This is a genomic window from uncultured Stenotrophomonas sp., assembly GCF_913778665.1.
In the GTDB taxonomy this organism is placed as follows: Bacteria; Pseudomonadota; Gammaproteobacteria; order Xanthomonadales; family Xanthomonadaceae; genus Stenotrophomonas.
Genome location: NZ_CAJYVQ010000011.1, coordinates 451,024 through 507,240, shown reverse-complemented (window position 1 = coordinate 507,240; position 56,217 = coordinate 451,024). Strand labels below are relative to the sequence as shown.

52 protein-coding genes (2 of these 52 cut by a window edge) are annotated in these 56,217 nt (G+C 65.9%); 20 read left to right on the top strand and 32 right to left on the bottom strand.

Going from position 1 to position 56,217, the window contains the following annotated elements; translation table 11 throughout:
* The 6 genes from QZ853_RS17570 to QZ853_RS17545 all read right to left on the bottom strand — a co-directional run.
* A protein-coding gene (locus QZ853_RS17570; protein ID WP_295576155.1) for a TonB-dependent receptor crosses the window boundary here: on the bottom strand, positions 1 to 1,807 show its 5' portion. It extends 665 nt beyond the left edge of the window; the window shows 1,807 of its 2,472 coding nt (coding positions 1-1,807); it begins with the start codon at positions 1,805 to 1,807; its stop codon lies off the left edge, out of view.
* Between the two features lie 64 nt (positions 1,808 to 1,871).
* Positions 1,872 to 2,798, bottom strand: coding sequence for a FecR domain-containing protein (locus tag QZ853_RS17565; protein ID WP_295576146.1), 927 nt, complete (start codon positions 2,796 to 2,798; stop codon positions 1,872 to 1,874).
* Complete coding sequence (locus QZ853_RS17560) at positions 2,795 to 3,304, bottom strand: RNA polymerase sigma factor (RefSeq protein WP_295576133.1); 510 nt, start codon at positions 3,302 to 3,304, stop codon at positions 2,795 to 2,797. The genes QZ853_RS17565 and QZ853_RS17560 overlap by 4 nt, the downstream gene beginning before the upstream one ends.
* Positions 3,305 to 3,446: 142 nt before the next feature.
* A complete protein-coding gene (locus QZ853_RS17555) occupies positions 3,447 to 3,671 on the bottom strand; it encodes a hypothetical protein (RefSeq protein ID WP_295576124.1) in 225 nt (74 codons plus the stop codon).
* Positions 3,668 to 4,369 carry a glutamine amidotransferase gene (locus QZ853_RS17550; RefSeq protein ID WP_295576115.1) on the bottom strand — a complete coding sequence of 234 codons (702 nt, stop codon included), beginning with the start codon at positions 4,367 to 4,369 and terminating at the stop codon, positions 3,668 to 3,670. Before QZ853_RS17550 ends, QZ853_RS17555 begins: the two co-directional genes overlap by 4 nt.
* Positions 4,366 to 5,139, bottom strand: coding sequence for a YggS family pyridoxal phosphate-dependent enzyme (locus QZ853_RS17545; protein WP_295576106.1), 774 nt, complete (start codon positions 5,137 to 5,139; stop codon positions 4,366 to 4,368). The genes QZ853_RS17550 and QZ853_RS17545 overlap by 4 nt, the downstream gene beginning before the upstream one ends.
* A gap of 76 nt (positions 5,140 to 5,215) precedes the next feature.
* Here QZ853_RS17545 and ptsJ point away from each other — a divergent pair, with 76 nt between their 5' ends.
* Positions 5,216 to 6,502, top strand: coding sequence for a transcriptional regulator PtsJ (gene ptsJ / locus QZ853_RS17540; RefSeq protein ID WP_295576096.1), 1,287 nt, complete (start codon positions 5,216 to 5,218; stop codon positions 6,500 to 6,502).
* Positions 6,503 to 6,547: 45 nt separating this feature from the next.
* On the opposite strand, the gene QZ853_RS17535 is transcribed toward ptsJ, so the two are convergent.
* The 7 genes from QZ853_RS17535 to QZ853_RS17505 form a co-directional block, all read right to left on the bottom strand.
* Positions 6,548 to 7,054: a hypothetical protein gene (locus tag QZ853_RS17535; protein WP_295576084.1), complete on the bottom strand. Its 507-nt coding sequence runs from the start codon at positions 7,052 to 7,054 to the stop codon at positions 6,548 to 6,550.
* Between the two features lie 180 nt (positions 7,055 to 7,234).
* A complete protein-coding gene (locus tag QZ853_RS17530; RefSeq protein WP_295576075.1) occupies positions 7,235 to 10,345 on the bottom strand; it encodes an error-prone DNA polymerase in 3,111 nt (1,036 codons plus the stop codon).
* A 6-nt stretch (positions 10,346 to 10,351) separates the two neighbouring features.
* A complete protein-coding gene (locus QZ853_RS17525; protein WP_295576065.1) occupies positions 10,352 to 11,761 on the bottom strand; it encodes a DNA polymerase Y family protein in 1,410 nt (469 codons plus the stop codon).
* A gap of 9 nt (positions 11,762 to 11,770) precedes the next feature.
* Positions 11,771 to 12,385 carry a translesion DNA synthesis-associated protein ImuA gene (gene imuA, locus QZ853_RS17520; protein ID WP_295576056.1) on the bottom strand — a complete coding sequence of 205 codons (615 nt, stop codon included), beginning with the start codon at positions 12,383 to 12,385 and terminating at the stop codon, positions 11,771 to 11,773.
* Positions 12,386 to 12,603: 218 nt separating this feature from the next.
* Positions 12,604 to 13,611, bottom strand: coding sequence for a cyclase family protein (locus tag QZ853_RS17515; protein ID WP_295576028.1), 1,008 nt, complete (start codon positions 13,609 to 13,611; stop codon positions 12,604 to 12,606).
* Positions 13,612 to 13,646: 35 nt separating this feature from the next.
* Positions 13,647 to 14,297: a DsbA family protein gene (locus QZ853_RS17510; RefSeq protein WP_295576016.1), complete on the bottom strand. Its 651-nt coding sequence runs from the start codon at positions 14,295 to 14,297 to the stop codon at positions 13,647 to 13,649.
* A gap of 92 nt (positions 14,298 to 14,389) precedes the next feature.
* Positions 14,390 to 15,295 (bottom strand): LysR family transcriptional regulator, encoded by a 906-nt coding sequence (locus QZ853_RS17505; protein WP_345777917.1) that lies wholly within the window; start codon positions 15,293 to 15,295, stop codon positions 14,390 to 14,392.
* Positions 15,296 to 15,485: 190 nt separating this feature from the next.
* On the opposite strand from QZ853_RS17505, the gene QZ853_RS17500 reads away from it, so the two are divergent.
* Positions 15,486 to 16,364 (top strand): sterol desaturase family protein, encoded by an 879-nt coding sequence (locus QZ853_RS17500; RefSeq protein WP_295575991.1) that lies wholly within the window; start codon positions 15,486 to 15,488, stop codon positions 16,362 to 16,364.
* A gap of 9 nt (positions 16,365 to 16,373) precedes the next feature.
* Here QZ853_RS17500 and QZ853_RS17495 read toward each other — a convergent pair whose 3' ends face one another.
* Together QZ853_RS17495 and QZ853_RS17490 are read right to left on the bottom strand one after the other, a co-directional pair.
* Positions 16,374 to 17,078: an AraC family transcriptional regulator gene (locus tag QZ853_RS17495; protein WP_345777916.1), complete on the bottom strand. Its 705-nt coding sequence runs from the start codon at positions 17,076 to 17,078 to the stop codon at positions 16,374 to 16,376.
* 292 nt (positions 17,079 to 17,370) lie between these two features.
* A complete protein-coding gene (locus QZ853_RS17490) occupies positions 17,371 to 17,805 on the bottom strand; it encodes a VOC family protein (protein WP_295575968.1) in 435 nt (144 codons plus the stop codon).
* A gap of 337 nt (positions 17,806 to 18,142) precedes the next feature.
* Between QZ853_RS17490 and QZ853_RS17485 the strand changes: the two genes are divergently transcribed.
* Positions 18,143 to 20,938, top strand: a complete 2,796-nt coding sequence (locus QZ853_RS17485; protein WP_295575962.1) for a glycoside hydrolase family 3 C-terminal domain-containing protein — start codon at positions 18,143 to 18,145, stop codon at positions 20,936 to 20,938.
* Positions 20,939 to 21,023: 85 nt separating this feature from the next.
* Here the strand turns inward: QZ853_RS17485 and QZ853_RS17480 are convergent, their stop codons facing one another.
* Entirely contained in the window at positions 21,024 to 21,929 is a 906-nt protein-coding gene (locus tag QZ853_RS17480) for a LysR family transcriptional regulator (RefSeq protein ID WP_295575951.1), read from the bottom strand.
* A gap of 105 nt (positions 21,930 to 22,034) precedes the next feature.
* On the opposite strand from QZ853_RS17480, the gene QZ853_RS17475 reads away from it, so the two are divergent.
* From QZ853_RS17475 to QZ853_RS17465, 3 genes are all read left to right on the top strand, one after another.
* Positions 22,035 to 23,393: an MFS transporter gene (locus QZ853_RS17475; RefSeq protein WP_295575941.1), complete on the top strand. Its 1,359-nt coding sequence runs from the start codon at positions 22,035 to 22,037 to the stop codon at positions 23,391 to 23,393.
* On the top strand, positions 23,393 to 23,785 hold the full coding sequence (locus QZ853_RS17470; protein ID WP_295575929.1) for a DUF4440 domain-containing protein: 393 nt from the start codon (positions 23,393 to 23,395) through the stop codon (positions 23,783 to 23,785). Before QZ853_RS17475 ends, QZ853_RS17470 begins: the two co-directional genes overlap by 1 nt.
* 221 nt (positions 23,786 to 24,006) lie before the next feature.
* Positions 24,007 to 25,917 (top strand): CocE/NonD family hydrolase, encoded by a 1,911-nt coding sequence (locus QZ853_RS17465; RefSeq protein WP_295575919.1) that lies wholly within the window; start codon positions 24,007 to 24,009, stop codon positions 25,915 to 25,917.
* Between the two features lie 110 nt (positions 25,918 to 26,027).
* Here QZ853_RS17465 and QZ853_RS17460 read toward each other — a convergent pair whose 3' ends face one another.
* Both QZ853_RS17460 and QZ853_RS17455 read right to left on the bottom strand, forming a co-directional pair.
* Positions 26,028 to 26,981, bottom strand: coding sequence for an AraC family transcriptional regulator (locus tag QZ853_RS17460; protein WP_295575911.1), 954 nt, complete (start codon positions 26,979 to 26,981; stop codon positions 26,028 to 26,030).
* 180 nt (positions 26,982 to 27,161) lie between these two features.
* Positions 27,162 to 28,256 (bottom strand): alkene reductase, encoded by a 1,095-nt coding sequence (locus tag QZ853_RS17455; RefSeq protein ID WP_295575905.1) that lies wholly within the window; start codon positions 28,254 to 28,256, stop codon positions 27,162 to 27,164.
* 172 nt (positions 28,257 to 28,428) lie between these two features.
* Here QZ853_RS17455 and QZ853_RS17450 point away from each other — a divergent pair, with 172 nt between their 5' ends.
* The 7 genes from QZ853_RS17450 (at position 28,429) to QZ853_RS17420 (ending at position 36,281) form a co-directional block, all read left to right on the top strand.
* Positions 28,429 to 29,187, top strand: coding sequence for an SDR family NAD(P)-dependent oxidoreductase (locus tag QZ853_RS17450; RefSeq protein WP_295575902.1), 759 nt, complete (start codon positions 28,429 to 28,431; stop codon positions 29,185 to 29,187).
* 161 nt (positions 29,188 to 29,348) lie between these two features.
* On the top strand, positions 29,349 to 29,801 hold the full coding sequence (locus tag QZ853_RS17445; RefSeq protein ID WP_295575900.1) for an MgtC/SapB family protein: 453 nt from the start codon (positions 29,349 to 29,351) through the stop codon (positions 29,799 to 29,801).
* A 231-nt stretch (positions 29,802 to 30,032) separates the two neighbouring features.
* Complete coding sequence (gene lldP / locus QZ853_RS17440) at positions 30,033 to 31,691, top strand: L-lactate permease (protein WP_295575897.1); 1,659 nt, start codon at positions 30,033 to 30,035, stop codon at positions 31,689 to 31,691.
* A 53-nt stretch (positions 31,692 to 31,744) separates the two neighbouring features.
* Positions 31,745 to 32,509 carry a transcriptional regulator LldR gene (gene lldR, locus QZ853_RS17435; protein WP_109813694.1) on the top strand — a complete coding sequence of 255 codons (765 nt, stop codon included), beginning with the start codon at positions 31,745 to 31,747 and terminating at the stop codon, positions 32,507 to 32,509.
* Positions 32,510 to 32,513: 4 nt separating this feature from the next.
* Positions 32,514 to 33,653 (top strand): FMN-dependent L-lactate dehydrogenase LldD, encoded by a 1,140-nt coding sequence (lldD, locus tag QZ853_RS17430; protein WP_295575893.1) that lies wholly within the window; start codon positions 32,514 to 32,516, stop codon positions 33,651 to 33,653.
* The gene (dld, locus tag QZ853_RS17425) at positions 33,650 to 35,350 is read left to right on the top strand and encodes a D-lactate dehydrogenase (RefSeq protein WP_295575891.1); all 1,701 of its coding nucleotides are present in this window, start codon (positions 33,650 to 33,652) and stop codon (positions 35,348 to 35,350) included. The genes lldD and dld overlap by 4 nt, the downstream gene beginning before the upstream one ends.
* 46 nt (positions 35,351 to 35,396) lie before the next feature.
* Positions 35,397 to 36,281, top strand: a complete 885-nt coding sequence (locus QZ853_RS17420) for a hypothetical protein (RefSeq protein WP_295575888.1) — start codon at positions 35,397 to 35,399, stop codon at positions 36,279 to 36,281.
* A 100-nt stretch (positions 36,282 to 36,381) separates the two neighbouring features.
* Here QZ853_RS17420 and QZ853_RS17415 read toward each other — a convergent pair whose 3' ends face one another.
* The 14 genes from QZ853_RS17415 to tssJ form a co-directional block, all read right to left on the bottom strand.
* A complete protein-coding gene (locus QZ853_RS17415; RefSeq protein ID WP_295575885.1) occupies positions 36,382 to 36,687 on the bottom strand; it encodes a hypothetical protein in 306 nt (101 codons plus the stop codon).
* A 115-nt stretch (positions 36,688 to 36,802) separates the two neighbouring features.
* Positions 36,803 to 37,459, bottom strand: coding sequence for a hypothetical protein (locus QZ853_RS17410; RefSeq protein ID WP_295575883.1), 657 nt, complete (start codon positions 37,457 to 37,459; stop codon positions 36,803 to 36,805).
* 16 nt (positions 37,460 to 37,475) lie between these two features.
* A complete protein-coding gene (locus QZ853_RS17405) occupies positions 37,476 to 38,099 on the bottom strand; it encodes a hypothetical protein (protein ID WP_295575881.1) in 624 nt (207 codons plus the stop codon).
* Between the two features lie 142 nt (positions 38,100 to 38,241).
* Complete coding sequence (locus QZ853_RS17400; protein WP_295575880.1) at positions 38,242 to 38,568, bottom strand: hypothetical protein; 327 nt, start codon at positions 38,566 to 38,568, stop codon at positions 38,242 to 38,244.
* Positions 38,569 to 38,644: 76 nt separating this feature from the next.
* The gene (locus QZ853_RS17395) at positions 38,645 to 39,268 is read right to left on the bottom strand and encodes a hypothetical protein (protein WP_295575877.1); all 624 of its coding nucleotides are present in this window, start codon (positions 39,266 to 39,268) and stop codon (positions 38,645 to 38,647) included.
* On the bottom strand, positions 39,265 to 39,552 hold the full coding sequence (locus QZ853_RS17390) for a hypothetical protein (RefSeq protein WP_295575874.1): 288 nt from the start codon (positions 39,550 to 39,552) through the stop codon (positions 39,265 to 39,267). Before QZ853_RS17390 ends, QZ853_RS17395 begins: the two co-directional genes overlap by 4 nt.
* Before the next feature lie 73 nt (positions 39,553 to 39,625).
* Positions 39,626 to 40,228, bottom strand: coding sequence for a hypothetical protein (locus QZ853_RS17385; RefSeq protein WP_295575871.1), 603 nt, complete (start codon positions 40,226 to 40,228; stop codon positions 39,626 to 39,628).
* A 71-nt stretch (positions 40,229 to 40,299) separates the two neighbouring features.
* Positions 40,300 to 40,920 carry a hypothetical protein gene (locus QZ853_RS17380; protein ID WP_295575869.1) on the bottom strand — a complete coding sequence of 207 codons (621 nt, stop codon included), beginning with the start codon at positions 40,918 to 40,920 and terminating at the stop codon, positions 40,300 to 40,302.
* A gap of 94 nt (positions 40,921 to 41,014) precedes the next feature.
* Positions 41,015 to 41,623 carry a hypothetical protein gene (locus QZ853_RS17375; RefSeq protein ID WP_295575867.1) on the bottom strand — a complete coding sequence of 203 codons (609 nt, stop codon included), beginning with the start codon at positions 41,621 to 41,623 and terminating at the stop codon, positions 41,015 to 41,017.
* Between the two features lie 344 nt (positions 41,624 to 41,967).
* Complete coding sequence (locus QZ853_RS17370) at positions 41,968 to 42,564, bottom strand: hypothetical protein (RefSeq protein ID WP_295575864.1); 597 nt, start codon at positions 42,562 to 42,564, stop codon at positions 41,968 to 41,970.
* Entirely contained in the window at positions 42,561 to 47,147 is a 4,587-nt protein-coding gene (gene tssI / locus QZ853_RS17365) for a type VI secretion system tip protein TssI/VgrG (protein WP_295575861.1), read from the bottom strand. The genes QZ853_RS17370 and tssI overlap by 4 nt, the downstream gene beginning before the upstream one ends.
* Positions 47,148 to 47,157: 10 nt before the next feature.
* On the bottom strand, positions 47,158 to 47,952 hold the full coding sequence (gene icmH, locus QZ853_RS17360; RefSeq protein ID WP_345777915.1) for a type IVB secretion system protein IcmH/DotU: 795 nt from the start codon (positions 47,950 to 47,952) through the stop codon (positions 47,158 to 47,160).
* Positions 47,949 to 49,283 (bottom strand): type VI secretion system baseplate subunit TssK, encoded by a 1,335-nt coding sequence (tssK, locus tag QZ853_RS17355; RefSeq protein WP_295575854.1) that lies wholly within the window; start codon positions 49,281 to 49,283, stop codon positions 47,949 to 47,951. The genes icmH and tssK overlap by 4 nt, the downstream gene beginning before the upstream one ends.
* A 216-nt stretch (positions 49,284 to 49,499) precedes the next feature.
* Positions 49,500 to 50,069, bottom strand: coding sequence for a type VI secretion system lipoprotein TssJ (gene tssJ, locus QZ853_RS17350; RefSeq protein WP_295575851.1), 570 nt, complete (start codon positions 50,067 to 50,069; stop codon positions 49,500 to 49,502).
* A gap of 308 nt (positions 50,070 to 50,377) precedes the next feature.
* Between tssJ and QZ853_RS17345 the strand changes: the two genes are divergently transcribed.
* The 7 genes from QZ853_RS17345 to tssG form a co-directional block, all read left to right on the top strand.
* Positions 50,378 to 50,986: a tetratricopeptide repeat protein gene (locus QZ853_RS17345; protein WP_295575849.1), complete on the top strand. Its 609-nt coding sequence runs from the start codon at positions 50,378 to 50,380 to the stop codon at positions 50,984 to 50,986.
* Positions 50,987 to 51,016: 30 nt separating this feature from the next.
* Complete coding sequence (gene tssB / locus QZ853_RS17340; RefSeq protein WP_295575846.1) at positions 51,017 to 51,517, top strand: type VI secretion system contractile sheath small subunit; 501 nt, start codon at positions 51,017 to 51,019, stop codon at positions 51,515 to 51,517.
* Between the two features lie 3 nt (positions 51,518 to 51,520).
* Entirely contained in the window at positions 51,521 to 53,011 is a 1,491-nt protein-coding gene (gene tssC / locus QZ853_RS17335; RefSeq protein ID WP_295575843.1) for a type VI secretion system contractile sheath large subunit, read from the top strand.
* A 146-nt stretch (positions 53,012 to 53,157) separates the two neighbouring features.
* Entirely contained in the window at positions 53,158 to 53,655 is a 498-nt protein-coding gene (locus tag QZ853_RS17330; RefSeq protein ID WP_006465355.1) for a type VI secretion system tube protein Hcp, read from the top strand.
* Between the two features lie 126 nt (positions 53,656 to 53,781).
* A complete protein-coding gene (gene tssE, locus QZ853_RS17325) occupies positions 53,782 to 54,270 on the top strand; it encodes a type VI secretion system baseplate subunit TssE (RefSeq protein WP_006465264.1) in 489 nt (162 codons plus the stop codon).
* A complete protein-coding gene (gene tssF, locus QZ853_RS17320) occupies positions 54,270 to 56,105 on the top strand; it encodes a type VI secretion system baseplate subunit TssF (protein WP_295575840.1) in 1,836 nt (611 codons plus the stop codon). Before tssE ends, tssF begins: the two co-directional genes overlap by 1 nt.
* Positions 56,069 to 56,217, top strand: partial view of a type VI secretion system baseplate subunit TssG gene (gene tssG, locus QZ853_RS17315; RefSeq protein WP_295575838.1) — the beginning only. The gene runs 943 nt beyond the window's last position; only the first 149 of its 1,092 coding nucleotides appear in the window; it begins with the start codon at positions 56,069 to 56,071; the stop codon falls past the right edge of the window. Before tssF ends, tssG begins: the two co-directional genes overlap by 37 nt.

Below are 56,217 nucleotides of genomic sequence, written 5' to 3'. Positions count from 1 at the left end.
CGGTCAGCAGAGAGTCGGCGCTGAGGTTGGCACCGAACTGCAGGTTGCGTGAGCGCTCGCGGCGCAGGAACGGATTGGCACCCACGCCGTCGGCATCACTCATGCCCTCCAGCGGAATCTTCTCGAAGAACATCTCCTGCACACGCGGCGGCCGCGAGGTGCGCGAGACTTCAGCGAACAGTTGCAGCCAGTCGGTGGCCTGCAGTGAGAGTGCCAGGCTGGGGCTGAGCGCGCGCTCGCTGCGGCGTACGTCAATGTCGCCGCCATGGATCGCCGTGCATTGGCCCGGCACATCGGAGCACACCGGGATATGGCCTCGGATGCCGTAGCGATCCTGGCGCAGGCCAGCGGTCAGCGCGTAGATGTCGTACTGCAGTTCCAGCGTGCTGAACACACTGTCGAGCTGGCTGCGGCCCTGCGGGTTGGCACCGCGCAGGGTGGGCGTATCAGCCACGTAGCTGTCCGACTGGTGCTTGATGCCGGTATTCCAGCGCGCCTGCAGGGCGCCGATATCAAAGCGGCTGGTGTTGTCGACGGTCCAGTTGCTCAGGCTGCTGTGGGTGCGGCGCCCGATGTAGCTCGAATCCTCCACCGGCGGATAGAACAGCCGGGTCCTGTTGCTGGCGAAGGTGGCGCGAAGGTCGATCCACGGCGTATAGGGTGTGTAGTGGTAGCTTGCACGCTGGTTGCGCGCGGAAATCTGCCACGGGTAGTTGTGGTAGAAGTCGTTTTCGTAACGCATGTGGCTCAGGTCCAGCCGATGCTGGTCGCTGGGCTGCAGGCGTGCTTTCAGCAGCCAGCTGCTGGGCTGCTGGCTGCCAGGATCGGCGTCGTTCTTCTGGCCACGGGCGGTGGCGTATTCGCTGCTGCGGCTGCTGCTGGCTGCGGCCAGCAGGCCGAACTGGCGGTCGCCGCCGTCCTCACTGTGGCGCCAGGCACCGGCGAAGGTGCGGCCGCTGCCATAGCCGTTGTTGCCATGCCGGTAGCCCGCGCGCAGGCCCCAGTCGCGGCCCTCGCCGAGCAGGTCGTCGATATCCAGGGTGCGGAAGTTGGCAGTGCCGGCCAGCGTGCCGGCGCCGTCACCGCCGGCGACCGCACCGCGCTGTACGTCCACGCCGGCCAGCAGGAACGGATCGACATAGGCAAACGGACCGCCCGAACCATGTCCCGCGTTGTTGCGGAAGGTCTGGGTAACGCCATCGATCATGGTGTTGACCCGGCCGGCACCGGTCATGCCGCGGATGTTGACCTGCAGGCCCGGCTGGCTGCGCGAGTGGAAGCTGTGGGTGCCGGGCATCGAGCGCAGCAGGCTGTTGCCTTCCTGGCGCTCGGCCATCGCTACACGTTCGCTGCCAACGGTGGGTGCGAAGCCATCGCGGATGGCCGGCACGTACTGGCTGGCACCGCTGCCGGGTGCGTTGCCGTGCGCGGTGTCGCCCTGCACACGCAGGGGGGCGGTACGGCGGCTGCCGTCGCGGCGTTCGGCCGGCGCCGGCTCCAGGGTGGCGCGGCGCGCATCGATGAAGCGTGGGCGCAGGCCGCTGCCAGCGAGCAGGCGTGACAGAGCCTGCGCATCGTCGAAGTCGCCGCGCAGCGGGGGCGCGGCATGACCGGCGGGAAGCGCCGCGCCGACGACCAGATCGATACCGGTCAGCCGGCTGTAGGCGTCCAGCGCGGCAGGCAGTGGCTGGGCGGGCAGGTCATAGCTGCGCGTGGCGGCCTGTGCCTGGGCACGGGTCGGCAGCAGTGGAACGGTGCTGGCGCAGGCCAGCGACAGGGCAAGGACAAGGGGGCGGGGGCACAGCATCGGGGGCTCCAAGGGCTGACGCAGAGCGTCGTCATCCTGGGTAGACGCGGAACGAGGGCCGATGTCAGGGTGCATCGCGTTGTTCCCGCCGCGGCGGCAGCCACACCTGCATTCCTGCGCCGACCCGCAGCACGCGCACGCGCAGCTGCGCGGCCAGCTGGTCGCGGTTGCCGGCCGCACCATCAGCACTGCCGAGCAGAGTGACGGGCCGCTGGCGCAGGCGCGCGCCGACAATCCAGGTGCGCCCGCCATGCCAGCGATCCAGGCCTTGGGTCACATCGGCGAGCGGAGCGGACACCCAATGCAGCCGTCGCTCGCGCCAGGCCATCGCACCTGCATCGGCGGCGTGCGGCTGGGCCGGCGTCTTTCCGTCGAAGCGCAGCTGCTGCCCTTCGGTGGCCTGCAGGTTGCCGCTGCCGCCGTTCACGCGCACGCGATGCTCGGTGACCGTGACCACGCTGTCGTAACGCTGCACGGCCAGATCAAACGCGGTGCCCAGCGCGGTGACGGTACCGTGCGGTGTGTGTACCTGGAACGGTCGCGCAGCGTCAGCGCTGACCTGGAACCAGGCCTGGCCGCGCTCCAGCTGCAGCTGGCGACGCCGTGCCTCGATGCGGACATGCACTTCGCTGCCCGGCGACAGCAGTACATGCGAACCATCCGCCAGGGTTTCATCACGGATCTCGCCGGACGCGGTGCGCAATACCTGCGCAGCAGGCGGTGAGGCATGGCGGCTGTACAGGCCGAGCGCGCACATCAGCAGTACCGCAAGGCCGGCTTCACCCAGGCGGCGGCGCTGCCGTCGTTGTTGTTGCCGCTGCAGGCTGGGCATCGCCGCACCGGCCTGCCACAGCTGCTGCAGGTGCAGGTACTGCGCGGCATGGCGTGGATCGGCCCGGCACCACTGTTCGAACGCGTTCTCGTCGCGGTCGCCGTCGTGCCCATGCAGCCACCAGCGGGCGGCCTCGCGTGCAATCGCATCCTGGCTCATGCGCTGGGCACCTGTTGCAGGGCCACCAGCGCTCGCAGCAGATGGCCATGCGCGGTCTGGCGGCTGATGCCGAGCTGGCGGCCGATCTCGGCCAACGCCAGCTGTTCGACACGGGCCAGCAGGAACACCTGACGCGAGCGCGGCGGCAGTGCGGCGATGATCGCATCGAGGTGGCGCAGCTGCTCGGCATCGAGCAGGCGCTGTTCGGGTAACGGCGCAGGATCGGCGATGGCATGCAGCTGCACGCTATCCAGCACTTCCTCGCGACGGCGCTGGCGTTGCCGGTAGTGATCGGCGATCAGGTTGTGGGCGACGCGGTACAGATACGCGCGGCCATTGCTCAGCAGGCCGCTGGCGGCGACCTTGACGACACGCAGCCAGGTTTCCTGGACGACGTCATCGGCGTCGCTGCGTTGCGGGAGTTTGCGGCGGACATGGGCGTGCAGCGGCCGGTAATGGGCCGCGCACAGATGCGCGACATCCGTCGGTTCGACAGGCGTGGACACGGGGCGGGCGACAGCTGGGAAAGGGAACAGCCCGCGGCGGCAAGGGCAGCGGCTGCACCTTACAGCAAAAGAGAATCATTTGCATCCATGGCTGCCGAGATCGGAGGCAGTGCCGGCCGCTGGCCGAAATTTCACCGTCGGGTTACAGGTTGCGGTACTGGATCTGCGAGGCCAATACGCGTAAGCCATCAGCATTGCTGGACAGGATCCTTTCTTCGCCGATGCCTTTCTGCCGTTGCAGCTGGTAGCCCTGATCGGCGGGCAGCTGCGCGGCGATGCTGTCCAGGCGCTGCAGGGCATCGGGGCCGCTGCAGTCGAAGTGGCCCCAGTACGCGCCGTGGCGATGGATCTGGAGGCGGTAGTTCATCGTGCAGTCTCCGGCAGGTCCCGCAGCCACTGATCGAACACCGCCGTGGCCGCTGCGGCCAGCGGTGCGCCATAGCGGCGCGCTTGCGCGCGGAGGTCATTGGGATCGATGCCGGCCTGGGCCAGCTCAAGGGTGTGCCCGATCAGCCAGCGTTCGAACTGGCGTGCGTCCAGTTCTGGATGGCATTGCAGCGCCAGCGCGTGGTTGCCGATGGCGAAGGCCTGGTGGCGGCAGGCCGGGGTGCTGGCGAGGCGGCGGGCACCCGTCGGCAGTTCAAATGCCTCGCCGTGCCAATGCAGTACCGGAATGCCCTGCAGTGCCAGCAGCGGCGAACGCTGGCCCTCGTCGGTCAACAGCAACGGAGAAAAGCCGATCTCCTTGCCGCCACTGGGAGCGACGCTGGCACCGAGTGCACGCGCCATCAGCTGCGCACCGAGGCAGATGCCCAGCGTGGGCCGCTGCTGCTGCAACCGCGCCTTCAACAGCGCGATGCTGTCGTTGAGGAACGGGTAGAGATCAACATCGTTGACGCTGATCGGCCCCCCCAGCACCACCAGCAGGTCAGCCGCTTCGGCCGTATCGAGGGCATCGACACCAGCCTGCAGCACCTGCAGTTGCCAGCCCTGCGCCAACAGCAGTGGCTGCAGGGTGCCGAGGTCTTCAAAGGCAACGTGTTGCAGGACAACCGCGTTCTTCATGCCGGGGCTCCGTTGTTCGGCCAGTAGAAGCTGTCCGGAGTGGCGCGGGCGCCGAAGATGGCCTGGCCGACGCGGACTACGGTGGCGCCTTCCTCGATGGCCACTTCGAAGTCCCCGGACATGCCCATCGACAGCTGCGACAGGTCGAGGCCGGTTGGGGCGCTGCGTTGCAGCTGATCGCGTAGTTCACGCAGGCGCACGAAGCACGCACGCACACGTTCGACTTCGGGAGTGAAGATGGCCAGGGTCATCAGGCCACGCACGCGTAGCCTGTCGAAGACTGGCAGCTGCTGCACGAAGGCCCCGACGGCATCGGGTTCCAGGCCGTACTTGCTGGGTTCGGCGGAGGTGTTGACCTGCACGAGCACATCCAGCGTGCGGTCTTCCAGCTGCAGGCGCTGCTGCAGTGCCTCGGCTACGCGCAGGCTGTCCAGCGCCTGGAACTCGCTGGCAAAGCGCGCCACGTAGCGTGCTTTGTTGGTCTGCAGATGGCCGATCACCGACCAGTGCACGCCCAGGTCGGCCATTGTCTCGGCCTTGCGCTGTGCCTCCTGCACCTTGTTCTCGCCCAGTTCGTGGCAGCCGGCGGCCACCGCCATGCGGATGCGGGCGTCATCCACGGTCTTGCTGACCGGCAGCAGGCGGACGCTGGCCGGATCCCGGCCGACGCGGGCACAGGCATCGGCAATGCGTTGGCGCACTGTGACCAGGTTGGCGGCGATCTGTTCAACGGACTGGGCGACGGGCCAGTCGGCGGCGGCAAGGGGCATGCGGGCACCTCCAATGCAGGACGGCCAGGGTGGGATACACTGGCACAGGACAATAATTATTTTGGCATAGGACAAAATGAAAATCACCGGGCATAGCGCCGAGTCGATCTTCGACAGCATCCGCGATGGCATCGGCAAGGGCCGTCTGCCAGCCGGAAGCGTGCTGCCGCCGGTGCGCGATCTGGCCGATCAGCTGGGGGTCAATCGCAACACCGTGGCCGCCGCCTACAAGCGATTGGATGCGGCGGGCCTGGCCAGCACCGCGGGCCGGCGCGGCACGGTGGTGCGTGGCCTGCCGCCGACGCTGGCCCGCGAGGGCAGTGCGCCCGGGCTGGCCCTGCATGACCTGGCCGGTGGCAATCCGGACCCGCGCCTGTTGCCCAGTCTGCGCGTGGCTCCGGCGGCACCACGCCTGTATGGCGTCGGCACGGTCGATCCGCGATTGCAGGCGCTGGCGCGGGCGTCGCTGGATGCGGACTGCCCGGAGGGCTACGCACTGGAACTGACCCATGGCGCAGTCGATGGCATCGAGCGCCTGCTGGCGGCGTGGCTGCTGCCGGGTGATCGCATCGCGGTGGAAGATCCGTGCTTTCTTGGCAGCCTGAACGTGCTCAACGCTGTGGGCCACGCGCCGTTGCCGGTGGCGGTGGATGAACTTGGCATGCAGGTCGAATCGCTGCGGCAGGCATTGGAGAGCGGCGCGCGCGCGGTGCTGCTGACCCCGCGGGCGCACAACCCGACAGGTGCCAGCCTGGATGCGAAGCGGGCACGCGCGTTGCGCCAGCTGCTGGCCGCCTATCCGCAGGTTGCGGTGTTGATCGACGATCACTACGCGCTGCTCTCGCAGCAGGACTATCACTCGGTGCTGCCGCTGGATGGCCGGCGCTGGGCGCTGCTGCGTTCGTTGTCCAAACCGCTGGGCCCGGACCTGCGGCTGGCCTGGCTGGCCTGCGATGAAGAGACCGCGATGCGGCTGCGGTTGCGGTTGGCGTCCGGTACCGGCTGGGTCAGTCACCTGCTGCAGGATGCGGCGACGTCGGTGCTGGAGTCGGCATCGCAGCGGGCGAAGATCGCCTCGGCGGGGGAGCGTTACCAGCAACGCCTGCAGTCGCTGCAGGAACTGCTGCGTGCGCGTGGCGTGCCGACGCCACAGCCGATGGAAGGATTGAACCTGTGGCTGCCGCTGCAGGCTGACAGCCATCCACAGGTGCTGGCGCTGGCTTCGCGCGGATGGCATGTGCGCGCGGGCGAAGTGTTCGCGGTGGCAGCACCGGGGCATGGCCTGCGCATCACCTGCGCGGCGCTGGGGGCGGTGCAGCTGCGGCAGCTGGCCGATGACCTCGCAGCGGTGTGCAGTCTGTAGAGTCGAGCCATGCTCGACTGCTTCCACTCAACTTACGAAAGCAGATCAGGGTGCGGCGTTGGCGCCTGGGCGCACGTAGTAGGACTGGCCGCTGTCGTCGACGAACATCAATTCCGGCTTGCCCTGCCAGGAGGTGAGCATGGCGCCGGTATTGTTCTGGTGCTTGACCATCAGGCTGGCGCCGCGATCCGGGTTGGCCACCACCTTGAAGACTTCGGTTCCACCGCTGGCGTCGTCCAGGGTCAGCAGGGCTTCGCCACCGCGATCGCTGGTGCCGTAGCCACCGCGCTCGGTGCCGTCCGGGCCGAGCAGTATCAGGCCGGACAGTGCCGTGGCACGCGGTCCGACGGGGCGGCCCTGGCTGAGGGGATCGGGAACCGGTGCGCCGAGGATCACCCGCGGCTGGCCGGTGCCATCGTGGATGACCAGGCCGCGCGCTTCGATGATGCGCTGTGGCGATTGGCTGCGATGCAGGCTCCAGGCGGTCCAGCCGGAAACAAGCAGGGCAAAGGTCGAGACCACCAGGGTGGTCAGCAGCAGTGCACGGGGCATCGGGTTGTCCTTCCTTGGATGTGCCGACGATAGCGGATGCATAAGGGGATGGGTAGAGCCGACTGTCAGTCGACTGTTGTTCGATCAGATCACGGAGATTCCCGCGCTGACGCCCGCAAGGCGACTCTACCTTTACCTGGTCGACATCACGCAGTGGCGGTTACGCGGTGATTCCCGGCGTCAGTGGAAATCGCGGCTGTGGCTGCGCAGTCCCTGCAGCAGTTCATCCAGGCAGTGCATGCGTTGCACGATGACGTGCTGGACGCCATCGACGCGTTCCAGGCGGCCGTCGATCTGCATCAGCTGGGTGTCGATCAGCACCCGGTGCTGGCGGTCGGCCAAGTGGCGCCAGACCACGGCGTTGACCATGCCGGTCTCATCTTCGAGCGTGAGGAAGGTGACACCGCTGGCGGTCTGTGGGCGCTGGCGCATGCGTACCAGGCCAGCGATGCGCACACGGCGGCCATGGCCGTGACCAGCCAGCTGTGCGGCATCCAGGCAGCCACGGCTGCGCAACTGCGCACGCAGGAACGAGAGTGGATGACGGCCAAGGGTGGTGCCGGTGCTGCGGTAATCGGCCTGCATGTCCTCCCATGCGCTGGGCAGCGGCAACGGCACGCGGGCCTCGGCAGTGGCACGCGCCTGATCGAACAAGGGCAACCGGTTCTCCACGCCGGAGATATCCCAGCGTGCGCGATGGCGATGGCCACTGAGCCCGCGCAACGCGCCGGCATCGGCCAGCAGGCCCTGTTGGCGGCGGTCCAGGGCGGTGCGCTGGCACAGGTCGCCGACATCGTCGAACGGGCGCCGTGCACGCTCGCGCATGATGGCCTGCACGGCGGGCTCGTTGCAGCCATCCACCAGGCGCAGGCCGAGCCGGATCGCGGCCGCGCCCTTGCTGAAATCCAGGGTGCAGTCCCAGTCGCTGTGGCGCACGTCCACCGGCAGCACGCGGATGCCGTGCCGGCGCGCGTCCTGCAGCAGCTGGTCGGGGCTGTAGAACCCCAGCGGTTGGCTGTTGATCAGGCTGGCGGTGAACGCGGCGGGGTGATGGCACTTCAGCCAGCAGCTGTTATAGGTCAGCAGGGCGAAGCTGGCAGCATGGCTTTCCGGGAAACCGTAATCACCGAAGCCCTTGATCTGCTCGAACAGGTGCTCGCCGTACTCGCGGCTGAAGCCGTTCTTGAGCATGCCGGCCAGCAGCTTCTCACGATGCGGCTCCAGGCCGCCACGGCGCTTCCACGCCGCCATCGAGCGGCGCAGGGCATCGGCCTGGCCCGGCGTGTAGCCGGCCGCTTCCACCGCCAACTGCATCACCTGTTCCTGGAACAGCGGCACGCCCAGCGTGCGTGCGAACACGCGTTCCAGCTGCGGCGGGTAGAGCGGGTTGTCCGGGTCGTTCAACGCGTCCGGTCCCTGTTCGCGCAGGATCCGACGCCGCTCCAGATAGGGGTGCACCATGTCGCCCTGGATCGGGCCAGGGCGCACGATCGCCACCTCGATCACCAGGTCATAGAACGTGCGTGGCTGCATGCGCGGCAGCATCGCCATCTGTGCGCGCGATTCGATCTGGAACACGCCGATGGTGTCGGCGGCGCAGATCATGTCGAAGGTCCTTGCATCCTTGGGCGGGATCGCATCCATGCGTCCTTCGTGCAGGCCATGCTGTTTCAGCATCGCCAGGCACTTGCGGATGGCGGTTAGCATGCCCAGCGCCAGGCAGTCGACCTTCATCAGGCCGGTGGCATCCAGATCGTCCTTGTCCCACTGGATGACGGTGCGGTCAGCCATCGCCGCATTTTCCACCGGCACCAGGGTCGACAGCGGATGTTCGGAAATGACGAAACCGCCCGGGTGCTGTGACAGGTGGCGTGGAAAATCGATCAGCTCGGCGGTCAACGCCAGCAGGCGCCGCATCAGCGGCGTATCCGGATCGAAGCCGCGCTCGCGCAGGGTTTCCGGCAGCGGGATGTTGCCGCCCCAGTGGTCCATCGCCGCGCCCAGTTCGTTGACCTGGTCCATCGGCAGGCCAAGTGCACGGGCGACGTCGCGGATCGCGCTGCGGCCACGGTAGCTGATCGCCACTGCGGTCAGTGCGGCGCGCTCACGGCCATAGCGCTTGAACACGTACTGCAGCACTTCCTCACGGCGCTCGTGCTCGAAATCGATGTCGATATCCGGTGGCTCATTGCGCTCGGCGGAGATGAAGCGTTCAAACAACAGATTGCTGCGCGCAGGATCGATCTCGGTCACGCCCAGCACAAAGCACACGGTCGAATTGGCCGCCGAGCCACGCCCCTGGCAGAGGATGTCCTGGCTGCGGGCGAAGCGCACGATGTCATGCACGGTAAGGAAGTAGGAAGCGTAGTTTTTCTTCCGGATCAACGCCAGCTCATGTTCGATCTGCTTGCGCTGTGCCTCCTTGATGCCTTCTGGCCAACGCCAGGGAATCTTTTCTTCGACCAGCTCGAGCAGCCAGCTGTCCGGGTCATGCCCCTCCGGTACCAGCTCGCGCGGGTAGGTGTACTGCAGCTGCTCCAAGGTGAAGTGGCAGCGCTCGGCGATGCGCAGGGTCTCGGCCAGCAGTTCCGTTGGGTACAGCTGGGCCAGTGCACTGCGCGGGCGCAGGTGGCGCTCGCCATTGGGAAACAGGCGCCAGCCGGCCTCTGCCACGCTGCAGCGGTGGCGGATCGCGGTCAGTGTGTCCTGCAGGGCGCGGCGGCGGCGTACATGCATGTGCACATCGCCACTGGCGACCAGCGGCAGGCGATGGCGTTCACCGAACGCCTGCAGCTGCTGCAGGCGGCGTGCATCGTCATGCTCGTGATGCAGCTCCACCGCCAGCCACAGGCGATCGCCGAAACCGGCGCGCAGCAGGTCCAGGTCGGTGGCGGCCGGCTGCCGGTCCAGCCACAGGCACAGCAGGCCGTCGGGCAGGCCGAGCAGATCCTCGCGCAGGCAGCGGTACTCGCCCTTGGCCGCGCGCCGCCGGCAAGCGGTGATCAACTGGCACAGCCCGGCATAGGCGGCCTGGTCGGCGCACAGCAGGGCCAGCTTCGGCCCGTCCTCGACCTGGAACTCGGCGCCGACGATCAGTGCCACGCCATGCGTCTTCGCCGCCTGCCAGGCACGCACGATGCCGGCCAGCGAGCATTCGTCGGTAATCGCCAACGCTCGATAGCCCTGGCCGGCGGCGCGCGCGAACAGCTCTTCGGCGATCGAAGCACCGCGCTGGAAACTGAAGGCCGACAGGCAGTGCAGTTCGGCGTAGCCGGGCAGTTCGCTGTGCATGGCGGCTCAGCCGAACCAGCCGTGCAGCATCCACGGTGCATGCGGGTCGTTTCGGGTGCGGAACGCCCAGCCGCGCTGGCCGTGCGCGGTTTCCACCACGTAATAGTCACGCCGGGCATCGGCCTGGTCCCACCAGCCCGATTCGATCCGCTCCGGGCCGGCGACGATGCGCAGGCGCGGGTCGCGCAGTGGCTGCGGCGTATCCAGCAGCCAGCCCGGGCGCAGCGGCCAGTAAGCCGGCGGCTTGACCGGTGGCTGGGTGCCACTGGCGCGTTCGGGGCGATGGTCTGCCTGCACTGCCAACGGTTGCACAGCATCATCGCCGAGTCGTGCACGCAGGCGCTCGCGCAGCTGGTTCCAGGGCATCGCCTGTGCCGGCCGGGTGTCGAACAGGTCGCGCGCGGCCGGTACGAACGGGGGCAGCTGCTCGGCCTGCAGGCGCAGTGCGCGACTGCCAGCGGGCAGGGCGAAGGCCTCCATGCGGTTGCGTGCGATTTCGAACAGCAACGCAGCATCGCGCTCGGGGGCCAGCAGGCCGATGGTCAGCACGCTGGCCGGCAGCAGGTCATGTTCGAAATGCAGGTCGAAGCGCTGCACGCCGCCATCGCGCGAACACAGGAACGCAGCCAGGTCCAGCAGCAGGCGACGCAGTGGGAACAGCAGGGCCTGGCTGGATTCGATCTCGTATTCGAACTCGATGCGCGCATCGAACCGGTCTGGTGGCTGGTAGTAGCGCAGGGGCGTGGTGGGCAGGCCACGCAATGCGTCCAGCTGCTGCAGTACCTCCGGTGCGAAGCGCCGGGCCAGGCTGTCGCGTGGCAGCTCGAGCACGGCTCCCAGTGTGCGCAGGCCGGAGCGGCCGAGCACGGTCACCGCTTCGCTGGGCAGGCCGCAGCGCGACAACGGCAGTTGTGCCAGCACCACCGGCAGCTGCTGCGCATCGATGCCGAGGCCATCGTGGACGTTGGCGAGCACGCGTGCGGCATGCGCGGTGGGTGCGGCCACCACGCGGTGGCGGAAACCGAGCTCGTGCAGTTCGTTGCGCAGCCGCTGCTGGATCGTCAGCCAGTCACCGAACAGGGCGCGGCTGGCACCGATCTCCAGCACCAGGGCATGCGGGAAATCGAGGCTGACCTGCGAGCTGTAGGCGTAGGCCCAGCTGGCCAGCAGTTGGCGGGTGTGCTGTTCGGCGCTGGGATCGTAATCGTGCACGTGCAGGTCCTGCACCCGCACCTGCGCGGCCGACAGCGGCATGCCCGGGCGCAGCCCCGCTGCGCGGGCGGCCGGGCTGACCGCACGCAGCACGCGACGTTGTGCCGGGCCCTGCAGCAGCACCAGTGGCCGCTGCGGGTCGGGCTGCTGGCGCAGCACGCTGTCCAGCGCCAGCTGCGGCAATAACAGGCAGGCCCAGTGCATGGCGCGGCCTCAGTGGGCGATGGCCAGCGGCAATGGCTGCGCCGGCGGCAGGCCGCCTCGGCACTTCAGCACCCGCACCTGGCCGTGGTCGAGCTGCAGGCGCAGGCTGGCCGGCGAGGGATTGCGCGCCGCCTGCGCCTCGCGGAACACGAAGCCCAGGCACTGGCCGCTGTCGGCAGCCACCTGCAGGCGGCGCAGTGAACGGTCGTCGGCCTGGTGTGGCCAGCACAGCACCGCCGCGCAGGCGGCCGAGCGCAGGCATTGTTCGGCGGCCCACAGCGCCTGCTTCGGCGCGGCGTGGATGATCTGCAGCTGAGCCAGATCCAGCCCGGCTGCGGCCCAGGCCGGCGCATGTGGGCGATAGGGCGGGGCGATCAGCACGATCGGGCGGTCGCGCTGGCTCAGCTTGGCCAGCGCTGGCCAGACCAGCGCCAGCTCACCGACGCCGGGTGCCGCCTGCAGTACCTCGCACAGCCCGCTGGTGGGCCAGCCACCGCCGGGCAGGCGTGCGTCCAGTGCCGGGTGGCCGCTGGCCAGATGGTCGCTGGCCGGCCCCTGGCGGGCCGGGCCGCGCCACAGCTGGCGCCCGTCCAGCAGCCGGTCGAGGGCGACGACCGCACCCATCAGCCGGTCCTCCAAAGGAGGCGCCGGGTGGACTGGAAGCGGCAGGAACAGACGGAAACGGCGGGCATGGCGCGAGTATCGACAGGCCGGTATCAGGGGTTGAGACCAGACATGCTACTCGCTGCATGAGTAGAATTACTAATGAAATTGGCGGGCCGGGTTTCAGGTTGCTGAAGGGGGAAAGGAGTGCCGACCAAGGTCGGCACCCACAGGCCCGGTTACGGGCGGACCGGCAGCGCGACCGGGCGCAGCGGCGCGGCATCGCCGCCGCGGATCTTCAGCGGACCGCCGATGAAGGCGAACTCGTAGACCTTGTCGCGGGCCAGTTCGTCCAGCGCCACCAGCTCGATGATCGGTGCGCCCTGCTGGGCCAGCAGGTAGGTGTGCAGCGGCACGTAGTCGTCGGACACCTCCGAGGGGAAGGTCTCGAAGCTGAGGTTGTCGGCACCGACGATCATCGCGCCGCCTTCCTCGACCAGGAAGCGCGCCGCGTCCAGGCCCATGCCCGGCGGGTTGGCCATGTAGGCCTTGGGCTGCTCGAACAGGCGCATGCGGCCGGTGCGGATCAGCACCACGTCGCCCTGCTGCAGTTCCACCTTCTGGCGTGCCAGCGCATCCTTCAGGTCCTGGCGGGTGACGCGGTAGCTGTCAGGCAGCATGTCCACGCCCTTTGCGGTGGCCACGTCGATCAGCACGCCACGCGCGATCAGTGGCGGGAATTTCTCGATGCCGGTGACATTCCAGCCACGGTCGCCAAGATGCTTGTCGGCCTCGAAGCCGTTCCAGATCTTTCCATGGATGCCGAAGTGGTTCAGCGCATCGATGTGGGTGCCGGTGTGGCTGTACATCGAGAATGCGGTGCCGGTGTAGCTGCGGGTGAGGTTCATGGTCTCGCCCACGCCCATCGGGTCGTCCATCACCGTGCCACGCGGGGTGTGGGTCATCCAGAACTGGTAGTGCGGGTCGCCGGCATCCTGCCAGCTGGGCATGCCGACGTAGTATTCCGTGGCCAGGTCATAGGCCTTGCCGCCGCTGACCCGTGACAGGATCGCCGCACGCGAGGCGTCGGTGATCAGGTTGAGGCGGCCGATCTCGTCCTTCGGCCCCCAGGGGCTGGTGCCGACCTGCTGGCCGGAGGGAACGCGTTCGTGCGCGGACACGGTGGTGGAAGCGGTGGTGCCGGCCAGCAGCAGGGCCAGCGCGGTGGCCAGGGTACGTGGGGTCATGGGAAATCTCCTTGCAGGGTGGGGGAGGGTGCGGCTCAGGCCGCGACCAGGGGCGCCAGGGCCTGGCGCAGGTGTGGCAGCGGCAGGGTCTGCAGGCGCAGGCCGTTGCCGCCGATCACGGTGGGTATGGAACGGATGCCGAGGGCAGCGGCTTCGGCACGATCGGCCTGCACGCGCTGGCGCACGGCGTCGCTATGCATGTGGTCAGCGAAGGCGCCACGTGGGTGGCCCAGCGATTCGGCGATGTCCAGCAGCACTTCGGCGTCGCCGATGTTGCGGTGCTGGTGCAGGTGCGCCCATTGCACGGCATCAAACATCGCGCCATGGGCGTCGTTGCCACCGAGCATGCCGGCGGCCTGGCAGGCCAGTGCGCCGAGCCAGCCGGACGGATACTCGAAGTCCTGTGCGCGCATGCCTTCGATATCGATGCGCGCGGTGTCTTCATGCGCGGCGCAGTCGGTCCAGTGGCGCAGGATGATCGCTTTGGCGCGCTCCATCGAGCCGAACACCTCGACCATCTGCGCGCGCGAGTCCTGCAGCACGAAGCTGCGGTGGCGCACCTGGATGCCGAGTTCGGCCGAAGCCTGCTGCAGGCGCGGGGCCAGCACGAAGCACCAGCCGCAGACCACGTCATGGAAGAAATCGACCACCGGCGCAGCGGTGGCGGGGGAAGGAACGGAAGACATCTGCCTGCCATCGGTGAGAGGGGAGGCGGCAGCGTAGGCAGCGCAGCGTGGCCGAAACAGCGGGTTTCGGGCAGCTCAGTTTTCGCTGGCGGTTACGAATCCAGGCCGGCGCAGGCGGGCAGCTCGGCGTGCAGGAAATCGATGAAGGCGCGCACCTTGGGCTGCAGGTGGCGCGACGTGGGGTAGACCGCATGCACGAAGCGCGGCGGATAGCGGTGGTCGGGCAGCACCTGCTGCAGTTCGCCACGGGCCAGTGCGGGTGCCGCCAGGAACGAGGGCAGCGCGCCGATGCCCATGCCGGCCAACAGCAGGTCGCGCAGCAGCAGGCTGTTGTTGACGGTGACGCGCGCTGGCAGGGTGATCGTCACCTGGCCATCGGGGCCGAGCAACGGCCAGCTGCCCGGTGAGTCGGACAGGCTGTAGGCCAGCACGCTGTGCGCCCGCAGATCGTCCACCGCCTGCGGTGCCGGATGCTGCTGCAGGTACGACGGGGCCGCGCACAGCACCTGCTGCAGCGACGCCAGCCGGCGTGCCACCAGGCGTGAATCATCCAGCTCGGCACGCAGCCGCAGCGATACATCGAAACCTTCGCCAACCGCATCAAGCAGGCGGTCTTCCATGACCAGGTCCAGCGACAGCTGCGGGTGCTGCTGCAGGAACCGTGGCAGCAGCGGCGACAGCGTGCTCAGCGCGAACGACTGCGGCGCATTGACGCGCAGGCGCCCGGCCACCTCACCGCGCTGTTCGGCGATGCCGCGTTCCAGCGCGTCCAGCTCGTCGAGCAGGCGGCAGCATTCGCGGTAATAGGCATGGCCGGTCTCGGTCAGGCTCATGCGCCGCGTAGTCCGTTGCAGCAGCACCACGCCCAGGTGGGTTTCCAGCGTGCGCAGCTGCTTGCTCAGTCCGGCAGGCGACATGCCCAGGTCTTCGGCGGCACGGGCCAGCCCGCCGCGTTCGACGATGCGGCGAAAGGCTCGCATCAGGTTGAAGGAATCCATGCCGTTCCCGGGCGCGATGAGGGCGCCATTGTAGAGCCGCGGGGTGCGTGGATGGGGCAAACGCGGTGCCGACCACGATGGCACCCAGCAGCGGCGGACCCACGGTTTGCGCCGTTTGTTCAAGCCGCCAACCCGCATGCAACGCCAGCATGCAGGCCCCTCACTTCCCGGGTTGCCCATGAAGCACTGGATGCTCCGCCTGTATGCCCCGCTGTTCCTGCTGGGTTTCGTTGCCACTGCCGTCGTCTGGGTCGGCCACTGCCACGGTGATCCGTTGTGGCTGCTGGCCTTGCTGGCGGCCGCCATCGCTGTCTCGTTCGTCGCCGAGCGTGCCTGGCCGTACGACCCCGTGTTCAACCACGACCACGGCGACAGTCTGCGTGACACCCTGCATGCGCTGGTCAACGAGGGCCTTAACCTGCTGTCGATCGCCGCGGTGCCGCTGCTGGCGGCAATCATTCCGTGGCAGGCCTGGCCGCAGCAGTGGCCATTCGCGCTGCAGGTGCTGCTGGCCATCGTCTGCGCTGATCTCGGCATCACCCTGGTGCACTACGCAAGCCATCGCATTGATTGGTTGTGGCGATTGCACGCGGTGCATCACAGCGTGACCCGGATGTACGGTTTCAATGGTCTGATGAAACACCCGCTGCACCAGGCCGCCGAAGCGGTGGGCGGGGTTCTGCCGCTGCTGGTGCTGGGCTTGCCGATGCCGGTGGCGGCGGTGCTGGCGTTCGCCATCGCCATCCAGCTGCTGTTGCAGCATTCCAACGTAGACATGCGCCCCGGCGTGCTGGGCCGGGTAATGGCCTGGGCGCCACTACACCGTTTCCACCACATGCGCTATGGCACCGCCGGTGACGTCAACTTCGGCCTGTTCCTGACCGTCTGGGATCATCTGCTGGGGACCGCTTTCGATGCGCCGGGCTATCGGCTGCGTCAGCACGACCTCGGCATCGGCAGCCAGCCGGACTATCCGCGCGATTACCCCGGGCAGCTGCTGGCGCCGTTTCGCGAGCTGCCGCATGGCGACGTGCCGGAATTACCTGAAGGCCTGCGCAGGCAGGAGTGATCGAGCGTGTCAGGCGGCGTGCAGCCGCAGGCCATGCAGCTGTGCGGCACCGATGCCGAACATGCGGCGCAGGCTGCGCGACAGATGGGCCAGGTCGGCGAAGCCGGCGGCATGTGCGCTGTCGGTGAGGCTGTGCCCGCGCAGGTGATGTGCCAGCGCGATGCGCAGGCGCTGCCACAGCACCCAGCCGCGCAGGGTCACCGCCAGGTCAGACTGGAAACGCCGGTGCAGCTGGCTGGTCGACAGATGCGCCGCCTCGGCGATGTCGGCGGCCGGCACCGGGCCGGGCAGGTGCTGGGCGATGCGGGCCAGCGCCGCCTGCACGCGGCGGTCGAGTGGCTGTGCGCGGCTCAGCCGTGGCAGCCAGTCGTGCAGTTGCGCCGCAGTACCGGGCAGTGTGTGCAGGTGCTGCTGGATCTGTTCGAGGTCGGCATGCGCGGGTTCGAGGAACATCGTGCAACCCGATTCCGGTGCCGACAGGATCGCGTGCGGCTGGAACGAGGGCAGCCACAGCCGCTGGCCCTGCTGCGGCACCCCGTCAATCTCGACCTGCCAGGGCGCGTCCTCGCTCAACAACAACTGATGGGCGTAGTGCGCATGCACGTCGCTGCCACCGGCATGGCCCTGCAGCACCGCCACGTGAGCCTCCAGCAGCAACGTGCCATTCCAGGGCAGGGCGGGGGAGGACATGGAGGGATTGTAGATCCACGCCATGCGTGGATGAATCTCCATCGAAATCGAATATTCCGACAATGAAACGAAGAGCATCCACGCATGGCGTGGATCTACTGCAGGTCGCGAGAAACTGTCGAAGGCGGGGTGGGGCCGGTTGCGGGGGCGTGAGCGCCATGGATGGCGCGACCGAGTTTACATGGACGTACTTGCAGCGTCCCCCGCAGCCGGCCCCACCCCGCCTACCCGCAGGAATCCAGCTTTTGCTGTTGCTCTGCCTTTTGACGTTGATGTCGCCTCTACGGGTGCCGGGCGCAGCCCGGCCGTGCTCCCCTCACCGTCCCTGCGGATCCGGCCGGTGATGCACGTACTCGACCACCGTGCCATCGGGATGCACCGCATTGAACGCCGCCCCGGTCGGCACCACCTGCAGCGGGAAGATGATCTCGGCACCGGCAGCGACCAGTTTGTCGTGATAGGGCCGAACGTCATCGACCAGCAGCGTGCCGGTGGTCGAGGTAAACGGCGCCAGGGCCGCCTCGCTGCCCTCGATCAGCAGGAACGCCCCGACCATCGCCAGGCGCAGGCCGGCCTCCGGGAACGGAAACCCGGCATCGGCCACCAGGCCCTGCAATTGCTCGTAGAAGGCCACGCTGCGCTCCAGCTCACCGGGGGCCACGAACACGCGGATCAGCACGCGCGGCGCGCGCTGGCTGGAGGTGTCACAGCGGTCGCGCCAGAGATGGTCGAAGTCGCGATGTACGGTCATGGGCTCGGTTCGTGGCCAGGGACCTCCATTATCGGCAGCCCCGCAGGGCCCGCTGATGACCGCCGGTGATGGCCTGATAACCGCCTGCCGGGATGCCCCTGTGACTTAGGTCCTGTTGACAGGTGTGAACGCCCTCGCACAATCTTCACAGGATTGGGTCGCCCTGCGCGGCCCGGACAGGCAGGTTGTCACGCCGGGAGGAGGGTCCCGCGCGCAGACCGGCCCGTCCTTCGGCCTGCGGGACGTTGCCTGGCAACCCCTGCGCGGCATGAACGCTGCACCCTTCGGCGGCACTTTCCCTGGACCGATTGCCTTGGCAACGGAATTACGCCTGCCGATGAAAACGTTTACAAAGCCGCTTGCTCTCTCCCTTGCCCTGTCTGCTGCGCTGGCCGCCCCGGCCTGGGCTGATCCCGCGGCCTTCACTGTCTTGACCCTGGAACAGGCGCCCAACGCCGAGGCAATGCCGGCCCTGGCCGCGCAGCTGAAAAGCCTGAAGGTGGACGCGGTGAGTGTGCGCCAGGTGCAGCGCGGCATCGGCCAGGTCGACCCGCTGCAGGTTCTGGCCGATGGGTTGGGCTATGAGTACCGCTTCATCGCCGCCGGCAAGGACGATGGCCAGACCCAGCGCGGCCAGGCCGTACTGACCCGGCTGCCGATCGCCGCCGAGTCTGGTCCTGACCAGCCGGGTTTGAACTACCTGCGCCTGGATGATGGCCGCCACACCGTCGCGGTCTATACCGATGCCGGCGCGGGCGCCGCACAGTTGCCAGCGCTGGTCACCCGTTCGCGGCTGGGTGCACCGGCGGTGCTGCTCGGCGCGGTGGCCGGTGAATCGGCCAAGGCCGCCGGCTTCGATCCGGCGCGTGTGGCGCTGGAAGCAGACGCCAGCTACTTCAGCGACGGCTTCCAGGCCGCCAGCAGTGCACCGTTCAAGGTGGAAGGCAGCACGCTGCGTGCCACCCTGCTGACCCTGGCCTATGCCGCCGACAAACATGGCGACAGGCCGTGGATGGACACCACCCTCAACGCCGATGCGCGCGCTGCGCTGCTGCTGAAGGCGATGACCGAGGACGAGAAGTTCCAGATGCTGCACAGCTACTTCGGGCTGGGCAAGGACGGTGGCCCGCTGCCGGAAGGCGCGGTCGGTTCGGCCGGCTTCGTGCCGGGCGTGGCGCGATTGGGCATTCCGTCGCAGCAGTCGGCCGATGCCGGCGTGGGCGTGACCAATCCGGGTGGCATCCGCCCGGGCGACTTCGCCACCGCGATGCCGTCGGGCCCGTCCACCGCCTCCAGCTGGAACCGCGAAGTGGCCTTTGCCGGTGGCGCCACGATGGGCCGCGAGGCGTGGCAGCAGCGCTTCAACATCCTGCTGTCGGGCAGCGTCAACCTGCAACGCGACCCGCGCAACGGCCGCAATTTCGAATACGCCGGTGAAGACCCGCTGCTGGCCGGTTCGATGGTCGGCGCGCTGATCCAGGGCGTGCAGAGCCAGCACGTGATCTCCTCGATGAAGCACTTCGCGCTGAACGACATGGAGACCCGCCGAAACTTCCACGACGTGCGCATCGGCGAACAGGCCATGCACGAGTCGGACCTGCTGGCCTTCGAGATCGCGCTGGAAGCCGGCCGCCCCGGCGTGGCGATGTGCTCGTACAACAAGATCAACGGCACCTACGGCTGCGAGAACGGCTACCTGATGAACCAGGTGCTGAAGCAGGAATGGAAGTTCCCTGGTTTCGTGATGTCCGACTGGGGCGGCGTGCACAGTGGTTCGAAGGCGGCGCTGGCCGGCCTGGATCAGCAGTCGGCCGGTGAAGTGTTCGATGCGGCGGTGTTCTTCGATGAGCCGCTGCGCCTGGCCGTGCACGGCGGCGTGGTGCCGCAGGCGCGCCTGAACGACATGGTCGCGCGCATCCTGCGCACGATGTTCCTGCATGGCAACTTCGACAACCCGCCGCAGCACCAGAAGGTCGATGCCGAGGCCGGTTTCGCCGTGGCCCAGCGCACGGTGGAAGAAGGCAGCGTGCTGCTGCGCAATGAAGGCAACCTGTTGCCCTTGGCCGACAGCGTGAAGCGCATCGTCATCATCGGTGGCCACGCCGACAAGGGTGTAATCGGCGGTGGTGGTTCGTCGATGGTGGGCGTGACCGCCAAGGGCACCAATGCAGTGCCGGGCGTGCTGCCGACCACCTGGCCGGGCCCGGTGATCTTCCACCCGTCCTCGCCGCTGGAGTCGCTGCGCGCTGCGCGTCCGGATGCAAGCATCGAGTATGTGGATGGCACCAACACCGCTGCGGCGGCCAAGGCCGCGGCGCAGGCCGACGTGGCCATCGTGTTCGCCACCCAGTGGGCGGCGGAATCGGTGGACCTGCCGGACATGCAGCTGCCCGACAACCAGGACGCGCTGATCTCGGCGGTGGCCAAGGCCAACCCGATGACCGTGCTGGTGCTGGAAACCAACGGCCCGGTGCGTACCCCGTGGCTGGCGCAGGTGCCGGCGATGCTGCAGGCCTGGTACCCGGGCATCCGTGGTGGTGAAGGCATCGCCGCGTTGCTGACTGGCCAGGCCAACCCGTCCGGCCGCCTGCCGGTGACCTGGGTGGTGGACGAATCGCAGCTGCCGCGCCCGCACATCGACGGCCTGGGCTTCAAGCCGAAGAAGGAATTCGGCGACGTGTTCGATTTCGATATCGAAGGCGCCAATGTCGGCTACAAGTGGATGGCCGCAAAGGGCCTGACCCCGACCTTCGCGTTCGGCCACGGCCTGTCCTACACCTCGTTCGCCTATGAAAACCTGAAGGTGAGCGTGGAAGGCTCGCGCCTGGTGGCCAGCGTCGACATCCGCAACACCGGCAAGCGCGCCGGTGCCGACGTGGCCCAGCTGTACCTGAAGCTGCCGGCCGGCAGCACCACGCCGATCCGCCTGATCGGCTATGACAAGGTGCAGCTGCAGCCGGGCGAACAGCGCCGCATCCGTATCGAAGCCGAGCCGAAGACGCTGGCCCGCTACGATGCGCAGGCCCGCCAGTGGAAGATCGATGCCGGCACCTACCAGGTGCAGCTGTCGCGCAATGCGGCCGAACCACTGCAGACGGTGGACGTGCAGCTGGTGGAGCAGGTGCTGCGCTGAAGCATGAAGACACGGCCCCGCAAGGGGCCGTGTTTGTCTGTGGGTACCGCTGCGCTCGCCGGGCCCTATCGGGCGAGCGCGGAAGTCACACCGGCGCGCTGCCAGACCACCCGCGCAGGAAATCGATCAGCTGGCGTACCTTCGGCGAAGGCTGCGTGCTGTGCGGGTATACCGCGTACACGCTCTGCTGCGGGAAGCGATGTTGGCGCAGCACCGGTCGCAGCCGGTCGAGGGCCAGGTCGTCCTCGATCAGCCAGCGCGGCAGCACGGTAACGCCAGCACCGGCCAAGGCGAAGGCGCGCAGGCTGCTGGCGCCATCCACACGGACCACCGCATTGCCCGGATTGGTCGCGAACAACGCGTCGCTGCCGTCGGGCGCGACCACCGGCACGTCGGCCAGCCGCGGATAACCGAGGCGGGGCAGCGTGCCCAGCTGTGCCGGGTCATCGGCAGCCTCGGCAGATGGCAGGCGCGCCAGCAGCAGGGGCGCGGCCACCGCGCACAGCGGATGCCGTTCCAGTTCGGTGGCGTGCAGCCCCGAGTCCGGCAGGCGACCGAGGCGGATCGCCAGGTCGAAGCGCTCGGGAATCAGGTCGGCCGGTGCCGGCGAAGTCGACAGGTGCAGCTGCAACGCAGGATGCCGTGCACGGAACGCTTCCAGCGCCGGAATCAGGCGCAGCTGTGCATACTCAGGCGTGGTGGTCAGGCGCAGCACGCCCTGCAGCTGGTGCTGGTCGCGGCGCGCGGCGTCGATGGCGGCCTGTGCAGCGTCCAGCGCCTGCACGCAGTGCTGCAGGAACTGCTCGCCGGCCTCGGTCAGCGCCAGGTGGCGGGTACTGCGCAGCAGCAGGGTCACGCCCAGCTCCTGCTCCAGCCGCTTCAGGTTGAAGCTGACGACCGCGCGGCTCAGGCCCAGGCGATCGGCCGCAGCGGTCAGGCTGCCGGCCTCGACCACGGCACGGAAGATATCGAAGCGGTCCAGACTGACCATTGCGATCCATTGTCAAAACAGATTTGACAGTGTTGCAGCTGGCGTCGTGTTTTTCCAACAAGGCCGGGCCGGCATGCTGGCCGCTTCCCTGCTGGAGCGCCGCCGATGCCATCCCCCCGCCTGCGCCATGAGGCGATTTTCCTGCTGGTGTTCGCCCTGGACCTGGTCAACATGTTCATCGCCACGGTGGCCTATCCGGCGCTGGCAGCGGACCTGCGCGCCGATGTCGGCACCCTGGCCTGGGTCGGCACCGCCTACATGCTGGGCCTGAGCGTGGTGATCCCGCTGGCGCCGTGGCTGGCCGCGCGCTGCGGAGAGCGCCGCCTGCTGCTGGTGGCGCTGCTGCTGTTCGCCGCCGCCGCCATGCTGGCTGGCGCTGCGCCGGGCATCGGCTGGTTGCTGGGATGGCGCTTGCTGCAGGGTCTGGCCGGTGGCCTGCTGATTCCAGTGGCGCAGGCTGCGGCCTACCGGCAATGCACGCCGGATCGGCGAGGCGCACTGACCCGGCGCATCCTGCTGGTGGCGTTGCTGGTGCCCGCGCTGGCTCCGGCGCTGGGCGGGCTGTTGGTGCAGTGGCTGTCCTGGCGTGGCGTGCTCTGGGCCAGCCTGCCGCTGGCGGTGGTGGCGGCCGCTCTGGTGCTGGCGTGGATGCCGGCCGATGGCACGCGTAGTGCGCCGCGCCTGCAGGCCTATGCGCTCTCCACGGCGATGATGGCGCTGGGCGCGTTGCTGTTGGCACTGACCTGGCTGGGCGAGCCCGGCCATCGGTCCGCCGGTGCCGTACTGCTGCTGATCGCATTGCTGCTGGCGGCGGTGCACCTGCGGCATGCACGGCAGCAGGCGCATCCGTTGCTGCGCTGGTCGCTGCTGTCCCATCGCGGGCTGCGGCTGGCAATGCTGGTGTATCTGGCAGTGCCGGGCGTGTTCATCGGCAGTCAGCTGGTCAGTACGCTGCAGCTGCATCAGGCCGGCTACAGCGCCGCGCGTATCGGCGCACTGATGCTGCCGTGGGCGCTGGCCTCGGCCATCGCGATCACTGCCAGCAAGCGCCTGCTGGCCCGTTTCGGCCCGGCCACGGTACTGCGTGTGGGCATGCTGCTTCAGGCCAGTGGCCTGCTGCTGATGGCGGTGCTGCCACAGCCGGCCTTTACCTTGGCTGCGTTGTTGTACGCACTGATGGGCGCCGGTGGCAGCCTGTGCAGCAGCACCGCGCAGACGCTGGCGTTCAATGGTGTCGAGGGCGAGGCGCTGGGCGACGCCAGCGCGCTATGGAACCTCAACCGCCAGCTCAGCTCCTGCCTGGGTACCGCCGCCATCGCGCTGCTGCTGGCGCTGGCCATGCGGTGGCTGCCGGCACAAGCCACCAGCGTGGCGCTGGGCCTGGCCGCCGCAATGACGCTGTTGCCGATGGCGCTGTTGCGCCGCTCGCACTCTGTTTCCCTTTCGCAACCCGGGAATGCCTGATGGATACCACCGCAGAACATGAAATCCACCACCTGCACGACAAACTGCAGGCCTGGTTCCGCGCCGACGCCGACGCCGACGCCGACGCGCTCGATGATCTGATGATGCACTTCTGTGCGGACTTCAGCATGGTCGGCATCAGCGGCCGTCGGCTGGACCGGGATGCGGTGCAGGCCTTGTTCGCCGGGGGGCGCGGCGCGCGACCGGGCTTGCAGATCGCCATCGAAGCCGTGCAGGCCGTGGACGTGCCACTGCCGCTGGCGGTGCTGCGCTACCGCGAAGGCCATTCGATCGATGGTGGCACCCTCGCTTGGCGGGAATCGCTGGCGGTGCTGAGGCAGGAAGAGGGTCACTGGCGCTGGCTGGCGCTGCATGAAGTGCCGGCGGCCTGATGTTGTGGAGCCGAGCCTACGCTAGGTTGCTCGCTCGGCAGAGCGCGGCGACCTGAGCCGAGCGCGGGCTCGGCTCTACACCGTCGGGTCTGTGCGCGCCCACCCGGCCGCACATGTGCCATCAGTCCTGCCTGCATCCGCCGCAGAATGCAAAGCCTGCACACACTTCACGGCACCCGGCGGGAGTAGGCTTGAGGCTTTCCTGCCGGGAGGGGTTGTCCATGCGTGTGCGTGCCGTCGCTGTAGCCATTGCCCTTTGCCTGTCCAGCACCGTGCTGGCCGCCGATACCCCGCCGATGACCCCGGACATCAGCGGCAAGCCCTTCGTTGCCCCCGATGTCGGTCGTGACTACGACAAGCGCGTGGTGATGGTGCCGATGCGTGATGGCACCAAGCTGTATACGGTGATCGTGGTGCCCAAGGGCGCTCGCAACGCGCCGATCCTGCTGACGCGCACGCCGTACGACGCCGCTGGCCGCGCCAGCCGCAGTGACTCGCCGCGCATGCGCGACCTGCTGCCGCAGGGCGATGAGGTGTTCGTCGATGGCGGTTACATCCGCGTCTTCCAGGACATCCGGGGCAAGTACGGCTCCGAAGGTGACTACGTGATGACCCGGCCGCTGCGCGGGCCGTTGAACAACACCAAAGTCGACCATTCCACCGACGCCTGGGACACCATCGACTGGCTGGTGAAGAACGTACCGGAGAGCAATGGCAAGGTCGGCATGCTCGGCTCGTCGTACGAGGGCTTCACCGTGGTGATGGCGCTGACCGACCCGCATCCGGCGCTGAAGGTGGCTGCACCGCAGAGCCCGATGGTCGACGGCTGGATGGGCGACGACTGGCTCAATTACGGTGCGTTCCGCCAGGTCAACTTCAACTATTTCGCGATGCAGACCGAGAAGCGTGGCAAGGGCACGCCGCTGCCCAGCCTCGGCTACGACGACTACAGCACCTTCCTGCGCATCGGTTCGGCCGGTGACTACGCGCGCTTCACCGGCGTGGACCAGCTGACCTGGTGGAAGAAGCTGGTCGAGCATCCGGCCTATGATGGCTTCTGGCAGGGCCAGGCGCTGGACGCGGTGATGGCGAAGACACCGCTGAAGGTGCCGACCATGTGGCTGCAGGGCCTGTGGGACCAGGAGGACATGTGGGGCGCCAACCATGCCTACCAGGCGATGGAAGGGCGCGACAGCGGCAACAACCGCAACTACCTGGTGATGGGGCCGTGGCGGCACAGCCAGGTGAACTACAGCGGCAGCGAGCTGGGCGCGCTGAAGTTCGACGGCGATACCGCGCTGCAGTTCCGTCGCGATGTGCTCAAGCCGTTCTTCGACCAGTACCTGGTGGACGGTGCACCGAAGGCGGACACGCCGCCGGTGCTGATCTACAACACCGGTGAAAACCACTGGGATCGCCTGAAGGGGTGGCCGCGCAGCTGTGACAAGGGCTGTGCCGCCAGCAGCAAGCCGCTGTACCTGCGTGCCGGCGGCAAGCTGGCATTCCAGGCCCCGGCAGCGGGCGAGGGCGACTTCGAGGAATACGTGTCCGACCCGGCCAAGCCGGTGCCGTTCGTGCCGCGGCCGGTGCGCTTCGGCGACCGCGACATGTGGACCACCTGGCTGGTGAAGGACCAGCGCTTCGTCGATGGTCGCCCGGACGTATTGACCTTCATCACCGAACCGTTGACCGAGCCGCTGCGCATCGGCGGCGCACCGGTAGTTCACCTGCAGGCCTCGACCAGTGGCACCGACAGCGACTGGGTGGTGAAGCTGATCGATGTGTATCCGGACCAGGAAGCGTCGACGCCGGAGATAGGCGGCTACGAGCTGCCGGTGTCGCTGGCGATCTTCCGCGGCCGCTACCGCGAGAGCTTCAGTGATCCGAAGCCGTTGGCCGCCAACCAGGTGCTGCCGTACCGCTTCGATCTGCCCAACGCCAACCACACCTTCCAGAAGGGGCATCGGGTGATGGTGCAGGTGCAGTCCAGCCTGTTCCCGCTGTACGACCGCAACCCGCAGACCTACGTGCCGAACATCTACCTGGCCAAGCCGGGGGACTACCAGAAGGCCACGCAGCGGGTCTGGCACAGCGCGGCGCAGGCCAGCTACATCGATCTGCCGGTGTATTGAGGCGCGGGGTCGTGCTCGGCTGATGCGAGGGTAGTGCCGGCCGCTGGCCGGCATTCGTAACGGCACAGAAGCGTGTCGATCGAGGTCGACACCCACCAGAGCCGATGCTCTCACCCCACCTTCGAGGGACCGGTGCGCCATCGGCTGGGCACCAGGCCGAAGCGCTTGCGGAACGCGGCGGCGAAGTTGCTGGGGTGGCGGTAGCCGCTGGCGGCGGCGGCCTGTTCGACGGTCCATCCGTTTTCGCGCAGGCCCTGTTCGGCGTGACGCATGCGCTGCTCGTGCAGATAGTCGAACACCGAGCTTCCATACTGCTGGGCAAAATGGCGGCGCAGTGAGCTGGGGCTCATGCAGGCCAGCCGGGCCAGCTCGACCAGACTGTGGGCATGGCTGGGGTCGTCATGCAGGTAGCTGCGCACCCGTTCCAGGCGCTCGCGCTGGCCGGCGCGCAGCGTGCGCGCCGGGTCGGCCTGCAGATCCTCCGCCTGCAGGCCGAGCGCCAGCAGCTGCAGTGCCACGCCCTCGCGCCACAAGGCATCGATGCCGTCCTGCCAAGGGCGGTCGAACAACTGGCCCAGCACCGGCAACATCGCGTGTGGAATGGCCCAGTGGCGGCATTCCAGGTGCGTGTCGAGCGCCTTTTCCAGCAGTGGCATCCGGAAAACCTCCGCATCGATTCCCGCTGGCACGATCACGCTGACTCCGCGCATGCGCGTCTGGCCGGGGTGCGCGCCGGTCATCTCGATCTGGTCGCGATGCTGGGCGGTCATCGCGGTGCCGGCACGCAGGGTGAATGCACCGCGTCGCGGGATACGCACGTCGACCTGCCCCTGCAGCATTACGCGGATTGCAAGCCCGGGACGCTGCTGCGCCGTAGCCACATAGGGGAACCGGTTATGCACGTCAGTGGCGATCAGGCTCACGCCACCGCGCATGAACTGTTCGTTGACTTCGCCGCGACCGGCCCATTGGTCCTCGCGCAGGTGTTCCGGATCAGCGCGGTAGTCGAAGCCATGGCGCTGGCCGAAACGGCGGTAATCGGCAAAGGTGAAATATCGGGACATCGCTCGGCACTCGGCAAAGAAAACGGGGCGGCGGTGGCCGCTCGCCCTTCGCGTGACATCGCGTTATTTTCGGTGCTGCTGCCGCCTCGATGAGGGGCGGGGTGGCCAAAAACAGGGATCCAAACGGCCAAACTGCCGGCTCCGGTGCCTGCCCGGAACCGGGCAGGCACCGCATCGAACTCAGCGGTCCAACGGCGGGTAATCGGTATAACCGTGTTCGCCGCCGCCGTACAGCGTGTCCGCGTCCAGCTCGGCCAACGGCGCACCGGTGCGCAGGCGCGCGACCAGATCCGGATTGGCGATGAAGGGCCGGCCGAAGGCGACCATGTCGGCGTAGCCGCTGGCTACGGCCTCGCTGGCGCGTGCGGCATCGTAGCCATTGTTGGCGATCCACCGGCCGCGGAAGCGAGCGCGCAGGCCCGCATAGTCGAACGCGAGATTGTCACGGTCGCCTCCGGTGGCGCCTTCGATCACATGGATGAAGGCCAGCCCGTCAATCGCATCCAGGCGTTCCACCGCACGATTGAACAGCGGCTGCGGGTCGCTGTCGTGCGCGTCGTTGACCGGCGTGACCGGCGACAGGCGCACGCCGGTACGACCCGGGCCGATGGCATCGGCTACTGCACTGACCACTTCGAACAGCAGGCGCGTGCGGTTCTCGATGCTGCCACCGTAGGCATCGTCACGATGGTTGCTGCCGTCGCGCAGGAACTGGTCGATCAGGTAGCCATTGGCCGCGTGCACTTCCACGCCATCGAAGCCGGCGTCGATCGCATTGCGGGCGGCCGTCCGGAAGTCCTCGATGAGCGCCGGGATCTCTTCGATGCCCAGCGCGCGGGGCTCGGATACATCTTCGAAACCGTTGGCGGTGAAGGTCTTGCCCTGGGCACGGATCGCGCTGGGCGCCACCGGCACTTCGCCTTCCGGCAGCAGGCTGGTGTGGGAAATGCGGCCCACGTGCCAGAGCTGCAGCACGATGCGTCCGCCCTCGGCGTGCACCGCATCGGTGACCGTTTTCCAAGCGTCGACCTGGTCACGGCTGTAGATGCCCGGGGTGTCCAGATAGCCCTGGCCGAGCGGGCTGATCTGCGTGGCCTCGGCGATGATCAGGCCGGCGCTGGCACGTTGCCGGTAATAGGTGACCGCCAGCGGTGAGGGGACGCGGTCGGGCAGGGCACGGTTGCGCGTCAGGGGCGCCATCGCGATGCGGTTGGCTACGGCGATATCACCGAGGCGGGTGGGCGTGAACAGCAGATCGGCGGCAGGGGTCGTCATCGGGAATTCCATGGGGAGTAGATGCGTGATCCGAGCATAGGCGCGAACGCGTTGCAGCGATGGGAAGGATCGTTGCAGGCCCTGTATATGCCACGGTCGTAACACGTCGGGGCGTAGCGTGCTGGCCAAGCGGGTGCATTCCGCTTCGATTCACAACACTCGGAGAACACAGATGATCGATTACCAGCTCACCGGCAAGACCGCGATCGTGACCGGCGGCGTCTCCGGCATCGGCCTTGCGGTGGCGCAGACACTGGCTGCGTCCGGTGCCCGGATCTCGGTCTGGGACCTCAAGCAGGATGCGGTGGATGCCACCGTCGCGCAGTTGCAGGCGCACGGCGGACAGGCGATCGGTGTGGCGCTGGACGTCACCGATGACGCGGCGGTGGAGGCCGCAGTGCAGCGCACGGTGAAGGAGCTCGGCGGCGTGCACATCGCGGTCAACAACGCCGGCATAAGCGGGCCTGCAGCCAGCAGTGGCGACTATCCGGTCGATGGCTGGCAGCGCGTGATCGACGTGAACCTGACCAGTGTCTTCCTGTGCCAGCGTGCGCAGATCCAGGCCATGCGTGAGGCCGGCAGCGGCGGCAGCATCATCAACATGGCTTCGATCCTGGGTCAGGTGGGCTATGCCGGCTCCACTGCATATGTGGCCGCCAAGCACGGCGTGGTCGGGCTGACCCAGACCGCTGCCTGGGAACATGCCGCAGACGGCATCCGTGTCAACGCGGTGGGCCCAGGTTTCATCAGCACGCCGCTGCTGGAGAAGATGGACCCGAAGGTGCGCGCCACCCTGGAGGGCCGCCACGCATTGAAGCGGCTGGGCACGGCGGAGGAAGTGGCGGCGCTGGTGGCCTGGCTGGCCAGCGACGATGCCTCGTTCGCGACCGGCACCTACTACGCCATCGATGGCGGCTACCTGGCGCAATGAGCGCGTGCGGTCGGCAGATCTACGCAGGGCGTTGATGCCTGACCGGTGGACCCACGCCATGCGTGGATGAGGACGTGCGGTGAAGAGGGCGTGCCATCGCCTTCACTCCCGCCCTACGACCGCCGAGCAAGGCTCCGGGAAAAACACCCGGAGCCTGACCCATGGAACTTACCCAGGATGTCTCGATCCTGCTGCGCGTCGCGACCGCGATGCTGTTCGGCGGCGTGCTCGGCGTCGAGCGCGAGATGGGCAAGCACGCCGCTGGCCTGCGCACGCACATGCTGATCGCGGGGGCCGCCGCGTTGATCGTCGGCCTCGGTGATTCGGTGGCCGAGCATTTCCAGCAGGAGCGCTATCGGGACCTGCTGCAGGTTGATCCGGTGCGTCTGATCGAGGCCGTGGTGGCCTGTGTTGGTTTCGTTGCCGCCGGCACCATCCTGCGCGGCTCACGCGAGGACCAGGTCAGCGGCCTGACCACGGCCAGCTCGCTGATCATGGCCGCGGCCATCGGCATTGCCGTGGGCATCGGCAAATACGTGATTGCCATTGGGGTCAGCGTGCTGTGCGTGCTGGTGCTGGCGGTAATGCGGCGGTTGGAGAAGAAGATCTCGTAGGGGAGGGGCGGACGAGGTTGCCGGACAGGGGCCGGCACTACCACGGGCAGTCATAATGGTACGACCAATATGCGATCTAGCCCTATGGTCTAATAGGCGCTTCGTCAGTGTGGCGGTTAAATCCGCTCCACGTGGCCTGATCAAGATCGATAGTGGTATGACCAATGATCGACAGGCACGGCGACCCACCGCCTGCGGTGGAGCACATCCCGCCCCCAGTCGAGAGCTTCCATGCAGCCCTGGCAACACCTGTACGACCCCGCCGGCAACCTGTGGTTGTCGAGCCTGATCGCGCTGCTGCCGATCGCGTTCTTCTTCGTTGCCCTGGCCGTGCTGCGCATGAAGGGCTGGCTGGCCGGCACCATCACCGTGGCCATCGCACTTGGCGTGGCGCTGCTGTTCTACCGCATGCCGCTGAGCCAGGCGCTCGGTGCGGCCGGCTTCGGCTTTGTCTATGGGTTGTGGCCGATTGCTTGGATCATCATCGGCGCGGTGTTCCTCTACAAGGTCTCGGTCAAGACCGGGCAGTTCGACATCATCCGCGCTTCGATTCTGTCGGTGACCGAAGACCAGCGCCTGCAGATGCTGATGGTCGGTTTTGCGTTCGGTGCCTTCCTGGAGGGCGCGGCCGGCTTCGGTGCGCCGGTGGCGATCACCGCCGCGCTGCTGGTCGGGCTGGGCTTCAAGCCGCTGTACGCGGCGGGCCTGTGCCTGATCGTCAACACCGCGCCGGTGGCGTTTGGTGCAATGGGTATTCCGATCATCGTGGCCGGGCAGGTCACGGGCCTGGATGCGTTCGAGATCGGCCAGATGGCCGGCCGCCAGCTGCCGTTCCTGACCGTGATCGTGCTGTTCTGGATCATGGCGATCATGGATGGCTGGCGCGGCATCAAGGAAACCTGGCCGGCGGTGCTCGTTGCGGGTGGCTCGTTCGCCATCGCGCAGTACCTGACCTCCAACTTCATCGGCCCGGAGCTGCCAGACATCACCGCGTCGCTGGCGTCGCTGGTGTGCCTGACGTTGTTCCTGCGCCGCTGGAAGCCGGTGCGGATCTTCCGCTTCGATACCGAGACCAGCGCCGAGGCGGCAGCACAGGCGCTGGAGGCGCCGCGCTACAGCGTCGGTCAGATCGCCAAGGCGTGGTCGCCGTTCCTGATCCTCACTGCAATGGTCACGCTGTGGAGCATCAAGCCGTTCAAGTCGCTGTTCGCGGCCGGTGGCCCGCTGGAAGGCTGGGTGCTGAAGATCCCGGTGCCGGGCCTGGACCAGATGGTGCAGAAGATGCCGCCGATCGTGGACGCGCCGCTCAGCTACGAGGCGGTCTATAAATTCGACTGGTTCTCGGCCACCGGCACCTCGATCATCCTCGTCGCGGTGATCGCCATCATCGCCCTGCGCATGCCGGCCCGCTCGGCGCTGCAGACCTTTGGCGAAACGGTGCGCGAGCTGCGCATGCCGATCTATTCGATCGGCATGGTGCTGGCCTTCGCCTTCATTGCCAACTACTCCGGGCTGTCGGCCACGCTCGCCCTGGCCCTGGCACACACCGGTGATGCGTTCCCGTTCTTCTCGCCGTTCCTGGGCTGGCTAGGGGTGTTCCTGACCGGTTCGGACACCTCGTCCAATGCGCTGTTCTCGGCACTGCAGGCCACCACCGCGCAGCAGATCGGCGTGTCCGACGTGCTGCTGGTAGCGGCCAATACCACCGGCGGCGTGACCGGCAAGATGATTTCGCCGCAGTCGATCGCCATCGCCTGTGCGGCGGTCGGCCTGGCCGGCAAGGAATCGGACCTGTTCCGCTTTACCGTCAAGCACAGCCTGGTGTTCACCACGATGGTCGGCCTGATCACCCTGGCCCAGGCCTACTGGCTGACCTGGATGATTCCCTGAGCCATGCCGCGCCGGCCATCCCCCTGCCGCGTGCTTCGGGCCACAATGGCGCCATGAGTACGCAACGCATCTCCGACAAGGTGGCCGCGCAGCTGCGCGGCCTGGTGCAGGAACAACGGCTGCAGCCGGGCGACCGGTTGCCGGCCGAGCGCACCCTGGCGGTGCAGCTGGGGGTCTCGCGCACCGCGCTGCGCGAGGCCATCGCGCAGCTGGCCAGCCAGGGCCTGCTGAGCGCACGCGTCGGAGGTGGCACCTACGTGGCCGAGCCGGCGGCGCGGGCACGACAGATGCTGGATGAACCGCTGGCGCCGTACCTGCCGCTGTTCCAGGGCGACCCGGAATATCGCTTCGACGTGCTGGAGATCCGCCACGCGCTGGAAGGCGCCACCGCCTGGCATGCCGCCTTGCGCGCCACCGACGAGGACCGCGCGCGCATCGCGCAGGCGTTCCAGACCATGATGGATGCGCACGGCAAGGACGATCCCACCGGCGAGGCCGAGGCTGACGCGGCCTTCCACCTGTCCATCGCCGAGGCCTCGCACAACCTGGTGCTGCTGCAGGTGATGCGTGGACTGTTCGAGCTGCTGCAGACCAACATCTCGCAGAGCCGCGAGAAGCTCTATACCTCGGCGAGGACCTTTTCGCCGCTGTCCGACCAGCACCGCGAGATGATGGATGCGGTGCTGGCCGGCGACCCCGAACGCGCGCGCGCTGCCGCGCATGCCCACCTCGAGTTCGTGCACACCACGCTGCGCACCCTCGATGACAACGAAGCCCGGCGTGCGCGGGCCTCGCGTCTACCTTCCCCACACGGTTGACCCCATGATCATCTCCGCCTCCACCGATTACCGTGCCGCAGCGCAACGCCGGCTGCCGCCGTTCCTGTTCCACTACATCGATGGCGGCGCGTATGCCGAGCACACGCTGAAGCGCAACGTTTCCGACCTGTCCGACATCGCGCTGCGCCAGCGCATCCTGCGCAACATGTCCGACCTGAGCCTGGAAACCGAACTGTTCGGTGAAAAACTGGCGATGCCGGTGGCGTTGGCACCGGTCGGCCTGACCGGCATGTACGCCCGGCGCGGCGAAGTACAGGCGGCGCGCGCGGCCGACAGCCGTGGCATTCCGTTCACCCTGTCCACCGTGTCGGTGTGCTCGATCGAGGAAGTGGCACCGGCGATCCAGCGACCGATGTGGTTCCAGCTGTACGTGCTGCGTGACCGCGGCTTCATGCGCAACGCGCTGGAGCGCGCACAGGCCGCCGGCGTGACCACGCTGGTGTTCACCGTGGACATGCCGGTACCGGGCGCGCGCTACCGTGACGCGCACTCGGGCATGAGCGGCCCGAACGCTGCACTGCGCCGTATCGGCCAGGCCATCACCCATCCGCAGTGGGCCTGGGACGTCGGCCTGCTGGGTCGCCCGCACGACCTGGGCAACATCTCCACCTATCGCGGCAACCCGACCGGGCTGGAGGACTACATCGGCTGGCTGGGCAGCAACTTCGATCCGTCCATTTCGTGGAAGGACCTGGAGTGGATCCGCGAGTTCTGGAAGGGCCCGATGGTGATCAAGGGCATCCTCGACCCGGATGACGCACGTGATGCGGTCAAGTTCGGCGCCGATGGCATCGTGGTCTCCAACCACGGTGGCCGCCAGCTGGACGGCGTGCTGTCCACCGCACGCGCACTGCCGGCGATCGCGGATGCGGTGCAGGGCGAGCTGAAGATCCTCGCCGACTCCGGCGTCCGTACCGGCCTGGACGTGGTGCGCATGCTGGCCTTGGGGGCCGATGCCGTGCTGCTGGGGCGTGCCTTCGTCTATGCGTTGGCCGCACAGGGCGAGGCCGGCGTGGCCAACCTGCTGGACCTGATCGCCAAGGAAATGCGCGTGGCCATGACGCTGACCGGTGCGCACCGCATCGCCGACATCGGCCGCGATTCACTGGTCAACCTGCCATGAGCGACCCGCAGGCCGTGCTGGCGCGGTTGCGTGACGCGGTCGGCCGCCGCCACGTCCTGACCGGCGACAAGGCCACTCGCCGCTTCCGCCGTGGTTACCGCTTCGGTGAGGGACCGGTGCTGGCGGTGGTGCGCCCAGGCACGCTGCTGGAACTGTGGCGCGTGCTGCAGGCGGCGGTGCAGGGTGGGGCGGCGATCATCCTGCAGGCGGCCAATACCGGCCTGACCGGCGGCTCGACCCCGGATGGCAACGACTACGGTCGCCCGATCGTGCTGGTCAGCACGCTGCGCCTGACTGGCATCCAGCTGTTGAACGAAGGCCGCCAGGTGCTGTGCCTGCCCGGCGCGACGCTGGACCGCCTTGAACAGACGCTGGCGCCACTGGGCCGCGAGCCGCATTCGGTGATCGGCTCGTCGTGCATCGGTGCCTCGGTACTGGGCGGCATCTGCAACAACTCCGGCGGCGCGCTGGTGCGCCGTGGCCCGGCGTATACCGAACTGGCGCTGTACGCGCAGGTCGACGCGCAGGGCCGGTTGCAGCTGGTCAATCATCTGGGTATCGCGCTGGGTGATACGCCCGAGGAGATCCTGCAGCGACTGCAGGCCGGCGACTACCGTGCTGCCGACGTGGGCGACGGCGATGGCCGGGCCGCTTCCGATCCACGCTATGCGCAGGAGGTGCGCAGGGTCGATGCCGATACCCCGGCGCGCTTCAATGCCGACCCCAGCCGCCACTTTGAAGCCGCCGGTTCGGCCGGAAAACTGGCGGTCTTCGCGGTGCGCCTGGACACCTTCGAGAAGGAAGCTGCCGAGGTTTTCTACATCGGCAGCAACCGCACCGACAGCCTGACCGCGATCCGCCGCCAGCTGCTGACCGGCTTCGAGCGCCTGCCGATTGCCGGCGAATACATCCACCGCGATGCCTATGACATCGGCGAGCGCTACGGCAAGGACAGCTTCCTGCTGATCGATCGTCTCGGCACTGCACGCGTGCCGGCCGCGTTCGCGCTGAAGAGCCGCGTCGATGGCTGGTTCGAACGGCTGGGCCTGCGTGGCGTGACCGACCGCGTGATGCAGGGGCTGACCGGCCTGCTGCCCTCGCACCTGCCCAAGCGCATGGGCGAGTTCCGCCAGCGCTATGAACATCATCTGCTGCTGAAGGTGTCCGCGCAGGACGCAGCGCAGACCGAAGCCTGGCTGCGCGACTTCTTTGCTGATCACGAAGGCGGCTATTTCCACTGCACCGCGGAGGAGGGCCGCAAGGCATTCCTGCACCGCTTCGCCGTGGCCGGTGCCGCCGTGCGCTACCGTGAAGTGCACCGCGACAAGGTACAGGACATCGTCGCGCTGGACATCGCCCTGCGCCGCGACGATGCCGACTGGTTCGAACAGCTGCCGGCGGAGATCGATGGGCGCCTGCTGCACAAGCTGTACTACGGTCATTTCCTGTGCCACGTGTTCCACCAGGACTACATTGCGCGCAAGGGTGAAGACCCGATGGCGATCGAGCATGCGATGTGGGCATTGCTTGACCAGCGCGGCGCCGAGTACCCGGCCGAGCATAACGTGGGCCACCTGTATCCGGCCAAGCCGGCGCTGGCCGGGTTCTACCGGCAGCTCGACCCGAGCAACACGTTCAACCCCGGTATCGGCCAGACTTCGAAAGCCAAGGGCTGGGGTGGCTGTGACTGCGGATGATGCAGAGCAACGGGTACCATCGTAATCCCAGCAGCAGGAGCGACCCATGCCCCCCGTTCTTCTCCGTGCCACCGTGTGCGCCGCATTGCTGGCAAGCCCGCTGCTGGCGCTGGCCCAGGACACAATCCTGCCGCAGCAGCGTGATGCCGCCGGCAACGTGATGGAGCCGCTGGGGCAGGTGCTGATGGCCCATGAGAAGGGCCCGGCTGGGATGTACTACTGCACCCGCGATGGCGTCTGGTGCGTGCGCGTGCAGCCGGTAACCGAGGATGGCGACCGGCCCACCCTGCTGGAAGTGCTGGAAAAGGAGCAGGGCCAAGGCACGCCCCACAGCTATCACGTCAGCATCGATGTGCCGCAGGAAAGCGAGCTGAAACTGTGGCCGTGGATCGTGCGCCTGGCGCCGGGCGTGGGCAGCGATGCAACGGTGACCGATCCGCAGCAGCGCGCCCGTCAGAACGTATTGGTGGGCGGCATCGTAACGTTCAGCAGTATGTATTCCGGCGGTGGTGCCGACGCATCGACGCTGCAGCTGGCGCGCGTGCGGCACCTAGAGGACGACATCCAGGTGGATGATGACGTGCTGACCGTGCCCTGGCTGAGCAATGCGATGATCCGCGCCTGCTTCAGCGAGCAGGACATGAAACAGCGTGCAGGTGCCTGCCACGATGAATATGGCTTCTCGGCCAGGCTGGGGTTGGACGTGGCCGCCGAGGGCATGCCGGTGCTGCGCTACCAGACCGTGGCAACCCGTTTCCCGGCCGGCGTCTCCCGTTTCGAGGACTCGCTGGCCAAGGGTCCGCTGAAGAAGAAGGACCTGCGCACCGAGCAGGATCCGGCGTGCAGCTACACGCGGCTGTTCCGCTTCAGTGAGGGGGTATTCCACCCCGACCAGCCATTGCCCGACTGCGCCGGTTACACCGAACCCTGAACCCTGGGTTGTGGCCCTGTAGCGTCGAGCCATGCTCGACTGGGGTTGACGGGAACGCAGCCGAGCGTGGGCTCGGCTCTACAACAGGCGTCTGCGGCGTTTACTCGCAGCGGGTGGCGGTGATGACGTTGTCCTTGTCCACGTACACGCGCAGGCGGTCTTGGCGGATGTCCTTGGTGGTGATGGTGCTGGGGCCGATCGGGTTGACCAGGCCGGCACCGCTCTCGCTGGACAGGCGGCGGATGTTGGCCTCGTTGGCCGGCTGGCCGATCGCCCAGCCCAGCTGGCTGGCGTCGCAGTGGCCGCTGCCCTTCACCTGCGGGCCTGGCGTGCTGACGCAGGCCGACAACAGCAGGGGCGTGGCGAGGGCGGCAAGGGCAAGACGAGCAGGGGAGAAACGGGTCATCGGTTTGGCTCCAGCGATCATGATGGCGCCACCATAGCACCGTGCCTGTGGTGGTCGCATGCGCTCGATCAAGGCGCGGCCGTCATCCTGCGCAGCCCGTAGGCGGGGGCTTTGGTCAGGGCGAAGGGCCGCGCTTGATGGCTTCCCACACCGTGTCGATGTGCGCGCGCAGCGGCGCCGCAGCCGATGCCAGCGCAGGGTCGTCCTCCCGTTCGCCGCCGAAGGGTTCATCGCCCGCCACCTCCACCAGCGATTCGCCGCGTACCTCGTAGTACTGCTCGCCCTGGCGAAGGCCGATGCGCAGTTGCTGAGGGTCGACGCCGCCGCCGCAGAAGCTGTGGCTGGCCAGCGTCAGTTCGGCGCGGCCATCGTGGTCCAGGTCGGTGGCCGTCACCTGGTCCAGGAAGTAGCCGGCGTCCAGATCCAACCCATCGCATTGGATCGCATCCTCCACGCTCCACCGCGACATCCACGGCGCTGCCGTGTCCGCACGTCGGAACAGCTCGGCACGCAGGGTTATCTGATCCAGCGGTGGTTCGTCGTCCTGCGCCGGCACGGTCTGCGCGCTGCGCGAAAGCAATAGCAGGCCCGGGCCGTCGCTGTCCTTGAAGGACAGCTGCTTCAGCAGCGTCCCCGAATACAGGCCTTTCAGTTCCGCTTCGGGCAAGGAAGGCGTGGTCGTCAATGCAGACGGCGCGTGCCGTGAGCGGCAGCCAGCGGCACTCAGTGCGAGTGCCAGCACGAACAGCAGCGTGACGCGAACAGAGGTCATCGGCTTGACTGGAAACTCAGCGGGAGCCGTCACGTCCGGGACCAAATTCGATTTCATAGGCGGTGCTTTCATAGCGGCGATCATCGACTCCAAAGTAGGTGCTGACATCCATGAACCGGTCATCCTTGCGGCTTGCCGTGCAGAGATTGATGCCGCGACTGCAGTCGATGCGCAGCCGATCGTTGCTCAGCCGCGCGATGTCCCCGACCCGTGTATTCCTGTCCACGGTCACCGCACTGAGTGAGACGGGGCCCTCGTAGTCTGCGCGGGGACGAACGCCCTCACCTGGTGCGATGTAGGCCAGCGCGTCTTCCGGCAGACCCTTCAGGGTAACGGCGACGGTACGGACCGTCAGATCCTTGGGGTAGTTCGTATAGACACGAATGCCCAGATCGTCCCAGACAACGATGTCCGGGGCGTCCGAAAGCGCATTGCGGTGCATGGGCCCCAGCACCTTTTCCCAGGCGGCAAGATCCTGCTTGAAGGTCAGGCGTTGTCCCTTGTACTCGATGTAGTCTTCGTTGAACGCCAGATGCGTCGCAGCATTGGTCTCGTCGCGCGCAGGACCTGCCGTCTGTGCATCGCTGCACGCGCCGATGCCGAGGACGAGCAGCGGGGCAAGCAAAAACTTCCTGATCATTCCCGCTCCTGAGCGGCTTCTCCCGCCAAGTAGGTCTTCGTGTATCCGCGCGCTGCAACCGCTCGAACACCCCTGCGTTCAATTATGGTGCAGGCCGACTTTCGCGTCGCGGCTGCGCGCCTACACCTGCAGGCTCAGACTCTCAAGATGATTCCAGGGGCGGGCGAAGTATGAAGGATACTGATTTCACATGGCGATCCTTCGTGGAATCCGTATAGACGGCGACTCCAAGATCATCCCAGATGATCATGCTTTGGATTTCAGGATTGGCGAAACGGTAGCTGCTTCCCAGCGCGGCAATCCACGCATCGACGGGCGCGCCAAGTTCAAGGCGCTGTGAGCCGATGAGGACCGAGCCGTTCTCGAAAGCGGCCACTGGCTTCTGCGCCTTGCGCGCGTCCTGAGGCGCGGCGCTGCATGCGGCGAAGGCCAATGAGAAGACTATCGTCAGGGGAAATCGTGAGTTCATGACGACTCTGGTCGGTTCCGATCAAGTCAAGCTATTGAAGGGGGCAGGGAGCTATCGTCGCGACGCCTGGTAGATCTCATTCAGGCGGGTTGTGGCCTGGGCCGAACTCAATGACGTAGGGCGTGCTGTCGTACCGTCGGTCATCCACTCCGAAATAAGTCTTTATCTGAATGAAATTGTCATCGTTCCTGCTCGCGCCACAGATGCTGATGCCGCGGCTGCAGTCAATGCGAAGCCGACCTCCACTCAGATGTGCGACGTCGCCTACGCGAGTGTTCTTGCTTACGAGGACACCATTGACAAGTACTGAGTAGGCATAGTCCCGGCGTGGTCGAACGCCTTCGCCGGGCGGGATATAGGACGGCGAATCCTCTGGCTCTCCGCGTAGGGCAACTGATGCTGTTACCACACGTTGGCTCTTGGGGAAATCGGTGTAGACACGGATGCCCAGGTCGTCCCAGACCACAATGCTAGGGTCATTGGGGAACGCGGTCCGATGATTAGAGCCAAGTACTTTGATCCAACTGGACAGATTCTGAGTGAAATCCAGCCGCTGGCCGTTGTACTTGACGTAGTCATCCTGGAAAGCCAGGGGAGCTGCGGCCTGGGTGGCGTCCGCGCCTGTGTTTATGGGATGTCCGGAGTCACAGGCTCCCAGTCCAAGGGCAAGGGCAAAAAGTAGGAGATTTCTTGTGATCATTCCGTGCTCTTGATCCTATTCTTCTCGAAGAACAGGTCTTCCCGGCGCCCGGAAAGCAGCTGCCAGGAATTTCTGTGCAGTTCCAAAGTGTAGAGAGGGCTGTCTTCGAAGCTGCCGTCGACGGCGAAGCTCTTTGACAGTTGCTCGGAGGGCTGGTCCGTGCGCAGCGCAATGCAGGCTGAAACGCCTTTGGTGCAGCTGAGATTCCAGCGGTCATCTGCAGCGGCAAGCAGCGAACGCACCGGCGTTCCGGCCGAAATCGGCGTTGTCCGCATGTTCTTCAAGGGGCCTCGCCATGGCAGCGTCTGAACTGGCATCACGTTCGGCAGCGGTCGATGTGCCGAATGTCCGGGACGGTCATTCAAGTGCACGGCTGATTTCAATGGTGTACGGCAGGCTTTGATACCGCTTCTCATCGACCGTGAAGTAGATCGAGTAGCCACGGGATGTGCCATCAACCCGATTCGTGGTGCATATCGCGATGCCCTTGCTGCAATGAACCTCAAAGGTCATGTTGCTGGCGGCCGGGATGTCACCCATCTCCATGTCACCGTTGAATCGTGCGCCACCGATGACAACCTCGCCGGTGAACGTTCGTCTGGGCCTGATGTCCTGCGCCGTAGCAGGCAAGTCAAGATGGTTATCGGGATTTTTGTGGAAAGCAAAGGCAACGCTGCTGACTTGATCCTTCCCTGGCAGATCGGTATAGATGAATATTCCAAGCTCGTCCCAGATGATCATGTCGGCGGACTTCGGATCGGCATATCGGTAGTTCGTTCCCAGCGCGGAGATCCACTCTGCGGTAGTCGCGCCGATTCTCGCGTGCTTACCGTTGATGGAGAAGACGCCCTTTTCAAACGTGACTCTTGGTTGCCGGACTTGCGCTGCGTCAGGTGGCGCTGCATGGCAGCCCGAAATCAGGAGAGTGAGAACGGCTGAAAGAACGAATCCTTTGATCATCGAGTGCTGGCCTGATTGTTCTCGCCAGAAGGCTGCTCTTGGAAGTGGCCTGGGTGATTGGCAGGAGGCGATCAAAGTGCGCGGCCGATTTCAATGGTGTACGGCAGGCTTTCATACCGCTTCTCATCAACCGTGAAGTAGATCGAGTAGCCGCGATCAGTGCCATCAACGCGATTCGTAGTGCATGTCGCGATGCCCTTGCTGCAGTGCACCTCAAGCATCATGTTGCTGGCGGCTGGAATGTCACTGATCTTCATGTCGCCGTTGATTCGTGTGCTACTGACGACGACCTGCCCTGGGAATGGCCTTTTGGGTCTGGTTGCCGCTGTCGCATCTGGTGTCCCGGGTCCTTCATCTAGATCTGTGTTGAATGCAAAGGCTACAGTACGGACACTGTCCTTCTTGGGGAAATCGGTATAGATAAAAATGCCTAGTTCGTCCCACACCATCATGCGTGGTGAGCGCGGGTTGGCATATCTATAGTTGTCGCCCAGAAGGGAGATCCATTCCTTGGTTGTTGCCCCAATTCGTGCGTGACCACCATTGATCAAGAAATCTCCGTTGTCGAATTCGACACTCGGCTGCCGCGGATTGCCTGAGTCGGGTGAGGCGGCATGGCAGCCAGCAATAGCAAGAAGAAGGGCGGAGAGAGCGATTGCCTTGAGCATTCCTTGTTGGCCGGATTCATTCATCAAAGAAGTCTCCGTGGAGGCGGGTGCCGTAGCTCAGCCGATAGCAGCGATGAAGTCGAGTGGTCACCGTTTGTGAGGGTGATTACCTGTTTGCTTAATCTGGAGCGCTGTCTTTCTCGATGTTCAGTTTGTATATGTAGCTGCTGTAGCGTTGATCGTCCACGGTGAAGTGGAAAGAGTAATCCAGCTTGGCCTGATCGGCCCTGTTGGCGCTACAGAGAGCAATTCCGTGGCTGCAATGCACTTCGAGTACACCCTTGCTCAGTCGAGGTATGTCATCTACCTGTGTCGTCTTGTTCACAGGCGTTCCCAAGAACGAAACTGCACCCGAAAAAGTTCTGCGTGGCTGAATCCCTTCTCCTGGATGTTCATAGCCGCCAGATGATTTGGGAGGGACACGGAGGACGAATGAGACTGAGTTGATGCGATGTTCTTTGGTTGGGCTCGTATAGGCAGCGATCCCCAGTTCATCCCAGATCATCATGATCGGTAATTCAGGATCGGCAAAGCGATAGTTGCTACCAAGGGCGGCAATCCACGCATCGGCGGGCGCGCCAAGTTCAACGCGCTGCGAGCCGATGAGGATCGAGCCGTTCTCGAAAACGGCCGCTGGCTTCTGCTCTTTGCCCTCATCCTGAGGTGCGGGGCCGCATGCAGCGAAGAGCAATGAGAGCGTCATCGTGGGAAGGAGTCTTGCGTTCATCTTGACTTTCTATATGTCGCATGTCTTCCAGTGCGTGCTTTCCACGTTCTTCATGCAGGTGCTCAATCTGAGGAGCGCGCGAAGCAATTCTGATAGCAGTAGTGAGGCGGTTCAGAGAAGTGGCAGCAAGCGCGTAGTCGCGCCGCAAATGTTCCGCCATCGTTTGCCGGCCTAGCGGGTAGCTTGCTGGACGCGCTACGCATCCAGTCTATACTGGGGTTCGACCTCGCAACCCATACTCGACTAGGAGTGATGCGAGTTCGGTGTCCATGCACCGTTGGGGTGTGCGGATTGATCTTTGTTCCAGTTAGTCATGCGCGCCATGAGTAATTGGTCGGAGAGCGCTAAAGTGCGCGGCCTATTTCTATAGTGTAGGGAAGGCTTTCATATTGCTTTTCGTCAACCGTGAAGGAGATCGAGTAGTCACGGGAAGTGCCATCAACGCGATTCGTAGTGCATATCGCGATGCCTTTGCTGCAGTGCACCTCAAGCATCATGTTGCTGGCGGCTGGGATATCACTGATCTTCATGTCGCCGTTGATTCGTGTGCTACTGACGACGACCTGCCCTGGGAATGGCTTTCTGGGTCTGATGGTTGCTGGCGCGTCTGATGATCCAGGGCCTTCATCTAGGTCTGTGTTGAAGGCAAAGGCCACAGTATCGACACGGTCCTTCATCGGGAGATCGGTATAGACAAAGATACCCAGTTCGTCCCACACCATCATGCCTGGTGAGCCCGGATTGGCATATCTATAGTTGTCGCCCAGAAGGGAAATCCATTCTTTGGTGGTTGCCCCAATTCTCGCGTGACCACCGTTGATTGAGAAATCTCCGTTGTCGAATTCGACACTCGGCTGCCGTGGTTTATTGGAATCTAATGATTCGGCCTGGCAGCCGGGAAGGACAAGAAGGATGGTGGAAAGAAGGAGTGCCTTGATCATTTGGTCTTAACCTGATTCTTCTCGCCAAACAGATCTTCATAGAAGCGAGTGATGTAGTCCCAACTATCGGAACCGTAGCGTCCCACGCGACGGATGTTCTCCAGTGCGTGCTTTCCATGTTCCTCGTGCAGGTGCTCAAGTTCGGTGGCGGACGAGGCGCGCCGTATCGCCGCAGCGTGTCCTTTGGCCCAAGCGGCAACAGTCGCATCCTGCCAGTTCGTATCATTGGGGTGGACCAGATAGGACTGCGCGATCTTGACCGGATCACGTGATGCATCGCCGCGCCATCGCCCTGCCATTGCTTGCCCAACCTGGAGGACGGCCTGTTGCGCCAGCTGAGCAGCCAATGTATGCAGCGGATGAACGTCGTGGTCCTTTGCCAGCTGGGAATGGCTGGGGTCGGTTGATCCACTCTTATTCGGATCGGAATCGAACATCGTCTGCGCGTCGTCCACACTGTTGCCTACCAGCAGCAGGAGTTGTTGATAGACGAAGTTGTAGCAGTTGAGTACCGCGCGCATTGGCGCGCTGGCGATCCAGCCAGCCCGTTCCAGATATTCATGTCCAGGGATTCGTGCAATGCGGTCTCGAAGTTTGAGGAAATCCTGGAACGCTTTGTAGTAACGCTGATCGCTGTGCTCGGAAAGAAGGACCAGCATGATCTTCTCGCCGTCGGAACGGTCGCCAGGCTTGCTCGCCTTGAACTCCCAGCTTTCTACGCCGAAGAGCTTGTGAGCAATGGGTTCGGCCAGGCTTGCGATGACGTCGGTCGAGCCAAACATCCCAGTCACCACAGGGTATCGATGAGTGCAATTGGCAGTCGATGTCCAAGGCAGCACGGTGCTGTGTCCGAGCTTTCTTAAGCTGAGTTCGCAGAAATTGGAGTGTGCGAAGTAGTCCTCAAGGACATGCAGGGCAGAGCCAAAATGGCGCATGCCATCTGGTGTCTTGCCCATTGAGATTGCTTTGTTCAGTTCGGAAGACATGAAGTCTCTGGAGCGCATGATGTAGCGCTTCATCGAGGTTTTCGGGTCTATCTGAAGAAGAGCACTCCCGGGCGTGACCCAAGGCTCGAAGTCCTTGTCGATGGTTTTCGGGTCTGCTGGCTCGGGTTTGATGTTCTTTGGGTTGTCGATATGCTCGCTTGGCTTGTATACCCCGAGGCGTGCGGGCGTTACCCCAAAATCAGCTTGGTTCCCGAACCGTATATTGTGGAACTCACTGCCAGCCAGGACATCGACAATTTGGGTCAGGGCGGCTCGAGAGAGGTATTTGCCGAGGTTCTTCGGTAGGCCTGCGGGGCGTACGATCTTGGGATCGAGCAGTTGGGAGTAGTCCCGGAGCCAGTTGCCAAAATAGATCGCTTGGCGCTGGTTTGGAGTGAATTCGGCATGCCTAAGCACCGCCTCAATCGACCGATGCCCGAACGATTCGTTCGGCCGCTTGTCATGGTTCTGGCCATCACCCGCGCTGAACCCCTCGTAGCGCCCATCCTCGCTCTTGTTGGTCTCCTGTGCGACCGGCCCCTGTTGCTTCAGTGCCGCCTGCACCTCGGCATAGTTCACCTTCAACGCACCGTTGTACTCGGGCGAGGTGTACTGCGCGTACTCGGTTTCGTGCGTGCCTTCCAGGTCGAAGAAGGCCAGGCGATAGGCGAGTGCCGTGCCTTCTTCCTTGCCGCTGTCCGCAGCGAGGGTCGGCTTGCCGTTCGCGTCCTTCTCGGCCAGATCGCTGCGCAGCACGTTGTCGACGTGGTGCCCGAATTCGTGCAGCAACACGGCCAGCAGCTCGCGTGACGCCTCGATGGTTGTCGCTGCGCGGTCAGCGGCCATGCTGTTCACGCGGATGATGCGCTTGTTGTTGTCGTAGTCGGCCGGGTAGGGTGCACCGGCCATCACCTTGTGTTCGGGCGCCTGCAGGCTGCCATCCTTCAGTGCGTCCTGCAGCTTCATGTAGGTCCGCGCCGGGACGTCGAAGCCGAAGGTCGGCGCCATCATCATGACGAACTCGACCGGTGTCGACTGCGCGGCAATGCTGCGCAGCTGGTCGTAGGCGAAGGTGCTCTCGAAGGTGCGGCCCGGATCGGGCTTGATCGTGAAGGCGGGCAATGGTGGCAGGCTGGCGGGTGTGCTGCTGCCCCCCATGAACGGGTGCTCGCCGGCCTTGACCTTGAACTCGCCCGGGCAGCTGAAGGTGATGTTGCCGCCCTCCAGCGTGATCGCACTGCTGCCGGCCTGCAGCACCACCTTGCTCTGCGCCAGCACGTCGATGCGGTCGTCGGTGGCGGTGATGGTCAGCGCCTGATCGCTCAGCAGTTCCAGTTCGCCATCGTGGGCCTGCAGGCTGACCGGGCCCTGCGCGGCGATCACCCGCAGCGGGCCGCTCTGCGCGAACAGCGAGACATGCTCGCCGGAGACGGTGGCGATGGTCTCTCCGGCACTGATGTGCAGGTCCTGCTGCACGGTCATCTGCAGGTTCTGCCCGGCATAGGCCACTGCGCTGGCCGGCGTGGTCCAGGCCACATGGTGCGGCGCCTCGGCCAGCAGCAGCGGCGTGCCCAGCCGTTCCACCGGCTGCTCGCCGGGGCTGCGGCCATCGCTGCCGGGCTTCATCGCGCTCTGCCCGTTCACTTCGCCGGTGTAGCGTCCCTGCGCCTGCGGGTCGATCTGCTCGCGCAGCTGCTTGGTGCGCTCGAATTCGGCCAACCCCGGCACCTGTTGCTGGGCCAGGGTCTGCTGCATCTGTTTCAGGCTGCGCTCGGCGCCCTTGAGCTGCGCCACTACGCTGGCGTTGTCCATCACCGTGGAGGCCGCGCGTTCCTGCAGGCTGGCCGACAGCAGCAGGCCTTCGCCGGCATGCACGTTGCCCCAGCCCTGGGTGGCCAGTTCGAAGCCCTCGCCACGCAGCGCGCCGCGGGCGGTGTCCTGGTGCGCGATCAGGTAGCCCAGCTCCAGCCGGCTGTCGGCCAGCGAGCTGTGCAGGCGGGTGCGCAACTGGCCCGGCGTATCGTCCATCACCCATTGCTGGGTGCCGCTGCCATCATGGGCCTTCGTGTGCAGGCCACTGAGCACGCCGGGGTGGCGCGCGTTCTCGTCGATACCGCCACCGAAGGGCGGGGCGACCTCGCCGTTGTAGAGCTGGCCGGTGATGCGCGGCTGGTCGATATCGCCGTGCAGGAATTCCACCAGCACCTCGCTGCCCACCCGCGGCAGGAACGCGGTGCCCCAGTTGGGGCCGGCCACCCATTCGGCTACCGACACCCAGCTGCCGCTGGTGTGGTCGCCGGGCGCGTGGCCGGGCTGGGCGCTGCCGGTCTCGGTCAGGCCGCCCGGGTTGGGTTTGCTGCCGCGCTGCCAGCCGAACTGGATGCGCACCTGGTGCTCGCGGTTGGGCGTGACCGCGGCGTCGGCGATGCCCACCACGCGGGCGGTCTGCGGGCCATGCAGGGTCGGCCGGTCCTGCGGCAGGGCGCGCAGCGGCACGCCGGCGCCGGTGGCCAGGAAACTGTTGCGGTAGGCGCCACGCTCCAGCGCGGGGCTGCCCAGCAGCTCGGCGATGCCCTGGTCGAGGTTGTTCAGCGCCACGTGCTGCACGGCCAGCAGCTGGAAGGCCTGGCCTTCATGCTGCGGGTGCTGGGCCAGGGTGAAGGTGCTGCCGGCGCCGAGTTGGCGCTCGCTGCCGCTGCCGCTGTAGAGCACCTGGCCCACGCGCAGCGCATCCAGCCGCGCCTGCGCTTCGGCATCGGCCCAGCCGGCCTGGGCGAAGCGGCCGGCGCGTGGCTGCACATAGACTTCCAGCGCCGGCAGGCTGCCAGCGTCGGCGCTGGACTGCGCGGCCACCGCCGTGACCTGCTCGCTGTGCCAGCTGGCCACGGTGCTGGCGTTGGGCACCAGCTGCTGGCGCTCGGCAAAGGCGGTGATGCCGTCGCTGGCCTCGGCCACGTCGGCGCGATGGAAGCGCACGCGGCCGGCGTCGGGCAGCTCGGCGCCCGGCTCGAACACCACCAGCGTGTGCGCGGCCTCATCGCCCTGTGCCTGCTCGATGCGCCAGGCCAGGCCGGCCTCGGCCAGCAGGCGGGTGACGAAGGCCCAGTCGGTCTCGCGGTACTGGGTGGTGATCGCGCGTGCCGGCAGTGCGGCCTGCACGTCGAAGCGGAACACCGCCTGCGGGTAATCGGCGAAGATCTGCTCGCAGATCGCGCGGGTATCGAGGTCCTGGAAGATCACCGCGTTGCGGCGCAGGCGCAGCAGCGCGGTCCACGGTTCGAGGATCAGCCGGTAGCGGGCCAGGCCGCCATCGCTGCCCAGCTGCGCTGCTTCGGTGCACAGCCCGTGCCACTGGCGCAGCGCGCCGTTGGCCTGGCGCAGCTGCAGGGTCAGTGGCTGTTCCAGCCACGGCTCCAGCTCCAGGAACGCATCGGTGGCCAGGCAGTCGATCTGCAGGCGGTTGTCGCCGCAGACCGATTCGGTGCCTTCGAAGCGTTCGACCACCAGGCCCGCATCGGGCCCCTTCAGCTGGATCAGGCGGTCGCGGTGCGACAGCGAGGCGAGGGATGCGAGCAGTGCGGAGCTTGGGATGTCCATATCATCAGGCTCATGGCAAGGTGATCGTGATGTGTGCGGTGCGTTCGGGCATCTGCACCACGTCGTTGTAGGCGGCCAGCTGCTGGCGCGTCTCGTGGCCCAGATAGGTGCGCATGCCGAAGAAGGCGACGATGCCGAAGCAGCCCACCACCACTGCCGGCAGCCACAGCGGCACCACGCGGCGCAGGCTGTGGCGCACGTTGTCGGGCGGCAGCGCGTGCGGTGCGAAACCGTGGCGCTTGCCCTTCAGGTAGACGATCTCATCGCCCAGGCGTGCGGTCAGGTAGCCGAGCTTCTCGGTGCCTTCCAGGCGGTACTTGCCCTCAAAGCCCATCAGCAGGCAGTAGTGGTAGACCTCCAGCGAGGGCAGGCGTGCCGCGCCCTGGCGGCGCAGTTCCTCCAGGCGGTCGAAGAAGTGCTCGCCGGCCAGGTGCTCGCCGAACAGGCGCAGCTGGAGCGGGTTGCGCTCCCAGGTTTCGTGCAGCGGCGAAGGCTGCGACAGGATCGCCTCGTCCACCGCCGCGCAGAACGCGTACTTGGCCGCGTAGACGTCTTCCGACGCCACGCCCAGGCGCATCGCGTTGCGCTCCACGCCATCGAGGAACTTCTGCACGGTCTGCACGAAGCCTTCGGCATCGTGCGGCAGCTGCCCGCGCTTGAGCAGCAACAACAGGTAGAAGCCATCGGACATCAGGTCCTGCAGGCTCTGCGGGTTGGCCGCCTGAGGCGTGGGATTGACCATCGCGCCGTTGGCGGTCAGCGACGGCATCGGGCCCGGCGTCGGGGGCAGGGGAGTGTTCATCATGAGGTCACCGCCACAAGTTCCATCTTCAGCTCGGCAATGCCTGCCGGCACGTAGATCATCACCGACTGCGCCTTGAGCATGCGCTCATACAGCGCCCCGCGCGCGTCGAGTTCGAAGTAGTGGCTGCCCGGACGCACCGGGATCGCCGCAGGCACCTGCGCGGCATGGGTCAGCTTCACGCCGGGCAATGCGGACAGCACGCACTTCTCCACGTCGTCCGGCGCGCCGACCTTGAAGCGGATCGGCACACTCTGGATCAGTTCCTGCGCCGGCAGCGATGCCGACACCGACAGGTAGAACGAGGCATTGCCATCGATGCGCTGCGAGTCGAGGCGGCCCAGGTGGTAGGACGGCTTGACCTCGTTCAGTGCGATCTTGAAGTAGCGCGTGGAGATCACCGTATCCAGCAGGGCGCGCACGATCTCCAGCAGCTTGCGGAACGATGCCTCCGGCTGGTCGTGGCGATACACCGGCAGATCGCCCAGCTGGTAGGCATTGGAGAACGTCAGCAGCGCGCCGGCCATGCGCAGCAGCTCCTGGTGCAGGCGCTCGGGATGCAGCTGCGGATGGTGCAGCAGGTGCGCCAGTGCACTGAACGAGCTGTTGATGGTGTGCAGCAGCCAGAACGAAGCGATGTCGCCGGAGCGGAATTCGATGATGTTCTGCGACGTCTGCCGGTGCAGGCCGTACAGCGCGTCCACCTTGGCCTGCAAGGCATCGAGCACGGCGCGCAGTTCGCGGTGCAGGAACGGCGACGCCTGCAGCTGCGCACACGGCGGGATGAACTCGTCGTCCAGTTCGAAGCCACCACTGGACGTGCGGCGTACGCGCGCCACCGGCACCGTGGCGTAGGCATCGCGCGGCTGGTCGTCGGTGAGCAGCTTCACCGCCTTGCTGAGGAAGGCCAGTTCGGCCTCCACCGCGTCGGTGAACAGATCCTGCGTATCGCGGTTGGCCTGCCGATAGCGGGCCAGCACGGTGCCTTCGGCATCGGCGCAGTTGGCGCCATCGTCGCGCAGCAGCGGCAGTGCCAGGTAGACCACCGTGGACTGCACGCCGGGCGGCAGGTCCTGCAGCGACACCGCATCGGGCAGGCTGTCATGGGCAGGCGCGTCGTAGGTCTCGCCATCGGGGAACACGGCCGACAGGTCGAGCGGGCGCAGCGTGCCGCCGGACAGCGCATGGGGATCGAAACGCACCCGGCGCGCACCCCAGGCATATGGGTGCAGCGTCTGCGAAAGATCCTGCAGCCGCGCTTCGTGATAGGCGTCCTGACGCTGGAAATGCTGGGGGCGCAGGAACAATCCTTCACCCCAGAGAACCTTCGACATCCTGCTTACATAAGCCACGTTCAATCCTTGGAAATAGCTCGAAAATATCGTCCGCGAGGGCCGATCCCGCCATTCTCACCTTCCGCTGTGGCGAGAACCCCTATCCAGCAATGTGAAAGTGTGAGTTGGTTCTCACATTAAACGCGCGGGGGCAAACGTTGCGTGCGGGAATACTATCGCATCGGCCAAATCGAGTGCCAGAATTCCGGCGCGGAATCACTTCGCACCCGCACAGCGGATCGATGCAAGACTGCCTGGATCGCCGGAAATCCGTGTCAACAAGGCCTTGCTGTCACTGGTCAGCGCACAGGCATGGATACCGATGGTGACACCGTCCTGCGGAAGCGTCTTGCCCTTTGTATCGAAGGCCAGGCGCCAGCGATTCTCGGCCGGGGCGCGGAACAGGGCGACCACGCCGAGCACTGCACTTCCTTCACTCAACTGCTCGGACAATTCCTGCCGGGCACCGGGGGTGAGTACCACTTCGTTGACCGACAACAGGTCCGCACCGAGCGCTGCCTGCTCGCCGGCCTGGTCCAGGAAGGCGTTGAAGGGCGCTTGTTCGAAGCGTTGCAGGCTGCGCAGGTGGTAGATCTTGACCACCGCAGCGGTCGCCCGCTTGTCATTGCCGGCATTGAGGTTGCTGCCGGCATACAGGCGCAGCGGAATCACTGGCGGCGCCTGCGGCTTTTCCTCGCGGATGCCGACGGCCTGCAGTGTCTTGTCCATTGCTTTGCCCAGCTTGCTGTCGCTGGCGCACCCGGCCAGTGAGCTGGAAACAATCACGGAGAAAATCGTGACGGAGATCACGCGTTTGAATCGGAAGAGTTGCGCATTCATGTGTAGTCGGCGGGCTCGGGGTGCGGGGGTGAAAAGTGCGCGTATAACGGTTTCTGCTCGCGGATATCACATCGGGATGTGAAGAGTGTGTCTATCAATTTCGCCGTATTCTTGACGAAATTCACTATACCGACGCGTATTCGCGAATGTACACTGCCGCCGACAGGGGCAGGAATCCCGTGCGTTGTATCGGCGGAGATTCGGCTTCCTTTAGGAACTAATTTCGACGAGGGATCACTATGGAAGTGAAGGCAATGGGGAAGGCTGTGTACCGGCCGATGTTCGCGCTGATGATGTTGTCGGGCCTGGCGGCCTGCGCATCGGCACCGAAGAAGGCCGAGGTGGTGCCGTTCGAAACCACGCTGAGCAACGCGGAGGCGCAGGTCACCACCGGTGGTGCCGATGCCGCGATCAGTGCGTTCGAACTGGCGGCCAAGGCCGACCCGACGCGCAAGGAGCCGTGGGTGCGCATCGCACAGCTGCAGTTCGACCAGGGCCAGTACGCCCGTGCGATCGTCGCGGCGGAAGAGGTGCTCCAGCGTGATCCCAACGATCTGGTCGCCGATGGCGTGATCACCGTTGCTGGTTTCCGTGTCGCCAACCAGTCGCTCACCCGCCTGCAGGGCCGTGGTGCACTGGCGTCGGACACCGCTCGCAAGGAAGCGCAGACCCTGGCCACCACGCTGCGCAACACCATGGGTGACGCCATTCTCGATCCGACCCCCAAGCCCAAGCCGCGCGCCCGCACCCGGGCCGGTCGTGCTGTCGCTCCGGCCGCTGCCACGCAGCCCGCCGCCACGCAGCCGGCCAAGCCCGCCGCCCGCTCGAACAACTCCGATCCGTTCCAGAACATCGGCAACTGATCCGGAACCGGCCCCAGTCAGGAGACACTCATGGCCAAGAAGGAAAGCATCCAGAAGCGACTGCAGAAGATCCGCCCGCCGCGCGTCCAGCTCACCTACGATGTGGAGAAGGGTGACGCGATCGAGCAGAAGGAACTGCCGTTCGTGGTCGGCGTGATGGGCGATTTCAGTGGCAATCCGGAGCAGCCGCTGCCGAAGGTCAAGGATCGAAAGTTCGTCAACGTCGACCTGGACAACTTCGACGAAGTGATGGAAGGCGTGGCGCCGCGGGCGGTGTACCGCGTGCCCAACAAGATCAGCGACGAAGGTGGCGAGTTCGGCGTCGAGCTGAAGTTCAAATCCATCGAGGACTTCCGCCCCGAGGCGGTGGTGCAGCAGATCGAGCCGCTGCGTCGCCTGCTCGAATCGCGCACCAAGCTGGCCGACCTGCGCAACAAGCTGGCCGGCAATGAAAAGCTGGAAGACCTGCTGACCGATGTGCTCAACAACACCGAGCAGCTGAAGAAGCTCGGCGTGACCAAGGAGGACTGACCGATGTCAGCTGAAGCCAGCCAACTGGCCACCCAGGCCGCCGTCGCCGAAGACGTGGGCCTGCTCGACCAGATCGTCGAGAAGAGCAAGGTCGCCAAGTCGCAGACCGAACACGATCGCGCCAAGGACCTCATTTCCGCATTGGCGAAGGAAGTCCTGGACGGGACCGTTGTGGTCTCCGACAACCTCAACCTCACCCTGGATGCGCGCATCGCCGAGATCGACCGGATCATCTCCGAGCAGCTCAGCGCGGTCATGCACGCCGAAGCGTTCCAGAAGCTGGAAGGCAGCTGGCGCGGGCTGCACTACCTGTGCCAGCAGACCTCCACCGGCCCGAACATGAAGATCAAGGTCTTCAATTCGCCGCAGAAGGACCTGGTGAAGGATTTCAAGTCGGCGATCGACTTCGATCAGAGCGCGTTGTTCAAGAAGGTCTACGAAGAAGAGTTCGGCACCTTCGGTGGCGCGCCGTTCGGTGCGCTGATCGGTGACTACTTCCTCGGCCGCCAGCCGGAGGACATGTACTTCATCGAGCAGATGTCGCACGTCGCCGCCGCAGCACATGCGCCGTTCATCTCTGCTGCCAGCGAGGGCATGTTCGGCCTGGAGACGTTCACCGACCTGGGCAAGCCGCGCGACCTGGCCAAGGTGTTCGACACCGTCGAATACGCCAAGTGGAAGTCGTTCCGAGAGAGCGAGGACAGCCGCTACGTCGGCCTGACCATGCCGCGTTTCCTCGGCCGCTTGCCGTACAACCCGAAGGATGGCACCACCGTCGAAGGCTTCAACTTCGTCGAGGACATCGACGCGGCCGACCACGGCAAGTTCCTGTGGTGCAACACTGCCTACGCGATGGGTGCACGCCTGACCCAGGCCTTCGAGAGTTTTGGCTGGTGCGCCGCCATCCGCGGCGTGGAAGGCGGTGGCCTGGTCGAAGACCTGCCCACCCATACCTTCCGCACCGACGATGGCGAAGTGGCATTGAAGTGCCCGACCGAGGTGGCCATCACCGACCGTCGTGAAAAGGAACTCAGTGACCTCGGCTTCATGCCGCTGGTGCACTGCAAGAACACCGACTACGCCGCGTTCTTCGGCGCCCAGTCGGCACAGAAGCCGAAGAAGTACAACACCGATTCGGCCAACGCCAACGCGATCCTGTCTGCGCAGCTGCAGTACATCTTCGCGGTCTCGCGCATCGCCCATTACCTCAAGGCGATGATGCGCGAGAAGATCGGCAGCTTTGCTTCGGCGGGCAACGTCGAGGAATTCCTGAACCGTTGGATCGCCCAGTACGTGCTGCTGGACGACAACGCATCGCAGGAAGCCAAGGCGCAGTTCCCGTTGCGCGAAGCATCTGTGCAGGTTTCGGAGGTGCCGGGCAAGCCTGGTGTCTACCGCGCGGTGGCCTTCATCAGGCCGCATTTCCAGCTCGATGAGCTGTCTGTTTCGTTGCGTCTGGTCGCCGAACTGCCGGCGTCCGCGAAAAAGTCGTAACGGTTTGCTGTAACTGAAGCGTCCAGGGGAGTCCGCTCCCCGGATTGCAGTGACGCTTATTTCAAGAGGGCGTAGCCCCCCTTAACCGCCAGGCCCGCGCCTGGCACATCAAATCTCACGGAAGAACGGAATTTAGGAGACCAGATATGCAGCACGCTTTCCTCTCGATTGACACCATCAAGGGCGAGTCGCACGACGACAAGCACAAGGACTGGATCGAAATCCAGTCGTTCTCGCAGGATCTGTTGCAGCCGCGTTCGGCCACCGCGTCGACGTCCGGCGGCACCACCGCTGCCCGCGTGAACCTGTCCCCGATCGAAATCACCAAGTCGATCGACCTCGCCTCCACGGCCCTGAATCAGGCCGCCTCCAACGGCACCACCTTCCCCAAGGCGCAGATCCAGTTCATGCGCGCTGACAAGGACGGCAACGCGATCAATTACTACACGGTCGAGCTGCTGAACGTGCTGGTCCACCGCGTCACCACGACGGTGGACAAGGAAGGCATGCCGCAGGAAGTTGTTCAGCTGAGCTTCGGCGCCATCAAGTGGACTTACCAGCAGCAGAAGCCGGAAGGCGGCGTTGGTGGCAAGACCGTGGCGCAGTGGAGCGCAACCAAGAACATCCCCAACTACACCGTGTGATGTTGTGTCGCTGCGATGGCGCCTTGTGCGCCATCGCAGTCTGATCGTCGGGTGGGGCCAGGAACGGCCCTGCCTTTGCTGCACCGTTGCCGCCCGCACGGATGCCGAACCTGAGTGGATCATCCAATGAAGGGACTCGAACCCAGCCTGCTGGAAAAACTGTTCGACGACGCCCCCAAGCAAACGGGCGCCGGGCCGGTTTTCAAGTCCGTCTCGCTTGAGCAGTACAAGGAATCCATCGCCCGCGACCTGGAGGGCCTGCTGAACTCGCGCGCCGCGTTCCAGGAAGGCGACATGAAGGAATTTCCCAATTGCCGGCAATCGCTGCTGACCTACGGGCTGGCGGATTTCTCGGCAATGAGCCTGGCCAATGCCTACGACCGTGCGGCGATCTGCCGTTCGCTGGAGCAGGCCGTGGCACGCCACGAGCGCCGCCTGCGCAACGTCAACGTACACCTGGATGCCGGCAACCAGTTTGCCGGCGGCCTGCATTTCACCATCCACGCGCTGCTCGACCTGGAGCCTGCACGTGAGCCGGTCAGTTTTGACGCCATGCTGCAGCCGTCGACCCTGCAGTACCAAGTCACCCGCGCACGCCGCACGCAGGCCGCCTGATGCAGGATCTGCTGCCCTACTACGAGCGGGAACTGGCCTATCTGCGTCGTTACGGGCGCGAGTTCGCCGAGCGCTACCCGAAGATCGCCGGTCGCCTGCAGCTGTCTGCCGAGGGCAGCCAGGACCCGCATGTCGAGCGCCTGATCGAAGCCTTCGCGCTGCTCAGTGCGCGCGTATCCAAGCGCATCGAGGATGACTATCCCGAGTTCACCGATGCGCTGCTGGACGTGCTGTATCCGCATTACCTGCGGCCGTTTCCGTCCTGTTCGATCGCCCATTTCGACATGGAAGGCGTGGCCTCCAAGTTGAGCGCGCCGGTCCGCGTGACGCGTGGCACCGCCCTGCAGAGCCGCCCGGTGCGGGGCGTGCCCTGCGATTTCCGCACCGCGTATGACGTGGTGCTGGCCCCGATCGGCGTGCAGCAGGTGGTGTACCGCAGCGTGGCCGACGCGCCAATGGCCACCACCTTGCCAGCCGGCAGTGGCGGCCAGATCTCGATGGGTTTCCAGCTGCTGTCCGACCAGCTTGGCTTCCATCAACTCGGTACCGATCGCCTGCGGCTGTTCCTCGACGGCGAGCCGTCAGTGCGTGCCGCGCTGCGCGACGCGCTGATGCTGGGCGTCAAGGCGGCCTACGTGGAGTCCGATGGTGATGGCCGCTGGCGTCGCCTGGACAGCGTGCCGCTGAGTCCGGTCGGCTTTGCCGAGGATGAAGCGCTGATCGACTTCCCGGCGCGCTCGCATCCGGCCTACCGGCTGCTGACCGAGCTGTTCGCCTATCCGGAGAAATTCGGTTTTGTGGACCTGCACCTGCCGGCACTGACGGCCAGCGCCAGCCGCCGCTTCACCCTGCATCTGGTGCTGCAGACGCAGGGCCAGGAGCGCGACAACACGATGGTGCTGGAGGAGCTGGGGCCGCACAACCTGAGGTTGGGCTGCACGCCGATCGTCAACCTGTTCCGGACCAGTGGCGAGCCGATCCGGGTCACCCATCGCACGGTGAACTATCCGGTGCTGGCCGACGCCCGCCGCGCCTTTGCCTACGAGGTGCACTCCATCGATTCGGTGCACCGCATCCGGCAGACGCCGCAGGGCGAGCTGATCCAGGCGTTCCGTCCGTTCTACTCGCTGCATCATGGTGAAGACCCCGAGCGCACCGGCCAGTATTGGGTCGCCCGTCGCGATGAGGATGTGGCCCGGCAGAGTCCCGGGTTCGAGACCGAGATCAGCTTCGTCGACCTGTCGTTCAATCCGGTGCTGCCGCAGACCGATACGGTCAGCCTGGAGCTGACCTGCAGCAACCGCGATCTGCCCAATCAGCTGGCCTTCGGCGTTGCCGGGGGTGACCTCAACATCGAAGGTGGCAGCCCGGCCAAGGCGATCAGCCTGCTGCGCAAGCCAACCAAGCCGCTGCGCTTCCGCCACGGTCGCAATGCGCAGTGGCGCCTCATCTCCCACCTGTCGTTGAACCAGCTGTCGCTGACCGCCAGCGGCCTGCCTGCGCTGAAAGAGATGCTGCGCCTGTACGACCTGTCCGGCAGCAGCGTCTCGGCGCGGCAGATCGACGGCATCCTTGAACTGCAGCAGACCCCGGTCACGACCTGGATGCATGGCCGCCAGTTCGCTTCGGTGGTGCGAGGACTGGAGATCCGCCTGACTCTCAATGAAGCCCATTTCGTGGGTACCGGTGTGGCCGCCTTCGCCCAGGTGATGGACCACTTCTTTGCACTGTACGTGCATGCCAACAGCTTTACCCGACTGGTGCTGGTGTCCGGCGACAGCGGAGAGGAGATCGTCCGATGCCCAGCGCGCAGCGGCGAATCGATCCTGGCGTAGCCCAGCAGCTGCTCACCGAACCGCACCGCTTCCAGTTCTTCCAGGCGGTGCGGTTGCTGGAGCAGGTCTTCCAGCGGCAGGGCGTCAAGCCCGGCCAGGCCGTGCCGATGCG

Excerpts from the sequence above, each read along its gene's own strand:
- QZ853_RS17495 (WP_345777916.1), bottom strand. The coding sequence starts at position 17,078 with ATGGCGTGGATCTACAATCCCTCCATGTCCTCCCCCGCCCTGCCCTGG.
- QZ853_RS17460 (WP_295575911.1), bottom strand. The coding sequence starts at position 26,981 with ATGTCCCGATATTTCACCTTTGCCGATTACCGCCGTTTCGGCCAGCGC.
- QZ853_RS17450 (WP_295575902.1), top strand. The coding sequence starts at position 28,429 with ATGATCGATTACCAGCTCACCGGCAAGACCGCGATCGTGACCGGCGGC.
- QZ853_RS17415 (WP_295575885.1), bottom strand. The coding sequence starts at position 36,687 with ATGACCCGTTTCTCCCCTGCTCGTCTTGCCCTTGCCGCCCTCGCCACG.
- QZ853_RS17445 (WP_295575900.1), top strand. The coding sequence starts at position 29,349 with ATGGAACTTACCCAGGATGTCTCGATCCTGCTGCGCGTCGCGACCGCG.
- QZ853_RS17490 (WP_295575968.1), bottom strand. The coding sequence starts at position 17,805 with ATGACCGTACATCGCGACTTCGACCATCTCTGGCGCGACCGCTGTGAC.
- QZ853_RS17465 (WP_295575919.1), top strand. The coding sequence starts at position 24,007 with ATGCGTGTGCGTGCCGTCGCTGTAGCCATTGCCCTTTGCCTGTCCAGC.
- QZ853_RS17555 (WP_295576124.1), bottom strand. The coding sequence starts at position 3,671 with ATGAACTACCGCCTCCAGATCCATCGCCACGGCGCGTACTGGGGCCAC.
- QZ853_RS17500 (WP_295575991.1), top strand. The coding sequence starts at position 15,486 with ATGCTCCGCCTGTATGCCCCGCTGTTCCTGCTGGGTTTCGTTGCCACT.
- QZ853_RS17370 (WP_295575864.1), bottom strand. The coding sequence starts at position 42,564 with ATGATCAAGGCACTCCTTCTTTCCACCATCCTTCTTGTCCTTCCCGGC.
- QZ853_RS17330 (WP_006465355.1), top strand. The coding sequence starts at position 53,158 with ATGCAGCACGCTTTCCTCTCGATTGACACCATCAAGGGCGAGTCGCAC.
- QZ853_RS17515 (WP_295576028.1), bottom strand. The coding sequence starts at position 13,611 with ATGACCCCACGTACCCTGGCCACCGCGCTGGCCCTGCTGCTGGCCGGC.
- QZ853_RS17485 (WP_295575962.1), top strand. The coding sequence starts at position 18,143 with ATGAAAACGTTTACAAAGCCGCTTGCTCTCTCCCTTGCCCTGTCTGCT.
- QZ853_RS17455 (WP_295575905.1), bottom strand. The coding sequence starts at position 28,256 with ATGACGACCCCTGCCGCCGATCTGCTGTTCACGCCCACCCGCCTCGGT.
- QZ853_RS17530 (WP_295576075.1), bottom strand. The coding sequence starts at position 10,345 with ATGCACAGCGAACTGCCCGGCTACGCCGAACTGCACTGCCTGTCGGCC.
- lldD (WP_295575893.1), top strand. The coding sequence starts at position 32,514 with ATGATCATCTCCGCCTCCACCGATTACCGTGCCGCAGCGCAACGCCGG.
- lldR (WP_109813694.1), top strand. The coding sequence starts at position 31,745 with ATGAGTACGCAACGCATCTCCGACAAGGTGGCCGCGCAGCTGCGCGGC.
- tssC (WP_295575843.1), top strand. The coding sequence starts at position 51,521 with ATGTCAGCTGAAGCCAGCCAACTGGCCACCCAGGCCGCCGTCGCCGAA.
- QZ853_RS17535 (WP_295576084.1), bottom strand. The coding sequence starts at position 7,054 with ATGCCCCGTGCACTGCTGCTGACCACCCTGGTGGTCTCGACCTTTGCC.
- QZ853_RS17475 (WP_295575941.1), top strand. The coding sequence starts at position 22,035 with ATGCCATCCCCCCGCCTGCGCCATGAGGCGATTTTCCTGCTGGTGTTC.
- tssF (WP_295575840.1), top strand. The coding sequence starts at position 54,270 with ATGCAGGATCTGCTGCCCTACTACGAGCGGGAACTGGCCTATCTGCGT.
- QZ853_RS17480 (WP_295575951.1), bottom strand. The coding sequence starts at position 21,929 with ATGGTCAGTCTGGACCGCTTCGATATCTTCCGTGCCGTGGTCGAGGCC.
- QZ853_RS17550 (WP_295576115.1), bottom strand. The coding sequence starts at position 4,369 with ATGAAGAACGCGGTTGTCCTGCAACACGTTGCCTTTGAAGACCTCGGC.
- QZ853_RS17345 (WP_295575849.1), top strand. The coding sequence starts at position 50,378 with ATGGGGAAGGCTGTGTACCGGCCGATGTTCGCGCTGATGATGTTGTCG.
- tssB (WP_295575846.1), top strand. The coding sequence starts at position 51,017 with ATGGCCAAGAAGGAAAGCATCCAGAAGCGACTGCAGAAGATCCGCCCG.
- QZ853_RS17400 (WP_295575880.1), bottom strand. The coding sequence starts at position 38,568 with ATGAACTCACGATTTCCCCTGACGATAGTCTTCTCATTGGCCTTCGCC.
- QZ853_RS17510 (WP_295576016.1), bottom strand. The coding sequence starts at position 14,297 with ATGTCTTCCGTTCCTTCCCCCGCCACCGCTGCGCCGGTGGTCGATTTC.
- QZ853_RS17405 (WP_295575881.1), bottom strand. The coding sequence starts at position 38,099 with ATGATCAGGAAGTTTTTGCTTGCCCCGCTGCTCGTCCTCGGCATCGGC.
- QZ853_RS17420 (WP_295575888.1), top strand. The coding sequence starts at position 35,397 with ATGCCCCCCGTTCTTCTCCGTGCCACCGTGTGCGCCGCATTGCTGGCA.
- QZ853_RS17545 (WP_295576106.1), bottom strand. The coding sequence starts at position 5,139 with ATGCCCCTTGCCGCCGCCGACTGGCCCGTCGCCCAGTCCGTTGAACAG.
- QZ853_RS17505 (WP_345777917.1), bottom strand. The coding sequence starts at position 15,295 with ATGGATTCCTTCAACCTGATGCGAGCCTTTCGCCGCATCGTCGAACGC.
- icmH (WP_345777915.1), bottom strand. The coding sequence starts at position 47,952 with ATGATGAACACTCCCCTGCCCCCGACGCCGGGCCCGATGCCGTCGCTG.
- QZ853_RS17565 (WP_295576146.1), bottom strand. The coding sequence starts at position 2,798 with ATGAGCCAGGATGCGATTGCACGCGAGGCCGCCCGCTGGTGGCTGCAT.
- ptsJ (WP_295576096.1), top strand. The coding sequence starts at position 5,216 with ATGAAAATCACCGGGCATAGCGCCGAGTCGATCTTCGACAGCATCCGC.
- QZ853_RS17410 (WP_295575883.1), bottom strand. The coding sequence starts at position 37,459 with ATGACCTCTGTTCGCGTCACGCTGCTGTTCGTGCTGGCACTCGCACTG.
- QZ853_RS17375 (WP_295575867.1), bottom strand. The coding sequence starts at position 41,623 with ATGAACGCAAGACTCCTTCCCACGATGACGCTCTCATTGCTCTTCGCT.
- QZ853_RS17385 (WP_295575871.1), bottom strand. The coding sequence starts at position 40,228 with ATGATCAAAGGATTCGTTCTTTCAGCCGTTCTCACTCTCCTGATTTCG.
- imuA (WP_295576056.1), bottom strand. The coding sequence starts at position 12,385 with ATGGGTGCGGTCGTCGCCCTCGACCGGCTGCTGGACGGGCGCCAGCTG.
- tssK (WP_295575854.1), bottom strand. The coding sequence starts at position 49,283 with ATGTCGAAGGTTCTCTGGGGTGAAGGATTGTTCCTGCGCCCCCAGCAT.
- dld (WP_295575891.1), top strand. The coding sequence starts at position 33,650 with ATGAGCGACCCGCAGGCCGTGCTGGCGCGGTTGCGTGACGCGGTCGGC.
- lldP (WP_295575897.1), top strand. The coding sequence starts at position 30,033 with ATGCAGCCCTGGCAACACCTGTACGACCCCGCCGGCAACCTGTGGTTG.
- tssI (WP_295575861.1), bottom strand. The coding sequence starts at position 47,147 with ATGGACATCCCAAGCTCCGCACTGCTCGCATCCCTCGCCTCGCTGTCG.
- QZ853_RS17380 (WP_295575869.1), bottom strand. The coding sequence starts at position 40,920 with ATGAATGAATCCGGCCAACAAGGAATGCTCAAGGCAATCGCTCTCTCC.
- QZ853_RS17525 (WP_295576065.1), bottom strand. The coding sequence starts at position 11,761 with ATGCACTGGGCCTGCCTGTTATTGCCGCAGCTGGCGCTGGACAGCGTG.
- QZ853_RS17470 (WP_295575929.1), top strand. The coding sequence starts at position 23,393 with ATGGATACCACCGCAGAACATGAAATCCACCACCTGCACGACAAACTG.
- tssE (WP_006465264.1), top strand. The coding sequence starts at position 53,782 with ATGAAGGGACTCGAACCCAGCCTGCTGGAAAAACTGTTCGACGACGCC.
- QZ853_RS17395 (WP_295575877.1), bottom strand. The coding sequence starts at position 39,268 with ATGATCACAAGAAATCTCCTACTTTTTGCCCTTGCCCTTGGACTGGGA.